At 71.5% G+C, this 56,698-nt stretch carries 48 protein-coding genes and 4 pseudogenes (2 of these 52 running past the window's edge); 26 read left to right on the top strand and 26 right to left on the bottom strand.

The genetic code is table 11. The features are described 5' to 3' along the window. Positions 1 to 790, bottom strand: the beginning of a protein-coding gene (gene ctaD / locus N8I84_RS09680; protein ID WP_263229145.1) for an aa3-type cytochrome oxidase subunit I. It extends 902 nt beyond the left edge of the window; the window shows 790 of its 1,692 coding nt (coding positions 1-790); its start codon is at positions 788 to 790; its stop codon lies off the left edge, out of view. Between the two features lie 433 nt (positions 791 to 1,223). On the opposite strand from ctaD, the gene N8I84_RS09675 reads away from it, so the two are divergent. Beyond that, positions 1,224 to 1,439, top strand: a complete 216-nt coding sequence (locus tag N8I84_RS09675) for an I78 family peptidase inhibitor (protein ID WP_263229144.1) — start codon at positions 1,224 to 1,226, stop codon at positions 1,437 to 1,439. Between the two features lie 102 nt (positions 1,440 to 1,541). Here N8I84_RS09675 and N8I84_RS09670 read toward each other — a convergent pair whose 3' ends face one another. Next, on the bottom strand, positions 1,542 to 2,558 hold the full coding sequence (locus tag N8I84_RS09670; RefSeq protein WP_263229143.1) for a phosphatase PAP2 family protein: 1,017 nt from the start codon (positions 2,556 to 2,558) through the stop codon (positions 1,542 to 1,544). Positions 2,559 to 2,798: 240 nt separating this feature from the next. Further along, positions 2,799 to 3,971, bottom strand: coding sequence for a glycosyltransferase family 39 protein (locus tag N8I84_RS09665; protein ID WP_263229142.1), 1,173 nt, complete (start codon positions 3,969 to 3,971; stop codon positions 2,799 to 2,801). 258 nt (positions 3,972 to 4,229) lie between these two features. Here N8I84_RS09665 and N8I84_RS09660 point away from each other — a divergent pair, with 258 nt between their 5' ends. Further along, entirely contained in the window at positions 4,230 to 5,831 is a 1,602-nt protein-coding gene (locus N8I84_RS09660; protein WP_263229141.1) for an MFS transporter, read from the top strand. Positions 5,832 to 5,956: 125 nt separating this feature from the next. Next, positions 5,957 to 7,147: an acyl-CoA dehydrogenase family protein gene (locus N8I84_RS09655; RefSeq protein ID WP_263229140.1), complete on the top strand. Its 1,191-nt coding sequence runs from the start codon at positions 5,957 to 5,959 to the stop codon at positions 7,145 to 7,147. 42 nt (positions 7,148 to 7,189) lie between these two features. On the opposite strand, the gene N8I84_RS09650 is transcribed toward N8I84_RS09655, so the two are convergent. Further along, positions 7,190 to 7,627, bottom strand: a complete 438-nt coding sequence (locus tag N8I84_RS09650; protein WP_103840725.1) for a cell division protein SepF — start codon at positions 7,625 to 7,627, stop codon at positions 7,190 to 7,192. A gap of 352 nt (positions 7,628 to 7,979) precedes the next feature. Here N8I84_RS09650 and N8I84_RS09645 point away from each other — a divergent pair. Together N8I84_RS09645 and N8I84_RS09640 are read left to right on the top strand one after the other, a co-directional pair. Beyond that, a pseudogene (locus N8I84_RS09645) lies at positions 7,980 to 9,106 on the top strand (DUF5685 family protein). A 139-nt stretch (positions 9,107 to 9,245) separates the two neighbouring features. Next, positions 9,246 to 10,532, top strand: coding sequence for a nitrate- and nitrite sensing domain-containing protein (locus N8I84_RS09640; protein ID WP_263229139.1), 1,287 nt, complete (start codon positions 9,246 to 9,248; stop codon positions 10,530 to 10,532). Here N8I84_RS09640 and N8I84_RS09635 read toward each other — a convergent pair. Continuing rightward, positions 10,492 to 11,448 carry an ABC transporter substrate-binding protein gene (locus N8I84_RS09635; protein ID WP_263229138.1) on the bottom strand — a complete coding sequence of 319 codons (957 nt, stop codon included), beginning with the start codon at positions 11,446 to 11,448 and terminating at the stop codon, positions 10,492 to 10,494. The two genes, N8I84_RS09640 and N8I84_RS09635, sit on opposite strands and share 41 nt — an antisense overlap. Before the next feature lie 418 nt (positions 11,449 to 11,866). Between N8I84_RS09635 and N8I84_RS09630 the strand changes: the two genes are divergently transcribed. The 9 genes and pseudogenes from N8I84_RS09630 (at position 11,867) to N8I84_RS09590 (ending at position 22,948) form a co-directional block, all read left to right on the top strand. Beyond that, entirely contained in the window at positions 11,867 to 12,715 is an 849-nt protein-coding gene (locus tag N8I84_RS09630) for an amino acid ABC transporter permease (RefSeq protein WP_263229137.1), read from the top strand. Then, on the top strand, positions 12,712 to 14,469 hold the full coding sequence (locus N8I84_RS09625) for an FAD/NAD(P)-binding protein (protein WP_263229136.1): 1,758 nt from the start codon (positions 12,712 to 12,714) through the stop codon (positions 14,467 to 14,469). Before N8I84_RS09630 ends, N8I84_RS09625 begins: the two co-directional genes overlap by 4 nt. Positions 14,470 to 14,486: 17 nt before the next feature. Then, positions 14,487 to 14,806, top strand: a pseudogene (locus N8I84_RS09620) (LLM class flavin-dependent oxidoreductase); the annotation flags it as partial. A gap of 139 nt (positions 14,807 to 14,945) precedes the next feature. After that, positions 14,946 to 15,728 (top strand): DUF1684 domain-containing protein, encoded by a 783-nt coding sequence (locus tag N8I84_RS09615; RefSeq protein WP_263229135.1) that lies wholly within the window; start codon positions 14,946 to 14,948, stop codon positions 15,726 to 15,728. A gap of 229 nt (positions 15,729 to 15,957) precedes the next feature. Further along, positions 15,958 to 16,863: a S1 family peptidase gene (locus tag N8I84_RS09610; RefSeq protein WP_263229134.1), complete on the top strand. Its 906-nt coding sequence runs from the start codon at positions 15,958 to 15,960 to the stop codon at positions 16,861 to 16,863. 174 nt (positions 16,864 to 17,037) lie between these two features. Continuing rightward, positions 17,038 to 17,928 (top strand): slipin family protein, encoded by an 891-nt coding sequence (locus tag N8I84_RS09605; RefSeq protein ID WP_263229133.1) that lies wholly within the window; start codon positions 17,038 to 17,040, stop codon positions 17,926 to 17,928. Positions 17,929 to 18,115: 187 nt separating this feature from the next. Further along, entirely contained in the window at positions 18,116 to 18,286 is a 171-nt protein-coding gene (locus tag N8I84_RS09600) for a hypothetical protein (protein WP_200421433.1), read from the top strand. A gap of 260 nt (positions 18,287 to 18,546) precedes the next feature. Next, positions 18,547 to 21,977, top strand: a pseudogene (locus N8I84_RS09595) (DNA polymerase III subunit alpha). Then, a complete protein-coding gene (locus N8I84_RS09590; RefSeq protein WP_263229132.1) occupies positions 21,974 to 22,948 on the top strand; it encodes a DNA polymerase Y family protein in 975 nt (324 codons plus the stop codon). The pseudogene N8I84_RS09595 and the gene N8I84_RS09590 overlap by 4 nt, the downstream one beginning before the upstream one ends. Positions 22,949 to 22,953: 5 nt before the next feature. On the opposite strand, the gene N8I84_RS09585 is transcribed toward N8I84_RS09590, so the two are convergent. After that, positions 22,954 to 23,328, bottom strand: a complete 375-nt coding sequence (locus tag N8I84_RS09585) for a cupin domain-containing protein (protein WP_263229131.1) — start codon at positions 23,326 to 23,328, stop codon at positions 22,954 to 22,956. A 98-nt stretch (positions 23,329 to 23,426) separates the two neighbouring features. Between N8I84_RS09585 and N8I84_RS09580 the strand changes: the two genes are divergently transcribed. The 3 genes from N8I84_RS09580 (at position 23,427) to N8I84_RS09570 (ending at position 25,571) form a co-directional block, all read left to right on the top strand. Next, positions 23,427 to 23,873, top strand: a complete 447-nt coding sequence (locus tag N8I84_RS09580; protein ID WP_263229130.1) for a MarR family winged helix-turn-helix transcriptional regulator — start codon at positions 23,427 to 23,429, stop codon at positions 23,871 to 23,873. 192 nt (positions 23,874 to 24,065) lie between these two features. Further along, positions 24,066 to 24,923: an esterase/lipase family protein gene (locus N8I84_RS09575; RefSeq protein WP_263229129.1), complete on the top strand. Its 858-nt coding sequence runs from the start codon at positions 24,066 to 24,068 to the stop codon at positions 24,921 to 24,923. A gap of 174 nt (positions 24,924 to 25,097) precedes the next feature. Continuing rightward, positions 25,098 to 25,571, top strand: coding sequence for a GNAT family N-acetyltransferase (locus N8I84_RS09570; protein WP_263229128.1), 474 nt, complete (start codon positions 25,098 to 25,100; stop codon positions 25,569 to 25,571). 43 nt (positions 25,572 to 25,614) lie between these two features. Here N8I84_RS09570 and N8I84_RS09565 read toward each other — a convergent pair whose 3' ends face one another. Then, positions 25,615 to 25,749: a hypothetical protein gene (locus N8I84_RS09565; RefSeq protein ID WP_263229127.1), complete on the bottom strand. Its 135-nt coding sequence runs from the start codon at positions 25,747 to 25,749 to the stop codon at positions 25,615 to 25,617. A gap of 172 nt (positions 25,750 to 25,921) precedes the next feature. On the opposite strand from N8I84_RS09565, the gene N8I84_RS09560 reads away from it, so the two are divergent. Then, the gene (locus N8I84_RS09560; RefSeq protein ID WP_263234713.1) at positions 25,922 to 26,548 is read left to right on the top strand and encodes a class I SAM-dependent methyltransferase; all 627 of its coding nucleotides are present in this window, start codon (positions 25,922 to 25,924) and stop codon (positions 26,546 to 26,548) included. A 33-nt stretch (positions 26,549 to 26,581) separates the two neighbouring features. Here the strand turns inward: N8I84_RS09560 and N8I84_RS09555 are convergent, their stop codons facing one another. Both N8I84_RS09555 and N8I84_RS09550 read right to left on the bottom strand, forming a co-directional pair. Then, positions 26,582 to 27,082, bottom strand: a complete 501-nt coding sequence (locus N8I84_RS09555) for a DUF402 domain-containing protein (RefSeq protein WP_263229126.1) — start codon at positions 27,080 to 27,082, stop codon at positions 26,582 to 26,584. Next, on the bottom strand, positions 27,063 to 27,992 hold the full coding sequence (locus N8I84_RS09550) for a GNAT family N-acetyltransferase (RefSeq protein ID WP_263229125.1): 930 nt from the start codon (positions 27,990 to 27,992) through the stop codon (positions 27,063 to 27,065). The genes N8I84_RS09555 and N8I84_RS09550 overlap by 20 nt, the downstream gene beginning before the upstream one ends. A gap of 71 nt (positions 27,993 to 28,063) precedes the next feature. Here N8I84_RS09550 and N8I84_RS09545 point away from each other — a divergent pair, with 71 nt between their 5' ends. Continuing rightward, positions 28,064 to 28,432, top strand: coding sequence for a GntR family transcriptional regulator (locus tag N8I84_RS09545; protein ID WP_200421426.1), 369 nt, complete (start codon positions 28,064 to 28,066; stop codon positions 28,430 to 28,432). Between the two features lie 170 nt (positions 28,433 to 28,602). On the opposite strand, the gene N8I84_RS09540 is transcribed toward N8I84_RS09545, so the two are convergent. Then, the gene (locus tag N8I84_RS09540; protein ID WP_263229124.1) at positions 28,603 to 29,391 is read right to left on the bottom strand and encodes a DUF72 domain-containing protein; all 789 of its coding nucleotides are present in this window, start codon (positions 29,389 to 29,391) and stop codon (positions 28,603 to 28,605) included. Positions 29,392 to 29,472: 81 nt separating this feature from the next. Continuing rightward, a complete protein-coding gene (locus N8I84_RS09535) occupies positions 29,473 to 30,567 on the bottom strand; it encodes a DUF5925 domain-containing protein (protein WP_263229123.1) in 1,095 nt (364 codons plus the stop codon). Positions 30,568 to 30,744: 177 nt separating this feature from the next. On the opposite strand from N8I84_RS09535, the gene N8I84_RS09530 reads away from it, so the two are divergent. Continuing rightward, positions 30,745 to 32,166 carry a GH39 family glycosyl hydrolase gene (locus N8I84_RS09530; RefSeq protein WP_263229122.1) on the top strand — a complete coding sequence of 474 codons (1,422 nt, stop codon included), beginning with the start codon at positions 30,745 to 30,747 and terminating at the stop codon, positions 32,164 to 32,166. Between the two features lie 89 nt (positions 32,167 to 32,255). Here the strand turns inward: N8I84_RS09530 and N8I84_RS09525 are convergent, their stop codons facing one another. The 5 genes and pseudogenes from N8I84_RS09525 to N8I84_RS09500 form a co-directional block, all read right to left on the bottom strand. After that, positions 32,256 to 35,897, bottom strand: a complete 3,642-nt coding sequence (locus N8I84_RS09525) for a lipopolysaccharide biosynthesis protein (RefSeq protein ID WP_263229121.1) — start codon at positions 35,895 to 35,897, stop codon at positions 32,256 to 32,258. Next, positions 35,890 to 36,690 carry a polysaccharide deacetylase family protein gene (locus N8I84_RS09520; protein WP_263229120.1) on the bottom strand — a complete coding sequence of 267 codons (801 nt, stop codon included), beginning with the start codon at positions 36,688 to 36,690 and terminating at the stop codon, positions 35,890 to 35,892. Before N8I84_RS09520 ends, N8I84_RS09525 begins: the two co-directional genes overlap by 8 nt. Beyond that, positions 36,687 to 37,690, bottom strand: a pseudogene (locus tag N8I84_RS09515) (glycosyltransferase family 2 protein). The gene N8I84_RS09520 and the pseudogene N8I84_RS09515 overlap by 4 nt, the downstream one beginning before the upstream one ends. Then, entirely contained in the window at positions 37,687 to 38,505 is an 819-nt protein-coding gene (locus N8I84_RS09510) for a glycosyltransferase family 2 protein (protein WP_263229119.1), read from the bottom strand. Before N8I84_RS09510 ends, N8I84_RS09515 begins: the two are co-directional and overlap by 4 nt. Positions 38,506 to 39,176: 671 nt before the next feature. Next, positions 39,177 to 39,506, bottom strand: a complete 330-nt coding sequence (locus N8I84_RS09500; RefSeq protein ID WP_313884245.1) for a hypothetical protein — start codon at positions 39,504 to 39,506, stop codon at positions 39,177 to 39,179. A gap of 320 nt (positions 39,507 to 39,826) precedes the next feature. Between N8I84_RS09500 and N8I84_RS09495 the strand changes: the two genes are divergently transcribed. After that, positions 39,827 to 40,633 (top strand): SGNH/GDSL hydrolase family protein, encoded by an 807-nt coding sequence (locus tag N8I84_RS09495; protein WP_263229117.1) that lies wholly within the window; start codon positions 39,827 to 39,829, stop codon positions 40,631 to 40,633. Positions 40,634 to 40,645: 12 nt separating this feature from the next. Here the strand turns inward: N8I84_RS09495 and N8I84_RS09490 are convergent, their stop codons facing one another. From N8I84_RS09490 to N8I84_RS09475, 4 genes are all read right to left on the bottom strand, one after another. Continuing rightward, positions 40,646 to 42,253 (bottom strand): serine/threonine-protein kinase, encoded by a 1,608-nt coding sequence (locus N8I84_RS09490; protein WP_263229116.1) that lies wholly within the window; start codon positions 42,251 to 42,253, stop codon positions 40,646 to 40,648. Positions 42,254 to 42,325: 72 nt separating this feature from the next. After that, complete coding sequence (locus N8I84_RS09485) at positions 42,326 to 43,912, bottom strand: HoxN/HupN/NixA family nickel/cobalt transporter (protein ID WP_263229115.1); 1,587 nt, start codon at positions 43,910 to 43,912, stop codon at positions 42,326 to 42,328. Further along, positions 43,909 to 45,741: a tetratricopeptide repeat protein gene (locus N8I84_RS09480; protein ID WP_263229114.1), complete on the bottom strand. Its 1,833-nt coding sequence runs from the start codon at positions 45,739 to 45,741 to the stop codon at positions 43,909 to 43,911. Before N8I84_RS09480 ends, N8I84_RS09485 begins: the two co-directional genes overlap by 4 nt. Positions 45,742 to 45,844: 103 nt before the next feature. Then, on the bottom strand, positions 45,845 to 47,368 hold the full coding sequence (locus N8I84_RS09475; protein ID WP_263229113.1) for a DUF4331 domain-containing protein: 1,524 nt from the start codon (positions 47,366 to 47,368) through the stop codon (positions 45,845 to 45,847). Positions 47,369 to 47,573: 205 nt separating this feature from the next. On the opposite strand from N8I84_RS09475, the gene N8I84_RS09470 reads away from it, so the two are divergent. The 3 genes from N8I84_RS09470 to N8I84_RS09460 all read left to right on the top strand — a co-directional run bounded on the left by N8I84_RS09470 (position 47,574) and on the right by N8I84_RS09460 (position 49,333). Continuing rightward, positions 47,574 to 48,116: a sigma-70 family RNA polymerase sigma factor gene (locus N8I84_RS09470; protein WP_263234712.1), complete on the top strand. Its 543-nt coding sequence runs from the start codon at positions 47,574 to 47,576 to the stop codon at positions 48,114 to 48,116. Further along, a complete protein-coding gene (locus tag N8I84_RS09465) occupies positions 48,113 to 48,937 on the top strand; it encodes an anti-sigma factor (protein WP_263229112.1) in 825 nt (274 codons plus the stop codon). Before N8I84_RS09470 ends, N8I84_RS09465 begins: the two co-directional genes overlap by 4 nt. A gap of 126 nt (positions 48,938 to 49,063) precedes the next feature. Beyond that, a complete protein-coding gene (locus tag N8I84_RS09460; protein ID WP_200421411.1) occupies positions 49,064 to 49,333 on the top strand; it encodes a hypothetical protein in 270 nt (89 codons plus the stop codon). 30 nt (positions 49,334 to 49,363) lie between these two features. Here the strand turns inward: N8I84_RS09460 and N8I84_RS09455 are convergent, their stop codons facing one another. From N8I84_RS09455 to N8I84_RS09445, 3 genes are read right to left on the bottom strand one after another with little or no spacing between them, the layout of a single operon-like run. Continuing rightward, positions 49,364 to 50,560, bottom strand: a complete 1,197-nt coding sequence (locus tag N8I84_RS09455) for a CaiB/BaiF CoA transferase family protein (RefSeq protein ID WP_263229111.1) — start codon at positions 50,558 to 50,560, stop codon at positions 49,364 to 49,366. 44 nt (positions 50,561 to 50,604) lie between these two features. Continuing rightward, the gene (locus N8I84_RS09450) at positions 50,605 to 51,384 is read right to left on the bottom strand and encodes an ABC transporter permease (protein WP_263229110.1); all 780 of its coding nucleotides are present in this window, start codon (positions 51,382 to 51,384) and stop codon (positions 50,605 to 50,607) included. Further along, positions 51,381 to 52,325 carry an ATP-binding cassette domain-containing protein gene (locus N8I84_RS09445; RefSeq protein ID WP_263229109.1) on the bottom strand — a complete coding sequence of 315 codons (945 nt, stop codon included), beginning with the start codon at positions 52,323 to 52,325 and terminating at the stop codon, positions 51,381 to 51,383. The genes N8I84_RS09450 and N8I84_RS09445 overlap by 4 nt, the downstream gene beginning before the upstream one ends. Positions 52,326 to 52,388: 63 nt before the next feature. Between N8I84_RS09445 and N8I84_RS09440 the strand changes: the two genes are divergently transcribed. Next, a complete protein-coding gene (locus N8I84_RS09440; RefSeq protein ID WP_263229108.1) occupies positions 52,389 to 53,111 on the top strand; it encodes a TetR/AcrR family transcriptional regulator in 723 nt (240 codons plus the stop codon). 7 nt (positions 53,112 to 53,118) lie between these two features. Here the strand turns inward: N8I84_RS09440 and N8I84_RS09435 are convergent, their stop codons facing one another. From N8I84_RS09435 to hmgA, 3 genes are read right to left on the bottom strand one after another with little or no spacing between them, the layout of a single operon-like run. Beyond that, a complete protein-coding gene (locus tag N8I84_RS09435; RefSeq protein ID WP_263229107.1) occupies positions 53,119 to 54,279 on the bottom strand; it encodes a type ISP restriction/modification enzyme in 1,161 nt (386 codons plus the stop codon). 12 nt (positions 54,280 to 54,291) lie between these two features. Beyond that, positions 54,292 to 55,041, bottom strand: a complete 750-nt coding sequence (locus N8I84_RS09430) for a GntR family transcriptional regulator (protein ID WP_263229106.1) — start codon at positions 55,039 to 55,041, stop codon at positions 54,292 to 54,294. Positions 55,042 to 55,067: 26 nt separating this feature from the next. Then, on the bottom strand, positions 55,068 to 56,387 hold the full coding sequence (hmgA, locus tag N8I84_RS09425) for a homogentisate 1,2-dioxygenase (RefSeq protein WP_263229105.1): 1,320 nt from the start codon (positions 56,385 to 56,387) through the stop codon (positions 55,068 to 55,070). A gap of 183 nt (positions 56,388 to 56,570) precedes the next feature. Between hmgA and N8I84_RS09420 the strand changes: the two genes are divergently transcribed. Then, on the top strand, positions 56,571 to 56,698 hold the 5' portion of the coding sequence (locus N8I84_RS09420) for a hypothetical protein (RefSeq protein ID WP_263229104.1). It continues 490 nt past the right edge of the window; the window shows 128 of its 618 coding nt (coding positions 1-128); the start codon lies at positions 56,571 to 56,573; its stop codon lies off the right edge, out of view.

Raw genomic sequence — 56,698 nt, 5'->3', positions numbered from 1 at the left:
TGATGTAGACCTCGGGATGGCCGAAGAACCAGAACAGGTGCTGCCACAGGATGGCGCCGCCGTTGGCGGCCTCGAACACCTGCGAGCCGAACCGCCGGTCCGCCTCCAGGACCAGCAGCGCCGCGGCCAGCACCGGGAACGCCATCAGGACGAGGATCGACGTGAACAGCGTGTTCCAGGTGAAGATCGGCATCCGGAACATCGTCATCCCCGGCGCGCGCATCCCGACGATCGTCGTCAGGAAGTTCACCGCGCCGAGGATCGTGCCGAAGCCGGCCAGCGCGAGCCCCAGGATCCACAGGTCGGCGCCGATGCCCGGCGTGTGCTCGTGGCTGTTGAGCGGGGCGTAGGCGAACCAGCCGAAGTCGGCGGCGCCGTCCGGCGTCAGCAGCGACCCCAGCACGATCAGCCCGCCGAACAGGAACAGCCAGTACGACAACATGTTCAGTCGAGGGAACGCCACATCGGGGGCGCCGATCTGCAGCGGCATGATCTCGTTCGCGAAGCCCGCGAAGCTCGGGGTCGCGAACAGCAGCAGCATGATCGTGCCGTGCAGGGTGAACAACTGGTTGTACTGGGTGTTGCTCATGATCTGCAGGCCGGGCCGGGCCAGTTCCGCGCGCATCAGCAGCGCCATGACGCCGCCGATCAGGAAGAAGCCGAACGACGTGATCAGATAGAGGTGGCCGATCTTCTTGTGATCGGTGGTCGTCAGCCAGTCGACGACCAGTCGCCCGGCCCGCCTCGTCGGTGCGGGCCCCGCGATCGCCCGCGCCGTGTCCGTGCCCATGCTTGCCTCTCACTCGTCGCGCCCTGGGCCTGCCGGCGCCCGCGGCTCGGCACTCCCGCGTGCTCATGCCATGCTGCGCGCGCCGCCGACGGCTCCGACCGCGGACATACGGGGATTCTGTGCTGAAGCCGTGTGTTTCTCATGCGGAGTCAGGCGGCGCGGACATCCCTTAATCGAAATGGAAAGAGCAGCCGGTGAACTGCGTGCCTGGCTTTCCGCTGGGTTATTCCGAACCCCTTCCGACCGTGGTCAAGCTAGTCCCGAATTACGTTCGGCGGCGTGCGCGGCGCGACCGGAACCGCCCGTACGTGTGACGCCGTTGGGGCGAAACGGGTGTCGTGATCCTGTGACAGAAGCGTGATCAGAGGGGTATCAGAGCCTCCTGTGGCGCACCGGGCTTCCGCCTCGGGAGCGCGCGGCCTACGGTGGCGGCATGGCACCCCATCCCACACCTGACGCCGAACCCGAGGACTCCCCGGAGCGTTACGTCGGCCTGGAGGCCGGGCAGGCCGAGCGGCTCGCCCGCGAGCGCGGCTGGCGCACGGTCCGCTCGCTACAGCCGGGCTCGATCATCACCATGGAGTACCTCTTCGGACGGATCAACTTCGAGGTCGAGGGCGGCAGGGTCAAGCGCTCCTGGAAGGGCTGACCGAACCGCGCGCACGCATGACGAAGGCCCCGGCTCGCAGAAGCCGGGGCCTTCGTCATGCATGCGGGTGGGTGTGCGTACCGGTCCCGCGATGTGCGCCGCTCAGCCGCCCGCCAGGGGGCGGGCCGAGGCCGTGCCGCGCGAGGCGCGGTCCGAGTGCGGCGGGCGGCGGCTGCCCACCGGGGTGACCGGGGTGCGTTCCGCCCGTGCCATGTGCGGTCCCGGGGCCAGGTACGCCGGTGAGCGGGAGGCGCGGGAGGCGGTCACCGGCTCCCGCGCGGTCACCGGCTGCTCGGCGACGCGCGGGCCGAGGACCAGCGACGGGGCGCCGACCGGGGCCGGAGCGGGCACCGGGGCGGCACGGCGGCTGCGCACGCGGTCCCTCAGCGCCAGGATGCGGACCTCGGCGGTGGCGATCGGCGACTCGAACCAGGGCAGCGCCAGCAGGATGAGCAGGCCCGCGGCCCAGCCGAGGAGCACGTCGCTCAGCCAGTGCGTACCGAGGTAGACGGTGGTCATGCCGACGCCCAGGGAGGTCACCGCGGAGAGCGCGGACAGCCAGCGTCTGGCTCGCGGCGTCGAGGCCAGATAGGCGAGGATGCCCCAGGTCACAACGGCGTTGGCGGTGTGACCGGAGGGGAATATATCGCCGCCGCGCCACATCTCGTTCGACCCGATCACGGTCGCGTAGTGCGGTCCGAGACGGCCCATGCCGTACTTGGCGGCACCGACCGTGATGTTGAGCAGCAGCAGTGCCGCTGCCAGGGTGAGCAGCGGGCGCAGGGTGTGCTGCCGCCAGGAGCGCCAGCCGAGCCAGGCCGCGACCATCACCGCGGTGGGGCCGCGCTGGCCGAGTACCACGTAGTAGTCGAGGAACGCGTGGATCTGCGGCCACTGCTGATACGGCCGGAAGAACATGACCTGCCAGTCGAGCCGGACCAGCCAGGAGGAGACGACGACGGCCCACACGATCGCCAAGTAGAAGGCCAGAGTTGCCGAGAAGAGAACAACTCGGTGCCGGCTCATCCTGGGCACGTCGATGTGGGCCGGTCGGCTCGGCTCGCGGTCCAACCGGGCGAAGACCCGCTCCCAACGGCTCAGCTTTCGTTCGGTACGCACTCAATCGACGTTACAGCGGGTGAGCTGTGAACCCGCCCGAAACACTGGGGTTGTGATGACGATGTGATGTGGGATTCCTCTCAACAGGGCGTTTATTTCAACTGATTCCGCAATGAGCTGCGAGGAGTGGCCTTCAATTCCATTGATCTTCGGGCGTCCACGTTTCATTGGCCCTTATCTATTCGTTCACCAATGCCGGGGCTCAATTCCCGGGCCGATCACCGCCCGTCGCGGAGTGGATCACAGGGGACCGGAGCCGTTCAGCCACAACGCTCCGTAGACGGCCGATGCCACGACGACACCGCCGAGCACCGACGCCGACGTCGGTGTCCGTCCCCGGGCGAGAGCACGGGCGAGGGGCAGCAGCAGGGGGAAGGCGGGCATCAGGAGGCGCGGTTTGGAGCCGAAGTAGCTTGCCGCGCCGAGCGCGAGCGCCGTGACCACGCCCGTGTACACGAGCAACGGCAGCGGCTGGCCCTGCCGTACGCACACCACGTACAACCAGATGATCAACGCGACCCCGGCCACCAGGCCCACGCCGGCCGGCACCGAGGCCAGGGAGGTGAACTTGGCGGCGGCGAAGCGCGCGAAGGCGTAGCCGCCGTCGAAGCCGTTGCGCCAGCCCGCCTGGACGTCGAGGTAGCCGAGCGGGCCCCGGCCGGTGCGGTGGCCGACCCACAGGACGTACCCGGCGGCGCCGAGCGGGGCGAGGAGCATCCCCAGCGCCCGGCGGACCGGGTCGTCGGGCCGCCCGTCCACCGCCGACGTGCCCCGGTCGCGCACGTACGGACGGATCGCCGCCACCCATACGGCCACGACCACGGCCGCACCGACCGGACGGGTCAGGCCCGCGAGCGACGCGAGGACACCCGCACTCACCCAGTGGTCCGTCAGCACCGCGTACAGCGCCCAGGCGGCGAGCGCGGTGAACAAGGACTCGCTGTACGCCGTCGACTGCACGACGCCGACAGGCAGCGCCGCCCACACCAGCACCGCGCACACTCCGGTACGGCGCCCGTACACATGGTCCGCGACGGCGAAGATCCCCCAGGCCGCGGCGAGCGAGGCGAGCGTCGAGACGGCCAGGCCCGCGTCGGCGTACGACAACGGGGTGAGCGCCGCGCCGAGCCGCTCCAGCCAGGGCAGCAGCGGGAAGAACGCGAGGTTGGAGTGGACGTCGCCGTTCGGCAGACGGACCTCGTAGCCGTAACCGAGAGCGGCGACCCGGGTGTACCACAGCGAGTCCCAACGAGCGCTCAGCAGCGTGTGCGGGCTCGTGCCGCGCGCCGCGCTCCACACGGCGAGCACGACGAGCCCCAGGGCACGCACGGCGGCGTACCCCGCGAGGGCGGGAGCGGCCCGGCGCACGGTGCCGGTGGGGGGCGGCACCGGGCGCGCTGCAAGATCGGTCACGCGCTCGATTATCGATGCCGTACGGAACCGGAGCGGTCATCCGCGCGTGGTGCACCCGGGAAGGCGTGGCGCATACCACACTCTCTCCCAAAGGAACGTGAGAGGTCTGCCACGCGACAGCCGGGGGAACTCGCGTACGCTGACGAATCACTCGCTTCGTTGCGTGGGCCCGGAGTACCGCTCCTACCGGCCGCTACCGCGGGGACGTCCCCACCTCGTGGATCCGCCGAAGCGAGGCACCATCTGGGAGGTACGTACATGTCCGGGACGACCACGGCCGCCGCTCGGCTGCGCCGTAGGACGGCCGGGGCGGGTGCCAACCGCTGGGTCGTGCTCGTCGTCCTCTGCGTGAGCCTGCTGCTCGTCGCCCTCGACGCGACCGTGCTGCACGTGGCGATGCCCGCCGTCACCGAGGACCTCAAGCCCGGCGCGATAGAGCTGCTCTGGATCGTCGACACCTATCCGCTCGTCTGTGCCTCGCTGCTGATCCTGTTCGGCACGCTGGGCGACCGGATCGGCCGCAGACGCGTCCTGCTGCTCGGTTACGGACTCTTCGGCGTCGCCTCCGGCGTCGCCGCCCTCGCCCAGGACGCCCAGGTGCTGATCGCGGCGCGGGCGCTGCTCGGCGTGGGCGGCGCGATGATCATGCCGGCGACGCTGTCCATCCTGCGCCAGGTGTTCCCCGACCGGCGCGAGCGGGCGCTGGCGATAGGCATCTGGAGCGCGGTGGCCGCCGTGGGGGCGGCGGTCGGTCCGCTGCTCGGCGGCTTCCTGCTCGAGCACTACTGGTGGGGTTCGGTCTTCCTGATCAACATCCCGCTGATGCTGGTCAGTCTGCCGGTCGGACGGCTGCTGCTGCCCGAGTCGAGGGGGGAGCGGGACGGCCCGTGGGACGTGGTCGGTGCGCTCATGGCGGCCGGCGGCCTCTTCGGGCTGGTGCTCGGAGTGAAGCGGCTCGGCGGCGGTGAGCCGCCGATCGCCCCGGCCACACTGCTGCCGCTGCTGGTGGGCGCGGCCCTGCTGGTGGGTTTCGTACGGCGGCAACGACGCCGCGCGCACCCCCTGGTGGACCTGAGGATGTTCGCGCGCCCGGCGTTCAGCACATCGGTGGGGTGCATCGTGCTGGCGATGCTCGCGCTGGTCGGTCTGGAGCTGATCGCGGCGCAGTACCTGCAACTGGTGCTGCGTCTCTCGCCGCTTCAGACGGGCCTCAGGCTGCTGCCGCTGACGTTCGCGGCGATGGCGGCGGGCCTGGTCGGCTCCCACCTGCTGCACCGGTTCGGTCCGCGCCGGATGGTCGCCGTCGGCTTCTGCCTCACGGCCGCGGCGGTGCTCCTGCTGACGGCGATGGGCGGGGAGGACGACCCGGCACTGCTGCTGTCCGGTTTCGTTCTGCTGGGCTTCGGGCTGGAGACCACGCTGTTCGCGGCGTACGAGTCGATGCTGAGCGAGGCGCCGCAGGAGCAGTCCGGTGGCGCGGCGGCGATCGGCGAGACGTCCTACCAGCTGGGCGCGGGCATCGGCATCGCGCTCCTGGGCAGCGTGATGAACGCGGCGTACGCGCCCGGACTGTCCTCGGTGCCCGGAGTCCCGGCGGGGGCGTCACGGGCGGCGGGGCACTCGCTGGGGGAGGCGTACGAGGTGGCGGACCGGCTGGGCGGTGCGCGGGGCGCCGCACTGCGACACGCCGCACGGGACTCCTTCGTGCACGGCCTGCATGTGACGCTGCTGGTGAGCGCGGGGCTGTTGCTGATGGGGGCCTTGATGGCGGTGAGGCTGCCGCGGGTGATGCACTGCGAGGCCCCGCCGACGGCGGTGCCGACCTCGCGCGAGGCCGCCGACACGCGCGTCTCGGCGTAGCCGGGGCCCCGCCGGCCGGGCGGGCCCGAGCCCGGTACTGGACGTGGAGCGCACCGCGTCGTAGCGTCGGCCCCGTCCAACCCTGGCTAGCGCTGTTAGTTTTCAGTGTCACGGAGGCTGCCCGCATGACCGCGTCCTCGACGTTGCCGCCCTTCGACCCGGCCGACCCGCTGGGGATCGACGACCTGCTGGACGCCGAGGACCGCGCCATCCGCGACACCGTACGGACCTGGGCGGCGGACCGCGTGCTGCCCTATGTCGCCGAGTGGTACGAGAAGGGCGAGCTGCCCGGCATCCGCGAGCTCGCCCGTGAGCTGGGCGGCATCGGCGCCCTCGGCATGTCGCTCAGCGGCTACGGCTGCGCGGGAGCCGGCGCCGTGCAGTACGGGCTCGCCTGCCTGGAACTCGAGGCCGCGGACTCCGGCATCCGGTCCCTGGTCTCCGTGCAGGGCTCCCTCGCCATGTACGCCATCCACCGCTTCGGCAGCGAGGAGCAGAAGCAGCAGTGGCTGCCGCGTATGGCCGCCGGTGAGGTCATCGGCTGCTTCGGGCTCACCGAACCCGACCACGGCTCCGACCCGGCCTCGATGCGGACGTACGCCAAGCGCGACGGCTCCGACTGGGTCCTGAGCGGCCGCAAGATGTGGATCACCAACGGCTCCGTCGCCGGGGTCGCCGTCGTCTGGGCGCGCACCGACGACGGCATCCGCGGGTTCGTCGTACCCACCGACAGCCCGGGCTTCTCCGCCCCGGAGATCAAGCACAAGTGGTCCCTGCGCGCCTCCGTCACCAGCGAGCTGGTCCTGGACGACGTACGGCTGCCCGCCGACGCCGTACTCCCCGGTGTCGCAGGACTCAAGGGACCGCTCAGCTGTCTCTCCCACGCCCGCTACGGGATCGTGTGGGGTGCCATGGGGGCCGCCCGGTCGTGCTTCGAGGCCGCCGTGGAGTACGCGAAGAGCAGGGAACAGTTCGGCAGGCCCATCGGGGGGTTCCAGCTCACCCAGGCCAAGCTCGCCGACATGGCGGTCGAACTGCACAAGGGGATTCTGCTCGCCCACCATCTGGGGCGGCGCATGGACGCGGGACGGCTGCGTCCCGAACAGGTCAGCTTCGGCAAGCTCAACAACGTCCGCGAGGCCATCGAGATCTGCCGCACCGCGCGCACGATCCTCGGCGCCAACGGGATCTCCCTGGAGTACCCCGTGATGCGGCACGCCACCAACCTGGAGTCGGTGCTCACCTACGAGGGCACCGTCGAAATGCACCAGCTCGTGCTGGGCAAGGCGCTCACCGGACTCGACGCCTTCCGATGACCCGGAACCCGGGAGCGGGCAGGGCCGGTGAGCGGCCCTGCCTCAGCTCTGGTTGAAGAAGCCGTCGCCCTGCCGGCTCGCGGTGTCGCCGCTGACGATCTCCGTGTTCGCCGGGGTCAGCAGGAAGACCCGGCTGGAGACACGGTCGATCGAGCCGCGCAGGCCGAAGATCAGCCCGGCCGCGAAGTCGACCACGCGCTTGGCGTCGCCGGGCTCCATGTTGGTGAGGTTCATGATGACCGGGACCCCGTCCCGGAACAGCTCGCCGATGGCCCGGGCGTCCCGGAAGCTGTCCGGGGTGACCGTGCCGATCCGGCGGCCCTTCTCCTCCGCCGTGTCGGAGGCGACCTTGACGCGCGGGTCGGTCACCCAGGCGTCGCCGTGCTCCTGGTCCTCGGCGTAGTCGTCGTCGTAGTAACGCTCGTCATCGTTGTCGTCGACGAGGCCGAGCCAGGCACTCGCCTTGCGCACCGATCCCATGGACGCCTCCTCTCACAGCGGTCTTTTTCATGCCTTCCGCAACCCCATGGTCGTCCATGATGCGGATGTGGCGCCAAGGGGATAGACGCCGCGCGGGGGTTTCGTGACGGTACTGGTGCACAGCGGATCCGTCGAGAGGCCGTATGCCCCAAGAGTTCAGGCTCAGACGCCTGCTGACTATGAGTGAAATACGATTTGTCGCGGCGTCCGGGTGACGGCGAGTGCGTACGGGTGAACGAGCCGGCGGATAATCTGCCGCAGCTCAACATCGTACGAGCCACGGGGGAGTGTCGTGTTCGGAATGGTCCGGCCCTGTCGTCACCGGATGAGCGAGGGCCTGAGGGCCCAGTGGATGGCGCACTTGTGCGGGCTGTGTCTCGCGCTGCGCCGGGACCACGGGCAGCTCGCACGCATCGTCACCAACTACGACGGTCTGCTGATCTCGGTTCTGACGGAGGCTCAGGCCGACCGGGCCGCCGGGTGGCGGCGCACCGCCGGTCCCTGCCCGCTGCGCGGGATGCGCACCGCGTCCGTCGCGCGGGGCGAGGGGGCACGGCTCGCGGCCGCCGTGTCGCTGGTGCTCGCCTCCGCCAAGGTGCGCGACCACATGGCCGACGGGGACGGGCTGTTGGCGCGCGCGCCGGTGGCGTTCGCCGCGCGCCGGGTGGCCGCGAACTGGGGCAGGGCCGGGGCCCGTACCGGCTCCGACATCGGGTTCGACACCGCTGTGCTGGTGGACGCCGTGGACCGGCAGGTGGGCATCGAGGCGCTCGCCGGGCCCGGCACCCCCTCCTGGCCGTCACCGAACCGACGGAGACCGCAACCGCCGCCGCCTTCGCGCACACGGCGGTCCTCGCCGGGCGCCCCGGCAACGCCGCACCGCTCGCCGAGGCCGGCCGGCTCTTCGGGCGGCTCGCGCACCTGCTGGACGCCGTGGAGGACCGGGAGGCGGACGCCGCGTCGGGCGCCTGGAACCCGCTGACGGCCACGGGCACCTCACTGGAGGAGGCCCGTCGCCTCGCCGAGGACGCGTTGCACGGGATACGTCTCGCGCTGCGGGACGTCGCCTGGGGGTCAGGGGTCTCTCCGGAAGGACACAGCACCGAGGGACGGCTCGCGCACGTCCTGCTCGTCCACGAGCTGCGGCGTTCGGTGGACCGGGCCTTCGGCACCGAGTCCTGCGGGCACGGTCCTCAGGGCGCCTTCGGCCCACCGCGGCAGGACGGTCCGCACACCACGGAGGATCTCTCGAAGCCCGGCAAGCGGGGCTTCCTGGCCGGCTGCGCGGTGGCCGTGGGGCTGTGCTGCACCTGCCAGGCGTGCTGCGCCGACGAGTTCGAGGGACCGTGGTCGCGGAAGAGGCGCGAGGGATGGTGCAACAACTGCGACTGCGACTGTGGCGATTGCGGCGACTGCTGCGAGTGCTGCGGCAACTGCTGTTCCTGCGGCGACGGATGCGACTGCGGCTGCGACTGCTGACGTCCCCTGCCGGAGAGATGGCCCTTACGTAAAACAAGCACATGATCTGGTGACCGGTGCGCCATGGTGATCGTTGGCCGGGGGCAGAACGATTTTCTGCCCCTCCGACCATTCGTCCTCCATATAAGGCACTTCATCAGTGGACGTCACACCCCCCACCACCCGCGCCAGGCTGCTGAGGTTCCTCGTCCTCGCCCTCGCCGTCCTGCTCGCCCTGCTCGGCGCGGCCGCCGCCCAGCAGATCTCCGAACACCGCGTCGCCGCCGCCACCGCCGACCACGCCCGGCTCGAGATCGCCCTTCAGGGGCTCGTCCACGAGTTGCAGAAGGAACGCGGGCTGACCACCGGATACGTCGGCGGCGTACGGCAGTTCGGAGCGAAGCTGCCCGCGCAGCGCAGAGCCACCGACACCGCACGCGCCCGGCTGGTACGAGAGGTGCGGGGCCGTGACGATGCCGCCGCCGCCTCCGTGCGCGCGTCCCTGGGGCGGCTCGACGGGCTCACCGTGATCCGCCGGCACGCCGATGACGGCACCGGCGCCTTCCAGGAGACCTTCGCCTCCTTCAGCACCGGCATCACCGTCCTCGACCGGCTCGAGCTCGGCCTCGACAACGTGTACGACGCCCGGCTCCGCGCCGCCTGCCGGGCGCTCGACGTCCTCGGCGACGCCAAGGAGTCCGCCGACGAGGAGCGCGCCGTCGTCCTGGGCTCGGTACGCGCCGGACGGTTTCGCGGCGACGACTACAACCGCTTCCTGCAACTCCGCGCGGCCAGGCTCGCGGCCCTGGAGAGCTTTCCGCGCTCGGCCACCGCGGCCCAGCGGCGGCGCCTCGACGCCGCGCTCGGCACACCGGAGGCCGAACGCGCCTTCGCCTACGAGAGCGTCGCCGTGCACGCGGACGGCCGCCTCGCCACGGCCGCCATTCCCCCGATGGCCTGGTGGGAGTCCATGACCGCCGCCGACGACGGACTGCGCTCGGTGCAGATCTCGCTCGGCAAGGACGTGGAGGAGCGCGCCGCCGCGCTACAGAGCGCAGCCCAGTGCGATCTGCTGCTGTTCGTGCTGTTCGCGTTCGGCACCGTCGCCGCGCTCGGCCACCTCGCCCTCGACTGCGTCCGGTCCGTCTCGACCCCGCTCGCCGTCCTGGCCCAGCAGGCACTGGAGGTGGCCGCCACTCAGCTGCCGCGCGCCGTCGCCGCCGGGCGGCGCGGTACTTGGGGTGAGCACCCCGGCCCGCCCGCACCGCTCGCGGTGCCCGGCCGGGCCGGGGCCGAGGTGCTCCATGTCGCCGAGGCGTTCGACCGTGTGCAGCGCGTCGCCTTCGACCTCGCCACCGAGCAGGTACTGCCGCGCCCCGCGCCCCTTGGCGAGGGGGCGGAACCCGTCAGTTCTTCAGCTCCGGAGGCGAGATCCGCGACGTGCTGATCGCCGAGTCCGTCGTCCCCCACTTCTTCAGGATCGTCTCGTACGTTCCGTCGGCGATCAGATGGTTCACCGCGGCCCGGAACGCCGCTGTCAGCTTCGTGCCCTTCTTGAAGGCGAAGCCGACGTCGAGGCGGTGGTACTCGTTCAGGAACTTCAGCCCCGGCTGCTGAGCGACCGCGTACCGCAGGCCGTTGATCGTCGACATCACCACATCGCTGCGGCCCTGCTGAAGGGACGACCACAGCGCGCCCGACTCGCTGTACGTCTGCACGCCGTACGCTTTTTTGCCCGCGTCCGTGCAGACGTGCTTGTTCTCCTCCAGGGTCGCCTCGAAGGTCGTCCCCGCGCCGGTCGCCACGTTCAGCCCGCACAGCTGCTTCAGCTCGGTGATCTTCGTGAGGCCGCTGTCCTTGCGGGCGGCGAAGCCCTGGCCGTCGTTGATGTACGTGACGAAGTCGATCGTCTTGCGCCGTTCGTCGGTGACACCGAAGTTGCTCGCACCGAAGTCGTACTTGCCGCTGCCGAGCGCCGGCAGGATCGCCTCGAAGCTCGCCGGTTCCAGCTTCAGTTTGATCCCGAGCGTCTTGGCGACGGCGTTGGAGAAGTCGATGTCCTGCCCGACGAGTGTCTTGCCGTCGTCCAGATAACTGGTGCCCGGCAACTGGCCGGAGACGGCGACCCCGACGGTGAGGTCGTGCACGCCCGCCGGCAGCAGCCTGGCGGCGGGCTCGTACACCTTGACGGCCGACACGACGTCCGTGGCCGGGATCTTCCCGGTGTCGGCCGCGGCCCGGGCATCGGCACCGCCCGAGCCCGACGCGTCGCCGGAACCGCACGCGGTGAGCGACAGAGCTGCCGAGACAGCAAGGGCAAAGGGGGTGAAAAGCCTCGTGCTTGTACGTGTCAACGTACGCATGGGTCAGCGGTCTCCTGAGAGCGGAAGTGACGGCGCGCGAGGGAACGCGAAGGAGGGGAGGCGCGTGTGAAGGCGTGGAAAGCGCGTGGGCGAACGCGAAAGAGGCCCTGCGGATCAGGGCGTACAGGGCGTCAGGCAGTGCAGGGCGTCAGCTCAACAGGAACAGGACCACACACGACCGAAGTCGATGTGGGAGCGGGTGACCAGCCGCTGCTGTGGGCGCATGTGTCAAGTGGAACAAACATCCGTTTCCCCGTCAACCGACTTGAGACGCATGGCTCACAGTGCGGACGGCCTTGACAGTGCGGGGAAACGGCCACGTACGCTCAGGGCACGGCCCTGCTGAGGGGCTCGGCCGTACAGCGCCTGTGTGAAGGCACCCACCCGTGTTCGACTCGACGTATCACGGAGCCTTCGCATGTCCTCCGAGACCCTCGCCAAACCGGCCGCGGCTGCCGAAGAAGCCGCACCCCCGCGTCTCGTCCCGCGGCGCCACCTCGGTCAGTGGGCCGCGGCCCTCGTGGTCCTGGTCCTGCTCGGTTTCGCCCTCTCCTCCATCATGCGCAACGAGGCGTTCCAGTGGGACGTCGTCGGCGCCTACTTCACCTCCACCGCCGTCCTGCGCGGCCTCTGGCTGACCCTCTGGCTGACCGCGGTCGTCATGGGGCTCGGCTTCGCCCTGGGCACCCTGCTCGCCGCGGCCCGGCTGTCCGCCAACCCGGTGCTGAAGAGCGTCAGTTGGGGTTACGTCTGGCTGTTCCGCTCGGTGCCGATCCTGGTGCAGCTGCTGTTCTGGTTCAACATCGGCGCCCTGTACCCGCACATCCTCGGCGTGAAGACCGTGAATCTGTTCGGCCCGGTCACCGTCGCCGTCGTCGGCCTGACGCTGCACGAGGCCGCGTACGCCGCCGAAGTGGTGCGCGGCGGCATCCTCTCCGTCGACCGGGGCCAGATCGAGGCCGCGCAGGCGCTCGGCCTGAGCCGGTGGCAGCGCTGGTGGCGGATCGTGCTCCCGCAGGCGATGCGGTCCATCGTGCCGCCGGCCGCGAACATGCTGATCGGCACCCTCAAGGGCACGTCCATCGTCAGCGTCATCGCCGTCCAGGACCTGCTCTACTCGGCGCAGCTCATCTACCACCGCACCTACCAGGTCATCCCGCTGCTCATGGTGGCCACGCTCTGGTACGTCATCGTCACCTCGGTGCTCAGCGTGGGCCAGTACTACGTGGAGAGGCACTACGCGCGCGGTGCGGAGCGCACACGATGAGCGGTGACCGACCTACGCTGGTGATCGTGGGGGCCGGACCGCGGGGGACCGGTCTCCTGGAGCGGATCGCCGCCAACGTCCCCGCCCTCTACGCCGGTTCCGAGCTGGACGTGCACCTGGTGGACCCGTATCCGCCCGGCGGCGGACGCATCTGGCGCCAGGCGCAGTCGCCGCTGCTGTGGATGAACTCGCACGCCGAGGACGTCACCATGTTCACCGACGAGACGGTGACCATGCAGGGCCCGGTGCGCGAGGGCCCCACCCTGCACGAGTGGGCGGGCGTCGGCGGGCGTCTGTTCGCCGACCGGCAGCGGCAGGGCGCGTACCTGAGCTGGGTCTACGAGCAGACGGTCGCCGCCCTGCCGCCCGGTATCCGCGTCCACCACCACCCCCGCCTCGCCGTCCGGGTCGACGGCCCGCGCGAGGGCCGGCAGCGGGTCTGGCTGGCGGGACGGGCCGAGCCGCTGACCGCCGACATCGTGGTCCTCACGCTCGGCCACCTCGACGCCGAACTCGACGACGAACAGCGCGCTTTGGCGTCGTACGCCCGCACGCACGGCCTCGTCCACCTGCCACCCGACTTCACGGCCGACAGCGACCTGTCACCGCTGAAGGCGGGCGAGCCGGTCCTCGTCCGCGGCTTCGGGCTCGCCTTCGTCGACCTCATGGTGCTGCTCACCGAGGGACGCGGCGGACGGTACGAGGGGGACACCTACGTGCCTTCGGGACGTGAACCGGTCCTGTACGTCGGCTCCCGGCGCGGCGTGCCCTACCACTCCAAGATCGGGTACGACTGGACGGGGGAGAGGCCGCCGCTGCCCCGGTTCTTCGGACCCGCCGAGGTCGACGTGCTGCTCGCGCGCCCCGAGGGCTTCGACTTCCGGCGCGACGTGTGGCCGTCGGTCGAGAAGGAGCTGGGCTTCGCCCACTACCACCGGCTGTTCACCGCCCACCCCGAGCGCACCACGGTCGCCTGGAGGGACTTCGAGGAGAAGTACGCCGTGGCGGACGCGGCCTCGCTGCCCGCACTGGTGTCCGCCGCCGTCCCCGACCCCGCCGACCGCCTCGACCTGCGCGCCCTCGACCGTCCGCTGGACGGGGTGCGCCACGCCTCCCACGACGACCTCCAGAACGGCCTGCGCCGCTACATCGAGGCCGACCTGGACCGGCGTCACGACCCCGCCCACAGTCCGGACCTGGCGGTCTTCCTCGGGCTGCTCTCCGTCTACGGGCAGCTGGTGCGGCTCGGCGACATCGGACCCCGGTGGCACGGCTTCTTCAGCCACCTGGCCTCCGGTCCGCCCGGTCCGCGACTGCGGCAGATGCTCGCGCTGTCCCGCGCGGGCGTGCTGAAGTTCCTCGGCGCGGACATGACCGTCACCGCCGAGGGCGGCGTCTTCCGGGCGTCGAGCGGCACCGTGCCCGGCGCGTTCGTCGAGGCCCGCGCGCTGGTCGAGGCGCGGCTGCCGCACCCCACGGTCGAACGCACCCGCGACCGGCTGCTGCGGGAGCTGTACGCGGACGGCGCGGCCGCCACCGCCGAGGGGCTGCTCGCCGTGGACCCCGCCGACGGGCGCGTCCTGGACCGCTCCGGCCGCCCGCATCCGCGGCGCTTCGCGCTGGGCCCGCACACCGACGCCCGGGGTTCCGGCGCGTTCACCCGGCCCCGCACGGGCGGGCCCGCGTTCCGGCAGAACGACGCGGCGGCACGGGCGGCACTCACCGTCCTGCGCGGCCCGTCCACGACGCCGTGACGCCCCATCAGCCGCAGAACCTCGGCGACGGCGAACACGCGGCCGAACGCGGAGGAGGCGGGGGCGGCCCCCGGCAGACCGCGCACGGCCCCTTCTACCGCGGCGGCCCCGTCGACCTGGCCGAGCTGATCGCCCGCTGGCACACGGCCGGTGCCGTCGACGGCTTCCTCACGCCCGCCGAGCCGCGCCGTGACCTGGAACGGCTCGTCAACGGCACGGTCGCGCTGCTCCAGCACCGCGGCTTGTTCCGCATCTTCTATCCGGGCAGCACCCTCAGGGAGCACCTGGGCCTGCCCCGGCCCGCCACCGGTACGTCGTGACAGGGGGAACGTCATGACGGCGCGTTCTGCGCGACGTTCGCCGGAGGGACGGGTTCCTCCGATCGGGCGCCGCCGATGGGTTCTTCCTCGTACCGCATCCCACCACGCTGCGCCCGCACCCCGGGCGCAGGTGTCCCATATGGAAGGGTTGACCACATGACGACGGACGCATCCGACGAGTGGAAGCAGTGGCACGAGCACCGCACCGCGCAGGTGTCGGAGCCGTACGGGCCGCTCGCGTTGACCGGCACCTACTGGCTGGAGGATTATCCGGACGGTCAAATTCCGGACATTCCCGGGCGGTGGACGGACGACGGTGACGCGGTGGCGCTGACGGCCGGCGAGGCCGACGGACTGACGGTCGACGGAAGGCCCTTCACCGGTGAGGTCCGCCTGGACGCCGATGCCGGACCGGTGGGCGCGGCCCGCGTCGCGGCCGGCGAGCGCCGCCTGGTCGTCCTCGCCCGCGAGGGCGTGTGGGGCGTGCGCGACTACGACCCGGCCGCCCCGGCACGCCGGGACTTCCGGGGCATCGACGCCACGCCCTACGATCCGCGCTGGTCCGTCGAGGGGCACTTCACCCCGTACGGGGAGAGCCGCACCGTACGCGTCGAGAACGCCGACGGACGCCACCGCGGGCTCGGCCTCGGCGGAGTGCTCGCCTTCACCCTCGACGGACAGGACCTGACCCTCCAGGTGTCGGTCGAGGGCGATGGTTCGCTGTGGGCCGTGTTCGCCGACGCCACCAGCGGGGACACCAGTTTCCGCTTCCGGTTCCTGCGACCGCCGGCGCCCGACGCCGAGGGGCGCACGACCGTGGACTTCAACCGCGCGCTGCTGCCGCCCTGTGCCTTCGCGGACCACTTCATCTGCCCCTTCCCACCGCCGGGCAACACGCTGGGCGTCGCGATCGAGGCGGGAGAGCGCGCCCTGCTGTAGAACACGAGCCGTCACAGGGTCGCTGTCAATCCCTTGGAGCCCCAGAGAGGTTAAAGACTGCACGGCCGAAAGGCGCCCTTGCGTCCTTCGGTCAGGCGGCCGAATACTCCCCCACAGCGCTTGTCAGGGGCACGGCGTGTCCGGAATCCGGATGGCACGGCCCCCGGCTGCGACTCACGGGCCCCATCCCCCACGTGGGCCCCCGACTTCCCTTGGAGGGGAACGACAAGTGAGGATCAAGCGCACCAACCCCACGAGCGGCCTCGCGAGACGGACCCGGCTGATCGCCGTGGCCACCGGACTCCTGGCCGCGGCCGCGTTCACGGTCCCCAGCGCGAACGCGAGCAACGCACCGACCTTCAGTGTGAACCAACTCACCAGGGCGAGCGACTCGGTGCTCAAGGCCGATGTCCCGGGCACCGCCTGGGCCGTCGACCCGAAGACGAACCGCGTCGTCGTCACCGTCGACAGCACGGTCTCGAACGCCGAGATCGCGAAGATCAAGCAGGAGGCCGGTGGCAACGCCGAGGCCCTCACGATCAAGCACACCCCGGGCAGGTTCAACAAGCTGATCTCCGGCGGCGACGCCATCTATGCGAGTAGCTGGCGCTGCTCGCTCGGCTTCAACGTGCAGGACAACAGCGGAAACTACTACTTCCTGACCGCCGGTCACTGCACCGACGGCGCGGGAACCTGGTGGTCGAACTCGTCGCACTCCACCACGCTCGGCACCACGGCCGGCTCCAGCTTCCCCGGCAACGACTACGGCATCGTGCGCTACACCAACAGCTCGGTGACCAAGTCGGGCACCGTGGGCAGCGTGGACATCACGAGCGCGGCCACGCCCTCCGTCGGCACCACCGTCTACCGCCGCGGCTCCACGACCGGCATCCACAGCGGCCGCGTCACCGCGCTCAACGCGACGGTCAACTACGGCAACGGTGACATCGTCTACGGCCTCATCCAGACCACGGTGTGCGCCGAGCCCGGCGACTCCGGCGGCCCGCTCTACTCCAACAGCGGCATCGCCTACGGCCTGACCTCCGGTGGCAGCGGCAACTGCACCTCCGGCGGCACGACCTTCTTCCAGCCGGTCACCGAGGCCCTGAGCGCCTACGGCGTCCACGTCTACTGACGCCGAGGACCTCCACGCCGGCACACCCGCACGGCTGACCTGCATCCGGCAGCAGGCGAGCCCCCGCACGCGACCCGCGTGCGGGGGCTCGCCCTTGTCGCGTCCCGGGTCTACCGTCGAGGCAGGCACCAAGCACGCACCTGATGCGCCCACTTCGGACCCTGGGGGGCCGGCATGGTCGAGGAGCTGGTGGCGGCGGGAGCGGCGCTCGCGTCCGCCGGGGCCGTCTATGCGATGGCGGCGGTCCGGGTCGTCAAGCAGTACGAGCGGGGAGTGGTGTTCCGCCTCGGGCGGCTCAGGCCCGAGGTGCGGGGACCCGGACTGACGCTGGTCGTGCCGCTCGTCGACCGGATCCGCCGGGTCAACATGCAGATCGTGACGATGCCGGTGCCCGCGCAGGAGGGCATCACCCGGGACAACGTCACGGTCCGGGTGGACGCCGTGGTGTACTTCCGGGTGACCTCCCCGGCCGACGCGATCGTCCGGGTCGAGGACTACCGGTTCGCCGTCTCGCAGATGGCGCAGACCTCGCTCAGGTCCATCATCGGCAAGAGCGAGCTGGACGACCTGCTCTCCAACCGGGAGAAGCTCAACCAGGGGCTGGAGTTGATGATCGACAGCCCCGCCGTGGAGTGGGGCGTCACCATCGACCGCGTCGACATCAAGGACGTGTCCCTGCCGGAGACCATGAAACGGTCCATGGCCCGGCAGGCCGAGGCCGACCGCGAGCGGCGGGCCCGCGTCATCAACGCCGACGCGGAACTCCAGGCGTCGAAGAAGCTGGCGGAGGCGGCCCAACAGATGGCCGAGACGCCCGCCGCGCTGCAACTGCGGCTGCTGCAGACGGTGGTGGCGGTGGCCGCCGAGAAGAACTCGACGCTGGTCCTGCCCTTCCCGGTGGAGCTGCTGCGGTTCCTGGAGCGGGCACAGCAGCCGGTGGCGGCGGTACCGCAGCAGGCTCCTGCGGCGCCGGAGACGGTCGAGTCATCGGTGCAGGAGCAACTCCCGCCCCCGGTCACCGGCTTGAACCAGAAGCCCCAGGGGGCGAAATCCAGCCAGGACTAGACCTGCTGTCCGCATGGGGACAACCCTGCTGTGCGCAGGGGGTCGGTCAGGCGTGCGCCGACGCACGTCAGCGGAGAGCCGCCGTGCGGTGTCGGCGCTGTCATCGCGCAGGGCTTCCACCAGTGAGCCGTGCGACCTACGATCACCTCTCTCGGATCACTGGGGAGTGATCCGGCAAGGGGGGACGATGGATTTCCTGATCGGCATGGTCCTGATCGTGTTCGGCGCACCGCTTGTCGGGATCGTCGGCCGATGGATCGAGGGCGCCGGCCGCGAGGGCCTGGGCAGGACCATCTCCGTCGGCGGGTACCTGGGGGTGCTCGGCGTCGCGGCGTGGCTGATCATCGGGAGTTTCTGAGCCGCGTTCACGCCGTTGCGGGGCCGCGTTCACGCCGTTGCAGGGGTGGTGTCCCTGTCCCCGTGTGCCCGCGATTCATGGGCGGATGACCGTATGTCCGCAAGCTCGTGCCTGGGGGTATTTTGTTCATGTCTATACAGAAATGTGCGCCCGCAAGGTTGTCGTACGGCAGTTCGAAAATTGGTCTATGGTGGTGCTGAGGGGGATGGGAACGAACGTTCGAGAGTCGTGTGGGTGGCTCACGGGTACGGGAGGTGCGTGTGCCGGGTTTCACGCATCTGCACACCGCCTCCGGGTTCTCCCTGCGGTACGGCGCCTCGCACCCGGAGCGGCTGGCCGAGCGCGCCGGTGAGCTGGGCATGGACGCCCTCGCGCTCACCGACCGGGACACCCTCGCGGGCACGGTCCGGTTCGCACGGGCCTGCGCGGCGGCAGGGATCCGGCCGCTGTTCGGGGCGCAGCTGGCGGTGGCGGAGTACGAGCCCGTACGACGCGAGAGGCGCCGTGCCCCCGTGCGCGGCGGTGCCTTCATCGACGAGTCGACACCCCGCGCGGTCTTCCTCGCCCGGGACGGCGCCCGCGGCTGGGCCGACCTGTGCCGTCTCGTCTCCGCCGCCCATACGCAGGAGGGCACCCCGCTGCTGCCCTGGGCCGACAACCACGCCGACGGCCTGACCGTTCTGCTCGGCCCCGACTCCGACGTGGGCCGTGCCCTCGCCGCCGGACGCCCGGACCGCGCCGCGAAGCTGCTCGCACCCTGGCGCGAGGTCTACGGCGACGCCCTGCGTCTGGAGGCCGTCTGGCACGGCCGCTCCGGAACCGGCCCCGGCTCCCTGCGCCTGGCCGCCCGCACCGTCGGCTTCGCCGCCGAACAGCGCGTCCGGCCCGTGCTCAGCAACGCCGTCCGGTACGCCGACCCCGGCCTCGGCCCGGTCGCCGACGTCCTGGACGCCGCCCGCCGTCTGGTCCCCGTCGACCCCACCAAGGAGCTGGACTCCGGCGAGGCCTGGCTCAAGGACGCGGGCGCCATGTCCGAGATCGCCGAGCGGGTGGTGGAGGCGGCCGGCTTCCGCCGCGACACCGCCCACCGCCTGCTGGAGCAGACCCGGGCCACGGCCGCCGAGTGCCTGGTCGACCCCGAGGACGACCTCGGCATCGGCACCGTCCACTTCCCCGAACCGCATCTCGTCGGCGCCGGCCGCCGCACCGCCCAGCGCGCACTGGCCTCCCGAGCGGCGGCGGGCATGGTGCTGCGCGGCTACGCCGGCCGCCGCGACTACTGGGAGCGGTTGCACGAGGAACTGGACATCATCGCCCACCACGGCTTCGCCTCCTACTTCCTCACCGTCACCCAGGTCGTGGACGACGTGCGGAAGATGGGCATCAGGGTCGCCGCGCGCGGTTCCGGCGCGGGATCCCTCGTCAACCACCTCCTCGGTATCGCGCACGCCGACCCCATCGAGCACGGGCTGCTGATGGAGCGCTTCCTGTCCAAGCGGCGCGTCGCCCTGCCCGACATCGACATCGACGTGGAGTCCGCGCGCCGCCTCGAGGTCTACCGGGCGATCATCGGCCGGTTCGGCACCGAGCGGGTCGCCACGGTCGCGATGCCGGAGACGTACCGCGTGCGGCACGCCATCCGCGATGTCGGCGCCGCCCTGTCCATGGACCCGGCCGAGATCGACCGCATCGCCAAGTCCTTCCCGCACATCCGCGCCCGCGACGCCCGCGCGGCGCTGGAGGAGCTGCCCGAGCTGAAGCGGCTGGCGGGGGAGAAGGAGCGGTACGGCCCGCTGTGGGAGCTGGTCGAGGCGCTCGACGCCCTCCCGCGCGGGGTCGCCATGCACCCGTGCGGGGTCCTGCTCTCCGACGCCTCCCTCCTGTCCCGTACGCCGGTCATGCCGACCAGCGGCGAGGGCTTCCCCATGTCGCAGTTCGACAAGGACGACGTGGAGGAGCTGGGGCTGCTCAAGCTCGATGTGCTCGGGGTGCGGATGCAGTCCGCGATGGCGCACGCGGTCGCGGAGGTGAAGCGGACCTTCGGCAGGCGGATCGACCTGGACTCCCTCGCGCCGGGCGACCCGGCGACGTACCGGCTCATCCGCTCCGCCGAGACCCTGGGTTGCTTCCAGATCGAGTCGCCGGGCCAGCGGGACCTGGTCGGGCGGCTCCAGCCGGCCGGCTTCCACGACCTGGTCGTCGACATCTCCCTGTTCCGGCCGGGGCCGGTCGCGGCCGACATGGTGCGGCCGTTCATCGAGGCGCGGCACGGGCGGGCGCCCGTCCGCTATCCGCACCCCGACCTGGAGGAACCGCTGAAGGAGACGTACGGCGTCGTCGTCTTCCACGAGCAGATCATCCACATCGTCGACATCATGACCGGCTGCGGGCGGGGCGAGGCGGACCAGGTGCGGCGCGGGCTGTCCGACCCTCAGGCGCAGGGGCGGATCCGGGTGTGGTTCGCGCAGCGGGCGGCGGCGAACGGATACGACGCGGAAACGATCCAGCGGACCTGGGAGATCGTCGAGGCCTTCGGTTCCTACGGTTTCTGCAAGGCGCACGCGGTCGCCTTCGCCGTACCGACGTACCAGTCCGCGTGGCTGAAGGCCCATCACCCGGCCGCCTTCTACGCGGGGCTGCTCACCCACGACCCCGGCATGTACCCGAAGCGGCTGCTGCTGGCGGACGCGCGGCGCCGGGGTGTGCCGATCCTGCCGTTGGACGTGAACAAGTCGGGCGCCGCACACCGTATCGAACTGGTGTCTGAATCACCTGATTCCGGCGGGCGTTGGGGCCTCCGTCTCGCCTTCTCCGACGTGCACGGCATCAGCGAGGCCGAGGCCGGGCGGATCGAGGCCGGACAGCCGTACGCCTCCCTCCTCGACTTCTGGGAGCGGGCCCGGCCGAGCCGCCCCCTCGCCCAGCGGCTCGCGCAGGTCGGCGCGTTGGACGCGTTCGGCGCCAACCGCCGCGATCTGCAACTGCACCTGGCCGAGCTGCACCGGGGCTCCCGGGGCGCGGGCGGCGGCCAGCTCCCCTGGCGGGCGGACGCAGGACCGCCCCAGCCGGGCTGCCCGACCTCACCGCCCAGGAGCGGCTCAGCGCCGAGCTGGGCGTGCTGTCCATGGACGCCTCGCGCAACCTGATGGACGACTACCGCACGTTCCTCGACGAGCTGGGCGTGATCTCGGCACGCCGGTTGCGTGAGGCCCGGCACGGCGAGACGGTGCTGGTCGCGGGCGCCAAGGCGGCCACCCAGACCCCGCCGATCCGCTCCGGAAAGCGGGTCATCTTCACCACGCTCGACGACGGCACGGGCCTGGTCGACCTCGCCTTCTTCGACGACTCCCACGACACCTGCGCCCATACCGTCTTCCACTCCTGGCTGCTGCTGGTGCGCGGAGTGGTGCAGCGGCGCGGACCGCGCAGCCTCAGCGTGGTCGGCTCGGCCGCCTGGAACCTCGCCGAGCTGGTCGAACTGCGCGCCGAGGGCGGCCTCGACGTGGTGGCGGAACGGCTGGCGGAGCCCACGGCGCACCGGCCGGACGGCGAGGGGGACGCGGCGGGGGGCCGGCGCATCCGGATGCCCACGGGGTACGAGATGAACCCCTGGGCCGACATGCGTCCCGCAGGCGAGGGCCCGGCGGGCGGAAGGAAGTTGTGGCACCAGAGTCCGGGGAGTGCGGGATGACCATCCTCTGCGTACGTTTCCAGCTGCCCGAGCTGTACGAGGCGGCCCTGCCGGGGCTGCTCGGGCTCCTCGAGGAGTTCACGCCCGTCGTCGAGGCGCTGCCGCCCGACGCCGCGCTCGCCGACCTCGGGGGAGCGGAGCGGTACTTCGGACGGGACGCCGTCGAACTGGCCAGGCTGATCCGCGTACGGGCCATCGCGCACCACGGGGTCGACTGCGTGATCGGGGCCGGGCCGGGGCCGATGCTGGCCCGCATGGCCCTCGGGGAGGCGGCGCCCGGGCAGATCCGGGTGGTGCCCGACGACCCGGACGCCGTCACGGAGTTCCTGGCCGACCGCCCGGTGCGGGCGCTGCCCGGGGTCGGCGGCGCGACCGCCCGCACCCTGTGCGAGTACGGTCTCGACACCATCGGCAGGCTCGCCGCCGCGCCCCTGTCGACGGTGCAGCGGCTCGTCGGCGCCCGGGCCGGCCGCGAACTGCACGAGAAGGCGCACGGTATCGACCGCGGCCGGGTCGTGCCCAACGCCGTCACCCGCTCCCTCGCCACCGAACGCACCTTCCAGCGCGACGAACTGGACCCGGACCGGCACCGCCGCGCCCTGCTGTCCGCCGCCGAGGAACTGGGCGCACGGCTGCGCGCCGTGGAGCGGGTGTGCGGCAGGCTGACCCTCACCGTGCGCTACGCCGACCGCTCCGCGACGACCCGCACCCGCACCCTCGCCGAGCCGACCGCACACTCCGCTGCCCTCACCGCCGAGGCATACCGCATGTACGAGGCGCTCGGCCTGCAGCGCGCCCGCGTCCGTGCGATCGCCCTGCGCACCGAGGACCTGAGCTCCGCCGAACACGCGGCCCACCAGCTCACCTTCGACCCGGTGGACGAGAAGGTCCGCCGCGTCGAGGAGGTCGCGGACCGTGCGCGGGCGAAGTTCGGGCCCCGGGCGGTGATACGGGGATCACTGGCCGCGTAGATCACTCAACTCGCCCACGGGGGTGTGATACGCGTGCCGTCCGCGAGCACCGCCTCCAGGCCGATGGAGGTGGTGACCCAGGAGACGGCGACCTCGTCCGTGGGGTTCTCCACGCCGAAGGTCACGCCGGGATTGATGATCACCGTGTCGCCCGCGGTGATCCGCTCGTCGTGACCGTCGAGCGTGATCAGCAACTCTCCGCTGAGCAGATGGAAGATCTCCTCCCGGTTCACGGTGTGGAGGGGAGCGCGGGTCCCGGCGGGGATCTCGCCGCGCCAGGCACACAGTTCCCTGCTCCCGCTCAGGGGAGTGGCATGCGAGACGAAGCGGGCGCCGTGCATCTCATGGGTGACGGCTTGGGAGGAGCGGACGACGGGCATGGGTGCCTCCAAGCATGTTGGTCAAGCTGCTTGACTATCTGTATCGCTCATATGGTCAACCTGCTTGACCGTCAAGTCAAGGGTGTTTCAATGCTTCCGTGCAGAACTCCGAGGCCATGGCCCTGTCCGCCGCCCTGCTCGCCGTCGCGGGTGAGCTGACGCAACGCATCCACGACGGCGTCACGGCGCGCGGCTTCGACGGGCTGCGGCCGGCGCACGGTTTCGCGTTCGCGCGACTCGCGCCGGACGGGGCGACCGTCACCGAGCTGGCCGCCCATCTCGGGGTGACCAAGCAGGCGGCCAGTCAGCTCGTCGAGGAGATCGTGCGCAAGGGGTACGCCGAGCGGCGGCCGCACCCCGAGGACGCGCGGGCACGGCTGATCGTGCTGACCGAGCGCGGGTGGGCCTGTACGCGGGCCGCCGAGGAGGCTGCGGCGGAGGCCGTGCGGCCATGGGTGGAACTGCTCGGGGAGCGTGAAATCCGTTCCTTGCAGCATCAGTTGCTGCGTATCGCGCCCTATGGGCCGATCAAGCCCGTCTGGTGACGAGTCGCCGCATACGTTCAGGGCATTACCAGGAATCACCGCCGCGGTCAGTTATCACTGAAAGTTTTTACTGACGCGTAACTTCACTTGTCACCTACTCGTTCGTAACTTGACGAGTGAACAGCATCCCGTGATCCGGATCACAGGGCGCAAGGTCGTCGCTTCTCCCCTGAGCCGCAAGGAGATCACCCGATGCTGCCCTGGAAACGCCTGATCAGACCGCTTGCCGCGCTGGCGCTGACCGCCGCGGTCGCCTTCGTCCCCGCCGCCACCGCCGAGGCCGCCGCCCCCAGCACCGGCTGGAACGACTACTCCTGCAAGCCGTCCGCCGCCCACCCCCGCCCGGTCGTCCTCGTCCACGGGACCTTCGCGAACTCGGTCGACAACTGGCTGGCCTTCGCCCCCTACCTGGAGGACCGCGGCTACTGCGTCTTCTCCCTCGACTACGGCCAACTCTCAGGCGTCCCGCTCTTCCACGGCCTCGGCCCCATCGACCAGTCCGCGCAGCAACTGTCCGTCTTCGTCGACGACGTGCGCGCCGCGACCGGCGCCGCCAAGGTCGACATCGTCGGACACTCCCAGGGCGGCATGATGCCCCGCTACTACCTCAAGTTCCTCGGCGGCGCCGCCAAGGTGAACACCCTCGTCGGCATCGCGCCCGACAACCACGGCACCACCCTGGACGGACTCACCAACCTGCTGCCGTACTTCCCCGGCGCGCAGGACCTTCTCTCCGCGACCACGCCCGGGCTCGCCGACCAGGTCGCCGGGTCGGCCTTCCTCACCAAGCTCAACGCGGGAGGCGACACCGTGGCCGGCGTCCACTACACGGTCATCGCCACCAAGTACGACGAGGTGGTCACGCCGTACCGCTCCCAGTTCCTGACCGGATCCGACGTCCACAACGTGCTGTTGCAGGACCTGTGCGGGGTGGACCTCTCGGAGCACGTGATGATCGGGCTGTCCGACCGTATCGCCTTCCACGAGGCGGCCAACGCCCTCGACCCGGCCCACGCCACCGCCACCACCTGCGCGTCGGCGTTCAGCTGAACCGCCGCCGGGGCCTGTCCGGCCTGAGCCGCCGGACAGGTCCCGGAGTGGGGGGCGAACAGCAAGCTAGCCGCAGGAAGCCGTGAAACCGCCTGTTCGGGGCGGGTGGTGGAGATCCTTATGGTCCCGTTAAGCGGGTGCTGAGCCTGCGATCAGGTAAGTACCGTTCCGCCCATGACAGATGCCATGGAAGACGCCGGTACGACCGAGGGGATCAGGCCGGCCCTCGCCGCCGACGTTCCGGCCGTACGGGCCGTGACGGATGCCGCGTACCACCACTACATCGCGCGCATCGGAGTGGTGCCCAAGCCCATGGAGGCGGACCACCCGGACGACGTGGCCGCGGGGCGGGTGTTCGTGACGGGAGAGCCCGTGAACGGCCTTGTGGTGGTGGAGGCGTTCGAGGACCATCTCTTCCTCGACAGCATCGCCGTGCACCCCGGCGCCCAGGGCCGGGGCGTGGGGCGCCGACTGCTCGACTTCGTGGACGCACACGCGCGTGCGCTCGGCCTGCCCGAGGTCAGGCTCTATACGAACGCGCTGATGTGGGAGAACCAGGCGATCTACCCGAAGTACGGGTACGAGGTCGTGGAGCGCCGTGTCGACGGGCCGTACGACCGCGTCCACTACCGCAAGCGGCTGGACTGAGGGGCACTCCAGCAGCAGCGCGTGACGGTCGGAGGCGCCGGGGTCAGCCGTCCGGCCACCAGACGCGGGCGATGTCCTTGCGGACCTCCGGGCGCTCCGTGGGGCGCTCGTCGGCTTCCTCGCGCGTCCGGCGGGAGTCGGTCCTCTTCAGGGGCTTGTGCACGGTCACTCGGCGCATGGCTGCCTCCTTGTGCCTACCGGGTTCCGCGTTCGCGCGGAGGTAGACCCTTTCGGCGAGGGTTCCTCATCGGTCGAGGTATGTCTGTGGCGGCTGTCACGATTCGACTGTCAGTGGCGGCTGTCACCCTGGCGTCATGAACCGAGACATCAACACGGACATGACCAGGAACATGGCCAGGAACAGCGGAGCCCAAACCTTCGCGGGCACCGGACCCGGCGTGGACTGGGACGCCGAGGCCGCGACCTTCGACGCCGAACCGGACCACGGACTGCGCGACCCCGCCGTGCGCGAGGCGTGGGCCGCCCGGTTGGGTACATGGCTGCCGCGGCGGGCCGGCGACGTCCTGGACCTCGGCTGCGGCACCGGCAGCCTGTCACTGCTCGCCTCCGAACAGGGGCACCGGGTGACAGGGGTCGACCTGTCACCGGCCATGGTCGCGCGTGCCCGCGCCAAGCTCGCCGGCCGCGACGCGGTGTTCCTCGTCGGCGACGCGGCGACGCCGCCGGTCGGCGAGCAGCTCTTCGACGCCGTCCTCGTCCGCCATGTGCTGTGGACACTGCCCGACCCCGGCCGCGTACTGCGCCACTGGCGGGGACTGCTGCGCCCGGCCGGCCGCCTGGTGCTGGTGGAGGGCGTGTGGGGGACGGTGAGCCCGGTCGGCATACCCGCCGACCGCCTGACCGCTCTCCTCGCGCCCCTCGTCCGGGACGTACGCCTCGAGCGGCTGTCGGACGACGCCCGGCTGTGGGGGAAGGAGGTGGACGACGAGCGGTATGCGGTGGTGGCGCTCGTCTGACGGCCGGCCCGGTGCGGGGTCAGCGCATGCGGGTCAGTGCAGCAGAGCCTCGAAGTTGCCCCCCTTGGCCAGGAGTTCGAGCTCGTCCAGGGCGCTCAGGGCGGCCGCCGCGGCCTCCGGGTCCCTGCTCGCCAGGCCGCTCGCCGCGAACTCGTCCTCGTCCAGGCGCAGCACGGCCGTGCCGTCCGCCGAGCGCCACAGGTCCAGGTCGAGGTCCTCCACGACGAGTTCGGAGCCGGAGACCGTGGCGGGGCGGGTGATGTCGCAGTACCAGCCCTTGAGCCTGCCCTGCTTGTCCCTGACCTCCTTCACCGCGTACCACCGGTCGCGCCAGTAGTGCTCGGTGAAGACGTCACCGGGTTCGAACCGTACGAAGCCGAAGTCACGGACGCCCTCGCCCGCCCAGGCGGCGCGTACGGTGATCCGCGAGCCGTCGTCGTGCAGCAGCTCGGCGGGATAACGGATCTTCGTACGGCCCGCCTTGACCAGGACGACGTCCATCGGGGCCGCCGTCTCAGCCGAGTTCGCGGACATGGCGCACCTCCGTGCCGCAGATCTCGTAGCCGAACCACTTGTTGATCGCGATCATCGGGTCGTTGCCCGCGTCGTTGCCCGTGAACGCCTCCGTGTACCCGGCGGTGCGGGCGCGGTGCAGGGAGTGGTTCTTGGCGAGCTTGGCGAGGCCCCGGCCGCGGAAGGCGCGGGCCGTGCCGGTCATCACGGTGCCGTAGCGGGTGCCGCCGTCGGTGCGGGCCGCGCTGAACGCGGCGGGGCGGCCGTCGACCACCGCCACAGAGGTCAGCTCGGGGCTGAGGAGGGGGTGGCGCCACGTCTCCTCGAGCCACGCCTCGTAGTCCGTGAACTCGTATGCGATGTCGCTCGGCTCGTCGGACATCGTCTCCGCGTCCAGTTCGAACAGGGGGCGAGGGTCGTCCGCGAAGTCCGCGCCGGTGCGCAGCTCGACGCCCGGCGGGGGGTCCTGGAGCGGGGGCAGGGTGCCGTTCGCCAGATCCAGGCGGAGGAAGTGGGCGGAGCGGCTGCTCCTGTAGCCGTGCCGTTCCGCGAAGGCGCGGTTGCCGGGCTCGTCCAGGACCCAGGCGAAGAGCCTGGTGGCGCCCACGGAGGCCAGGTACTCCTCGGCGGCGCGGACGAGGAGCGAGCCGGCACCGCGGCGGGTGCGTCCGGGATGCACGTAGACGTTGAGGTTGCCCTGGCCGGGCTCCCGGCTCTCATGGGCGAGGTGAACCTGGGCCGTGCCGATGATCTCGCCGTCCTCCTCGGCCACGAGCGGGCGGTAGTGGGCGTCGGGATGCATGTGGGCGGCGTCGTAGGCGATGGACTCCGGGGTGAACAGGATGAAGGGGAGGGCGAGGCGCCGGACCCGGGCGAAGCCCTCGGTGTCGGCTCGTACGTCGGGACGGAGGTCGCGCACGATCACTGTCATGGGGGCGCACGGTATTCGGACCGGGCGCGGGGGTGCCTCTCATTTTCCGATGGGTGCGGGACAATCGGGCCGTGACCTTGAAGATCCACATCGATGGGAGCGCGCCGCCGTACGAACAGGTGCGGGCGCAGATCTCCGAGCAGGCCCGGGCGGGGGTGCTGCCGGTGGGGTACCGGCTGCCGACCGTACGCGGGCTGGCCGAGTCCCTCGGCCTCGCGGCGAACACGGTGGCGAAGGCGTACCGGGCGCTGGAGGAGGACGGGGTGATCGAGACGCGGGGGCGCAACGGGACGTTCGTGGCCGCCGCCGGCTCGGCCGCGGAGCGAGAGGCGGCTGCGGCCGCCTCCGCCTACGCCGAAAGGGCGCGGCGGCTGGGGCTGGGCGAGGACGCGGCGTTGGCCGCCGTGCGGGACGCCCTGCGGGCGGCTTACGGGGGTTGACCACTGCGGTCGGCTGCCCGCCGGGTCCCCCTGGGTGGCGGGGGAGGGTTCGACACTTCCCCCACTGCCTTGACTGCGTGGGGGACCCCGGTCTCCGCCGTCGTGGCTGATCGCCGGTGCGGCGGAAAGAGGGGACCCACGAGGGGACGCACCGCTGCGGCGGGAGACGGTCACGTCGCCGTACCCGTGGAGGGTGCGGGGAGCTTTCGAGGCGTGCGTGTCACCCGCATGCCCGCCGTGGTCGCCAACCGCGCGAACACCGTCGCGTCCAGGACCGCCGCCGCGTGCGGGTCGTTGTTGAAGTAGGCGTAGACGTCCACCTCCTCCGGCCACACCGCCCCGATCCGCTGGACCCACGTCGTCAGGGACCGGCGGCCGTAGCGAGGCCACGGGCGGGCCCGCCCCGTGTGGAAGCGGATGTAGCCCCAGTCCGTGGTGCGCCACAACGGGGTGACAGGGCGGGACAGCACGTCGGCCCAGCACAGGGCGGCGCCCCGCGCCTCCAACACCGCGCGCACCTCGGGTGTCCACCAGGAGTCGTGGCGTGGCTCGACCGCGACCCGGGTGCCGGGCGGGAAACAGGCGAGGCAGTCGTCCAGGAGTGCCGGATCGGCGCGCAGGGTGGGCGGGAGCTGGAGCAGGACCGGGCCCAGGCGGTTGCCGAGCCCGGCCGCGTGGCTCATCAGACGGTGCACCGGCTCCTCGGGCTCCTTGAGCCGCTTGATGTGCGTCAGATAGCGGCTCGCCTTCACCGCCACCACGAAGTCCGCCGGCACCCGTTGCCGCCAGGCCTCGAACGTCTCCCGCGTCGGCAGCCGGTAGAACGCGTTGTTGATCTCGACCGTGGCGAACCGCGTCGCGTACTCCTCCAGCCACAGCCGCATGGGGACGTCCGCCGGGTAGAGGACGTCCCGCCAGTCCCGGTACTGCCACCCCGACGTGCCGACGAACAGGGTCATAAGTCCATCAAAGCACCGGTGGCCGTCGAGGCGCCGGTCGTGGCCCGCTCCAGGTGTCGTGCCCGCTGCGGGTGTCGCGCCCTACAGGTACAGCCCCGCGCCCGCTACCGCCCGCTGGTCCGGCACCGACGCCGGAGACGTGCCCCGCCGCAGCGCGTACAGCTCCGCCAGCGTCGCCCCCTCGCGGCCCACGCCCTCCTCGCGGCCCAGCCAGCTCACCGCCTCCGTGCGGGTGAGCGGGCCGACCTCGATACGGGCCAGGCAGCGGCCGGGCCGGACGACGGCCGGGTGCAGGCGCTCCAGGTCCTCGTTCGTCGTCACGCCCACCAGCACGTTGCGGCCCTGCCCCAGCAGTCCGTCCGTCAGGTTCAGCAGACGCGACAGCGCCTGGCCCGCCGTGTGCTTCGCCTCGCCGCGGATCAGTTCGTCGCAGTCCTCCAGCAGGAGCAGCCGCCAGCGGCCCTTGCCCGCCGTGTCCTCCTCGCCGATCGCGATGTCCATCAGATAGCCGACGTCGCTGAAGAGCCGCTCCGGGTCCAGGACGCAGTCCACCTGGCACCAGTCCCGCCACGAGCGGGCCAGCGTCCGCAGCGCCGAGGTCTTGCCCGTGCCCGGCGGGCCGTGGAGCAGCAGCAGACGGCCCGCGATGTCCTCCGGGGTCGTCTTCATCAGCCGGTCCATGGCGTCCGCCACCGGCGCCGTGTAGTTCGGGCGCACCTCCTCCCAGGTGCCCGCCGAGATCTGCCGTGTCGTACGGTGCGGGCCGCGCCGCGGCGAGACGTACCAGAACCCCATCGTCACGTTCTCCGGCTGCGGCTCCGGCTCGTCGGCCGCGCCGTCCGTGGCCTCGCCCAGCACCTTCTCCGCCAGCTCGGCGCTGGTCGCGGTCACCGTGACGTCCGCGCCGCGGTTCCAGCGGGACACCAGCAGCGTCCAGCCGTCGCCCTCGGCGAGCGTCGCGCTGCGGTCGTCGTCGCGGGCGACCCGCAGCACCCGGGCGCCCGGCGGCAGGAGTGTGGCCCCGGACCGTACCCGGTCGATGTTCGCGGCGTGGGAGTAGGGCTGCTCGCCCGTCGCGAAGCGGCCGAGGAACAGCGCGTCGACGACGTCGGAGGGGGAGTCGCTGTCGTCGACGTTGAGCCGGACCGGCAGAGCGTCGTATGGGTTCGCAGACATGCCGCCATGATCCGTCACGGGGCCGCCTGCTGCATCCGCTTTCCGTGGTGCGCCGCATGTGTCGTCTTTGCCTGGTGTATACCCACCGGATCAGCCCCTTCCGGTACGTGCTGTTACCTGGCTGTCGCACGCCGCAATCTGCCCGCGGCCCAAGCAGCGCCGTTAGTGTGGCCCCTGATGGGACGTCATGGGTGGAATTCGGGGGAACGGCGGTGGCGACTCACCGCACTGCTCGGCGTGGCCGTGGCCGCTCTGGCCCTGGTGGTCACCCTGATCAGCACACTGCCCGGGAACGGCGCGAGCACCAGAGGCACGACACGCGACGGCGACAAGGTGCACGGCACCCCCGCCACCCCGCCCCAGGTGACGAAACCGGACGTCGGCTGGGGCTTCACCCACACCCAGTACAGCGCCGACCAGGGCAGCGGCGCCGCCACCGAGCGCGTCGAGGGGCTGCTGTCAGGGGCCGGGCTGCCGCAGAACCAGGCCGTCATGGGGTGGGGCGCCGACAACCCGGAACCGGTCGAGGGCCGTTACGACTTCGCAACGATGGACCGCCGTATCGACTTCGTCCGCAAGACCGGCGGCACCCCGGTCGTCACGCTGTGCTGCGCCCCGGACTGGATGAAGGGCGGCAAGGCGGGCGCGGACAACACCGACTGGAGCCAGACCGCCCTCGAGACCGCCCCGAGGCCCGAGCACTTCAAGGACTACGCCGCCCTCGCCGCGACCGTCGCCAGGCGCTACCCGGACGTGCGCCACTTCGTCGTCTGGAACGAGTTCAAGGGCTTCTGGAACGACTCCAAGGCCCGCTGGGACTACGAGGGCTACACCGAGCTGTACAACCTGGTCTACAAGGCGCTCAAGCAGGTCGACCCCAAGATCATGGTGGGCGGCCCGTACCTCGTCATGGACAGCGTCGACCCGCGGCAGAAGGAGAACGCCTCCACCGCGCTGCGCGGCTCCTGGGGTGCCATGGACCAGCGGATCGTCGACGCCTTCACCTACTGGAACACACACAAGGCGGGCGCCGACTTCGTCGTCGTGGACGGCTCCAGCTACACCAACGACGACGAGCTGCTTCCGAACGAGTTCGCCGCGACCGACAAGTTCACCGCCGTCGGCGCGTGGGTGCGCCGGCAGACCCACGGCCTGCCGCTGTGGTGGGCCGAGTACTACGTCGAGCCCGCCGACGGCAATGACGAGCGCAGGGGCTGGAGCGAGGACCGCCGCGTCGCCGTCCAGGCCGCCGGGATGATCGCCCTGGTCAAGGGCGGCGCGTCCTCGGGCTTCTACTGGAACCCGGAGGATGAAAAGGGCACCGACTGCCCGGGCTGTCTGTGGACGCCCACCGACAGCGCCGAGGGCGGCCGGGCCCTGCCGATGTACGGCCTGGTGTCCCGCTTCTCCAAGGAGTTCCCGCCCGGCACCGCGTACCGGACGGTGACGGTGGCCCCGGACGACGTGCCGAACGTCCGCGTCCTCGCCACCGACAAGGTCGTGCTGGTGGTGAACACCCTGGGTCGCGCGATCAGCGCCCAGGTCGACGGCAAGCGGTTCGACATGAAGGCGTACGAGGTGAAGTGGCTCACGCGCTGAGCCGCTTCACCTCGTACGCCCGTCCCTCCGTGTGCCCCGTCCTCCGTGCGCTCCCGTCCCTCCGTGGGCCTCCGCAGCCCGTGTGAGCCTCAGCCCTTCCCCATGGTCAGGAACCGTTGCACCAGCGAGGCCAGCAGCACCGCCAGCAGCGGCAGCGAGAACCAGAAGCTCGACTGCAGCACCCGCAGCTGCCGTACGCCCGGCCGTACCGCGACCCGCACCATCTCCCGCGCCGTCAGCATGAGTACCAGCGCCACGGCGGCGAGCCCCCCGACCACCGACCACGGCGTCCAGGTCACCCGCGGGCCGATCGGGCCCGGACGCGGCTGCGGGACCTCGCCGGCGGGCTGCTTGCGCAGCGCGTACATGGTCACGTCGTCGTTGACCAGGACCTTCTTCAGCTCCTGGCGGTCGTCCAGGTTCTTGACGAGCCGGGACTCCCAGGTCGCCGAGTAGCCCACGTCCATCTGGAGATACGTCACCTGGCTGCGGTTGATCATGAGGTACGAATTGGGGCCCGCGTCCTTGAGCGACTTGACCAGGCCGGACACCAGGACCGGATCGGTGGGCGCCAAGGTCGGCACATAGTTCACCTTCTCCATGTCCTTGGCGCCCCACGGCATCGCCGGCGTCACGTCGTTGACCGTGTCGTTGCTCAGCCACAGCAGCCGTACCGTCGGCTTGTCGTGCGCGTACACATAGTCCATGGCCGCGACCTCGCCGGGGCGGATCCGCTCGAACGGCTCATTGCCCCAGCGGGCCACCAGGAAGCCGCCCATCAGCAGCAGGCCCGCCATCAGGGCGGCGAGCGGCGCGAGGCTCGCCCGGTCCTTGTCCCGTTCCTCGGCCGTCACGCCGGTGCGCGGGAAGAGCGCGAGCGCGCAGAGCAGGGCCGCGCCCGGCACCGCGAACATGAACACGCGCAGCGCCATCTCGCCGCCGTAGGACTGCATGCCGAAGCCCAGGAACGGGACGAAGGTGAGCACCAGCAGCGACCGCTCCCGGTACTTGTGCTCGCGCCGCCGCCACCAGCCCCAGCAGGCGAACGCCATCACGACGCCGGCCAGCAGCACGCGCGTGTACAGCACCAGCTTGTGCGTCGAGTCGCCGCCCTGGATACGGCCGGAGACGGACGTCGACACATTGCTGCCGACGCCGCCGACGCCGCCGAAGAGTTCGTCGAAGTGGCCGGACCAGTACGGCTCCGCCATGTAGCCCAACCAGAACATGACCAGCACCGCGAACAGGACAGGAAGACCACGGAGTTCGGAGCGGCCCACCAGGACGAGCACCGCGAGCACGCCCAGCATCATGAACGGGGTGAGCTGGTGGGCCGGGACGCTCGCCGCGTACAGCGCGATCAGCACCATGAGCAGCACGGCGCGTTGCCCGCGGCCGGTGGGCTCCACCTCGGCCTCGCCGGGGCGCCTCCGGGTCCAGAGCACGCGCGGCGCGCGGAACCAGACCAGCAGGATCGCCACGAAGGCGAGATAGAACAGATAGGTGAAGCCCTGCGGGGAGAAGTAGTCCTGGCCGACCCAGCCGCTGAGCACGAAGATCCAGATTCCGGTCCACTTGGCGCGCCAGCTCGCCCGCATCGAGCGGACCAGTAGGAACATCGGCGCCAGGTAGAGCAGCTGGATGGTCAGCGGCCACCAGCGGATGACCTCGGTCAGGTCGGTGACCCCGCAGGCCTTCGCGACGAACGCGGCCACCGCGAAGAACCCCGGCCAGCTCCAGCGGGCGTCCAGGAACGGCACGGCCGACCCGGTGCGGTCGATGTAGTCGAGGAAGCCGAGGTGCTGCCAGGCCGTCGGGAACCGCGGCTCGGTCTCGATCACGGCGGGCAGCGCGTGCAGCGACACGACGGTGGCCACCAGGGTCGCCAGCAAGAGGACCTTGTGCTCGCGGGCGCGCCAGAGCAGGGCGGCGAAGACCACGACGAGGAGGGCCGCGCCGAGCAGAGTCGGCAGCGGCAGTACCGAGATCAGGCCGAGGCCGCCCATACGGTCCAGAGAACCGTCGTCGAGGCTCAGCGCGGGTACCCAGTAGAGCAGCAGCGCGGACACGAGCAGACAGCCCAACAGAATCGGCCCGATGGGAGAGGCCGCACCGTGCTTCGACGGCGGGTCGTCCGCGGCTGGTCGCGCCGTTCCCCGCGCCCCTTCTGGGCCGCCCGGGGGCACCGGTGTTCCAGCCGGCGGGGTACCCGGCCCCCGCCGCACGTCCGGCCTGCGTTCCTGGTGGTCGAAGTCCACGTGGACGCCGAGCGCCAGCGTGTCCGCGTCCAGCCTCTTCGCCCAGGACGGGCCGCTCCTCGGCTCGGGGACCTCGAGGTCGGAGAGGTCCCCGTCCGGTGCCGCGTCCTCGGGCACCGCGTCCGCCGGGGCGGTGCGCACGATCTTGAGCAGCTTCGGTGCGGCGATCGCCACGATCACCGACAGGCTGGAGATCTCCGCGACGCCCGCCCCGGTCAGCCCCATACGGGGCAGCAGAAGGACGGTCAGTCCGAGCACCAGGACGCACAGCAGGCCCTGGAGGTAGGCGAGCCCGGAGGTACGGCTCTGGGCTCGCAGCACCGCGAAGTACGTCTCCATCACGACCCGCAGCAGCGCGCCCACCGCGAACCAGCGCAGCAGCGGGCTCGCCGCGTGCGCGTAGCCGTCGCCGAAGACGTGCAGGATGACCGGCGCGCCCAGGAACAGCAGCCCGCACACCGGCAGCATGATCCGGACCATGCGCTTCAGCGCCGCCCGGGTGTTGGCGGCGAGTCGCGCCGGGTCGTGCGAGCCCTCGACGGTGAGCGAGGCGCCCATGTTGATGGCGAGCAGGTTGGTCGTGCCGCCGATGGTGGTGGTGATGTAGAAGTACGCGTTGTCCGCGGCGCTGACCTGCGAGGCCACGATCACCGGCACCAGGTAGACCACGGCCAGTGAGAACAGCGAGCCGGTGTAGTCGCCGGCCAGGAACCGCCCGACCTCCTTCAGCGACGGCGGACTGGCGTGGTCCTCGGTCGCCTTGACGTGCCGCGGCACCAGACGCCGGAACACCAGCCAGCCGAGCGGCACCACGGACGTGGCGATGGCCGCGACCCAGGAGACGAAGACACCCAGCATCGGGATCGCAGCCGCGAAACCGACGAGCAGCAGCAGCTTCACCGCGGAGAAGACGGTGTTGCCCACCGGCACCCACAGCGCGCTGCGCAGCCCGGTCAGCACACCGTCCTGGAGGGTGAGCAGGTTCCAGGAGACCACGGCCACCACGAAGACCAGGGCGGGGCCGGGACCGTGCAGGAAGCGGTACGACGGCCCCCACAGGTCCAGCGTCAGCAGGAACACGCCCGCGGCGATCGCCACGACGAGCGAACTGCCCGCGTAGGTACGGAGGATGAGGCGCCCGGTGGCGCGTCCCGCGACCGGTGTGAAGCGGGCCAGGGCACCTGTGAGCGTGACCGCGGTGAGCCCGGCGAGCAGCTTCATCGCGGCGATCGCGGCCGAGCCCTGGCCGACCGCGGCGTCGGAGTAGTAGCGGGCGGCGACCAGCCAGTAGCCGAGGCCCAGCACCGCGGAGATCCCGGTGTTGAGCATCAGCGCGTAGGCGTTGCGGAACAGCTGGTTGCCGCCTCCTGGGACGCCGCCCCTTCCGGGCAGGCGGAGGCGGCGGCCCGACGGCTGCCCGGTTTCCGCGGTCGTGGCCTCACCGGCCTGGGTTGTGGTGGTCGTGTCAGACACGGGAACGGATGGCCTTCCGGCGGACCTGGCGTGCTCTTCGGACCACGGCGTACCCCTTGGTCAGGGCGCGGTCCCTGGCGAAGGTGCGGGCGATCGCACGGCCCTGGACGAGCCGCTCGAACTCCTCGACACCGGTGGTGCGGCGCACGGTGACCCGTTGCAGCGCGTACGGGCCCTGGCGGCGGCGTGCGAGAGCGTTCCCCACGGCGAGCGACTGACCGAAGCCCGCCTCGCGCACGATGCGGCGCACCCGGCGGCTGGAGTAGCCGTACGGGTAGGCGAACGACACCGGGCGGGCGCCGAGTTCGTCGGCGATGATCTCCTTGCAGCGCAGCAGCTCGAACCAGAGCGCGTCGTCGGGGAGCTGGTCGAGCTGCGGGTGCGTGTGGCTGTGCCCGCCGATCTCGACCCCGGCGTCCACGAGGTCGCGGACCTGTTGCCAGTCGAGCATGGTGTCCAGGCCGCCGCCGGTGTCGTGGGCACCCCGGATCCACCCGGTGGAGACGAACAGCGTGGAGGCGAAGCCGTGCCGCGCGAGCACGGGCAGCGCGTGCCGGTGCACGCCCTCGTAGCCGTCGTCGAAGGTGATGAGGACGGGCCGCTCGGGCAGCGGGCCGCTCTCCCGCCAGCTCCTCGCCAGGTCGGACGTGGTGACGGGCGTGAACTTGAGGTCGGCGAGCAGGGCCATCTGCTCGCCGAACGCCGCGGGCGCCACCGACAGCGCACGCGTCGCCTCGTTGGGCGCCGTCGCCACCGAGTGGTACATGAGGATCGGCACGGGCTGGTCGCTCATGCGGCCGCCCCCTCACCGTCCGGGACGCCGGCCACGGCGAAGGTCGCGCCACTCCTGCGCGCCCGGACGCTTCCGACCAGGTACCCGCCCGCCGCCGTGAGCACCCCGGCGACGATCGCACCCGCCCGGCCCGCGCCCCCGGGCGGGCCAGCAGCGCGTCGCGCAGGCCGCGGCCCACCCCGGCGGGCAGCACCCGGGTGGTGTAGCGGCGTTCGGACTCCAGGCCCTTCTCGGCACCGACGCTGCGGGCCACGAGCGCCTTGGACAGGCCCTCGGAGTAGGTGCGGGTGCGGAAGTACGCGAAGTGCTCGCGCGGCTGAGGCACCCGGTGGTGGATCACCGCCCGGTCGTCGATCAGCAGGATCGCGTCGGGCCTGGCCCGGGTGAGGCGGATGCACAGCTCCGTCTCCTCGCAGCCGAGGGGACGCTTGTCGCCGTCGCGTCCGATGCCCGTGGCGAAGCCGCCCGCCGCGTCGAACGCGCTGCGGCGGAACGAGGCGTTGCCGCCGAGGACGTTGCGCACCCGGACCCGGCCGGGCGGCAGCCCCCTGTACGTACAGCCCACCACCCAGTCGAACTCCTCCGGGAACCAGGCCGGGCGGCGGCCCGACGCCCAGATCGGCATCGTTCGGCCGCCGACGGCCATGACCCGCGGGTCCTCGTATCCTTCGGCGAAGTGCTTCAGCCAGTCCCGTTCGGCCACCGCGTCGTCGTCGAGGAAGGCGATGACCTCCCCCTGCGAGGCGGCGATCCCGGTGTTGCGGCCCGCGGACAGGCCGCGGGGCCCCGCGTTGGCGAGTACCCGGACCGATCCGTCCTCCTGGGCCTGTTTGTATTCCCGGGTCAGCCTCTCCAGCAGGGTCTCGTTGTGGTCCACGACCAGCAGCGTCTCGCGCGCCGGCCGGGACTGCGCCCGCACCGAGGCGACCGCCGCGAGGATGTCCTCCCAGCGGTCCTCGGTGTAGACGCAGATGACCACGGAGATGTCCGGATCGCTCAAGACAGCTCTCCCTGACCGGAGTTGAGCGCGACGGCGCGCGGACGGCGGCGCAGCGCACGCCGGTTCGAGCGCTCCTTGAGGATCACCTTCAGCACCCGGAGCCCGTCGCGTACCGCGCTCAGATTGCTGGTGCCGTGGATGCGGAGGTACTCGTGGCTGGGTATCTCCTGCACTTTCAGGCCGGCCTTGACCACCCGGATGTTCATCAGCGTCTCGACCTCGAAGCCGGTGCAGTCGAGGTCGATCTCGTCCAGGCAGTGCCGCCAGAACGCGTTGTAGCCGTAGCACAGGTCGGTGTAGCGGGCGCCGAACTTGGCGTTGACGATCGCGCACAGCACCCGGTTGCCCAGCTTGCGGATCGGCGTCATGTCGGAGGTGCCGCCGCCGTTGGCGAACCGCGAGCCCTTCGCGAAGTCGGCCCCGGACACCAGCGCGGAGACGTAGCTGACGATCTCCTGACCGTCCGCCGAGCCGTCCGCGTCGACCATCACGATGATGTCGCCCGTGCACGCCGCGAAGCCGGTGATCAGGGCGTCGCCCTTGCCCTTGCCCCGCTGTTCGACGACCTTCACCTCGGGCCACAGCTCGCGCGCCACGTCCACGGTGTCGTCGGTGGAATTGCCGTCCACAAGAACCACTTCGTGAATCCAGTCCGGAAGGGTCTTGAAGACGTAGGGAAGATTCTCCGCCTCATTCATGGCGGGAATCACCACGCTCACCGGCGGCGCGATGGCCAGGTGAGAGGAGATCGGCCGGTACTTCCCCTGCGCTAACGGACCTTGGTCCGAAAAGGCAGGGCGCAGAACGGAACTCATGAGTCTTGTCCCTCTCGTCCGGTCGGACCGTCCGCCCCTGGACGGTCCGGCTCTGTGTCCGGTTCGAAAGGGGGGTTCTCACCGACGGCATGCGACATGGATCTCCGTGCATGCAGGGTGAGCTGGCAAAGTGGCCGTCTGCCGGGAAATCGGCAGCCGGTCGCGCGGCACGACTCGTACGGCCTTTCAGGTCGCCGAGCACGGCACCCCCCTACCGCGCCCCGCGCCGGGATCCATCGCGGTACCTGAGCCCTCCCCTGGACCGCATGATGATGGACCGATGCGGGTTGATGTATGACGGTATTGACGATTGCGACGATATGGCAAGACCTACGACAAGGTCCGCGTTTTTGTTGGTATGTACGTAACTGAACTCCTCGAACGGATTTGTCCGATCCGTTTGAGTGTCCGAACGGCCGTCTCGAAGAGTTCCGGCCGCGACAGCACCGCATCGCGCGGCGCCCGGACCGGGGCGCGACGGGCCCCGTGTCCGAACATGACAGGGTGACAAGGTGTCACCCGCCCCTCCTGCGTGACACGTTCCCGTGCCTTCAGGGAGTCCTTGTGTTCCGTCCGGGGCGGAGACTTCGGCGCCGTCGGCGGAGTCGTCCACGCCCCCCCGGTCGGCCTGTGCGGGCTCGCCGGGGCGGTGCGCGTCGATGCCCACGTCGTCAGCCCCGATTTCGTGCCGCGCGGCCGAGGTGCCGCCGTACCAGGACCGGCACGAGGACGAGGGTGCTGGTCACGGTCACCGCGACGACCCCGCCGGTGACGGACCACCGATGCACCGCCAGCATGCCCTGGGCGACCAGAAGGTCGATCGCGATCGCTCCCGCCACGGACACCACTGTGCGGGGATAGGGTTTCAGCCCCCTCAGGGCTGCTCCCACGGCCGTCGCCGGTGCGGCGAGCAGGAAGAACAGGGTGAACGGGCCGCGCAGGGGCGAGTCGGAGCCGCTCAGCGCGAGGATGGCGCCGACCGCCGCGACCGCGAGGGCCACGCCCTTGAGCAGCGGAAACAGGTCCCTCCCTGGACCCTGCCCCGGCCGCTCGTCTCCCTCTGATGAAGGTGGCTTGATACCTAAGGTCTGCATTGGCGACTTTGCCCCCCGAAGCGCCGGATGCCGGGCTTCAATGTCGCGCGTTGAGCGGAGGGCGTCAAGATGCGAAAACCGCCCGCCCAGGTTCTCGGCCCTCTTCAAACATCCGTTCTGTGGGGGTGATTGAAGAGGGCCCCGAAAAGTCTTGGCATGGACACTTCCTGTCAACACGCGTAGCTGCTATGCCGGTTGTGGCAGAGATCCTGCTAAAGGGAGGTTCCATGAGACGTTCCCGATATGCGGCCTTTATGAGTTCGCTCCTCCTCGCCCTCGGCCTCGCCCTCACCGGGGCCGCCGCGGCGCAGGCGTCCCCCCTCGCCGCGGCCACCGGATATGTGGCGCTGGGCGACTCCTACTCCTCCGGTGTCGGCTCCGGCAGCTACATCAGCTCCAGCGGCGACTGCGACCGCAGCACGAAGGCCTATCCGTACCTGTGGCAGGCCGCCCACGCACCCGCCTCGTTCAGCTTCCTGGCCTGCTCCGGCGCCAAGACCACCGATGTGCTGAACAATCAACTCGGTACCCTCAGCGCCTCCACCGGGCTCGTCTCGATCACCATCGGCGGCAATGACGCCGGCTTCTCCGACGTCATGACGACCTGTGTGCTCCAGTCCGACAGCGCCTGCCTCTCCCGGATCGCCACGGCGAAGGCGTACGTCGACTCGACCCTGCCCGGCCGACTGGACACCGTCTACTCTGCGATCCGCGCCAAGGCCCCCTCGGCCCACGTGGTCGTGCTGGGCTACCCCCGCTTCTACCAGCTCGGCACCACCTGCCTCGGACTGTCCGGAACCAAGCGGTCGGCGATCAACGGCGCCGCCGACTACATCGACGCCGCCATCGCCAAGCGCGCCGCCGACCACGGCTTCACCTTCGGCGACGTCCGCACCACCTTCAGCGGCCACGAGATCTGCTCGGGCGACTCCTGGCTGCACAGCGTCGACTGGCTGAACATCGGCCAGTCGTACCACCCGACCGCGGCCGGCCAGTCCGGCGGCTATCTGCCGGTGCTCACCGGCGCGGCCTGACGGTCGCGAACCTCACGAAGAAGAGGGGGAGGCCCCGCCCGACGGGGTCTCCGCCTCACAGGTCACCGAGAACGGCACCGACTCGGACGTGACCCCGACCGGGCTTCGCACCTCCACGCCGATCGCGTTCCGGACGGAACCGCCCTCCTCGTACGTGGTGACGATGACCTGCCGCTGCTTGGTCTTCGTGTCCCCCGCCGCGAACGACAGAGTCTTCCAGCCCGGGTCCGAGACCTGCCCCGTCTTCGTGACCCAGCGGTAGGACACATCGACCGGAACCCTGCCCACGGTGAACGTCGCCGTGAACGCGGGCGCCTTCGCGTCCGCCGGCGGACAGGCCCCCGCGTAGTCGGTGTGCGTGCCCGTGACCGTCACCTGGACCGACTGGGCGGGCGGGCTCGTCGCACGACCGCCCCCGCTGCCGCCGCCGGTCGAGGTCCCGTGGGTGGGGGAAGCGGCCCGCGACGTACTCGTGCTCACCTCCGGACTGCTCGAGGGCCCGCCGCTGACCGTGCTGCCCTGCGTGGCCCCGCTGTTCGTACCGCCCGTGCCGTTCCGGTTCACCAGGGCGTACGTCAGCCCCGCCACCGCCAGGACGAGCGCGGCCAGGCCCGCGACCAGCACGAAGCCGGCCCGGCGGTTGCGGGGCGGCGGCTCGGACGGAGCGGCGTACGCGGCTGCGGGCGCCGGCCGGGTGGCGGCCGGCGGCGGAAGCGGGGCGGTGGGCGGCTCCACCGGACTTGGGAACGCCGCGACCGTCGGCGTGTAGGCGGCGGCACCCGCGAGCGGGGTGCCGCCCGCCGCGACGATCCGCAGGTCCCGCTCGGTCCGGTCGGCCGGGATCCGCTCGGCCGGGTCCTTGCGCAGCATCCCCTCGATCACCGGGGCCAGCGGGCCCGCGCGGCGCGGCGGCGGCAGCTCCTCGTCGACGACCGCGCGGAGCGTGCTCAGCGGAGTGTCGTGCCGGAACGGCGAGTTGCCCTCGACCGCCGCGTACAGCAGCACACCGAGCGACCACAGGTCGGACTCCGGGCCGGGCGTACGCCCGAGCGCCCGCTCCGGAGCGAGGAACTCGGGGGAGCCGATGACCTCGCCGGTCATGGTCAGCGCGCTGCTGCCCTCGACCATGGCGATCCCGAAGTCCGTGAGGACCACCCGGCCGTCGTTCGCCAGCAGCACGTTGGCCGGTTTCACATCGCGGTGCAGCACCCCGGCGGCGTGCGCGGCGCGCAGGGCCGCCAGCACCTCGGCGCCGATGTGCGCGGCCCGCTGCGCGGAGAGGGGGCCCTCCGTGTCCAGCAGGTCCGACAGGGCGATGCCGCGGACCAGTTCCATCACGATCCAGGGGCGGCCGTCCTGGTGGGCCACGTCGTAGACCGTCACCACGTTCCGGTTCGCCACCCGGGCCGCCGCCCAGGCCTCCCGCTCCAGCCGGGTGTACATGCGCTGGACCTCCGGCGAGGGAAGCCCGGCCGGTGCGCGCACCTCCTTGACGGCGACCTCGCGGTGCAGGACCTCGTCACGGGCCCGCCAGACCGTCCCCATGCCGCCCTGGCCGAGGGGGGACAGCAGGCGGTAGCGCCCGGCGATCACACGTTCACTGCCCGGTTCTTCGGACACGGGCCGTCCCCCATTCGCATCCGCGCGATGTATCCACGTATCCACTCCGCGTGATTTCTCCCCAAAAGTAGCTCAACCGAGTGCGGATGCCGCCCCCTTGAACACCAGTCCGGCGCCCAGCGCGAGGACCACGAAGGCGGATCCGAGGGGTGCGGTCCTGCGCACCAGGGCGGCCGCCGGGTTCTGGGTCCAGCGCGGGCGCCGGTCCAGGAGGCGGTTCATCCCGCTGCCCAGCTTGACCACGGCGAACCCTGCCGCGGTCAGCGTCAGGGCGAGCCCGACGCCGTACGCGACGACGAGCAACAGCCCGAACCAGGCCTGGCCGAGCGCGGCGGCACCGACGAGGACCACGACGGCGGAGGGACTGGGGACCAGCCCGCCGGCGAAGCCGAGGAGGATCGTTCCGCGGAGGGTGGGGGCGGTGGGGTGGGTGTGGGGGATACCGCCGTGGGAGTGGGAGTGGGAGTGGGAGTGGGAGTGGGTGTGGCTGTGTCCGTGACCCTGACCGTGGGCGTGATGTTCGTGCTCGTGGTCGTGCTCATCGGGGTGCCCGTCGTGTGCGTGTCCGTGGTCGTGCGTGTGCCCGTGGTCGTGCCCGTGCCCGTGCGTGTGCCCGTGCCCGTGGCCCCGGTTGCGCCAGGCCCGGCGTACGAGGGACGCGCCCGCCAGGGTGACGAGTGCGCCGCTCGCCATCCCCAGCCAGGCGATCACCGACGGCGCCGCCGCCGAACCGGCCGTGACCAGCAGGCCGAGGGCGACCACGCCCAGGGTGTGGGTGACCGTCACCGACGCGGCCAGCGGGAGCACGTCCCGGAGCCCGGCCCGGCCCCCGCGGGCGGCCGCCGTCGCCGCCATCAGGGTCTTGCCGTGGCCCGGCGCGAGTGCGTGCATCGCGCCGAGGCCGATGGCGACGAGCAGGGCGAGCGCGGCGAAACCGAGCGTGAGGTGGTGGCGGGCGACCAGGTTGTCCAGCGCGCGCGTCCAGCGGTCCGCGCCGCGCGGAAGGATCGAGGCGGCGGGCGCGTCCCGCTGGTCGTCGGCCAGGGCGGGGCCTCCCGGGCGCACCCGGAGCGAGGCCTTGACGGTGTCGGCCGGTGAGGAGAGCAACTCCTTCGGATAGCTGGTCAGTTCGCGGGACACGGATGTCTTCGGCACGTCGGACGCGGTGAGCGTCATACGGTCGCCGCGCGCGGTGATCTCGCTCCAGCCGGGTCCGGTGGTGGCGCCGGCGCTGTGGAAGCCGACGGCGAGGGTGTCGCCCTTGGGCAGCGCTGCGGTCAGCCGGCACTCCACGCGCAGGGTGTTGAGCCCCGCCTGCCCGGGCCGCAGTCGGGCGCTGCTGGTACGGACGCTCAGCGGGGCCGGGTGCCCGCCGACAGTGAGCGTGCTGCCCTCGGCTGCCTGCGCGCACCGCTGCCGGGCCCATGCGGTCAGGCCGAGCCTGGTGATGTCGGGCCTGGCCTGGGTGGCGGGGATCTCGGCGAGGTCCTCGACGTGGTCGACGCGCATCTGCCCGGGCGCGGCGACCAGGCCGTCGTAGCGGTTGACGGTGAAGTTGCCGAGCGGGTGGGCGCTCGCGGCGGAGGCGGGGCCGAGGACGAGCGCGCACAGGGCCGTGAGGAGGGCCGCGCCACATGCGGCGATACGACGGGTGTTCACCGCATGGCCTCCAGCACCTTACGGGCCTCGCGCGCGCCCAGCGGGGAGAAGCCGGGGTTCAGCTTCAGCGCGGCGGTGAGGGAGGCGCGCGCCTGGTCGGTGTCACCGGTGGCGTGCTCGATCATGCCGCGGTGGTAGAGGAAGGCCGCATTGCGGTAGCCGGTGGCCGTGGCCTGGCGGGCGTAGGGAAGGGCTTCCCGGTCACGGCCGTCGACGTGCAGGGCCCAGGCCAGGGCGTCGGCGGTGTGCACGGTGTGGCGGCGTGCCCACTCGGCACGGGCGGCCTTCAACGCAGCCGCGTGGTCGCCGTGGTCCGCGGCGGCGAGAGCGGTGTCGAGGTCGGCGTCGACGCCGTTGGCCCGGGCCAGGGACACCCAGGCGTCGACGAGGGCGTACTGGTCACGGGCCTTGTCCGGGTCGCCGGACGCGCCGCGCGCCTCATACAGCTCGCCCAACTCCACGAGGGGTTGGGGCAGCGGGTACCGCTCCACGACCTGCTCCATGCCGCGGACCGCGCCGGCCGTGTCGCCCTGGGCGGCCTGGGCGCGGGCGCGGCCCTCCAGGGCGGGGAGGTAGGTGTCGTCGGCGGCGAGGGCGCGGGCGTAGAAGTCGAGGGCGTTCCCGTACTGGCCCTGGCTCCAGGCGAGCTGACCGAGCGCGGTGGCGACGTACGCGATGTCGCCGCGGGAGGTGGCCGTGGCCAGGGCCTGCTCCAGGACGCGACGGGCGGTGCCCACGTCGCCGCGCAGTTCGTGGACGTAGGCGTAGCGGGTGAAGACGGGGACGCCCGGGTGGCGGGAGTCGGCCAGGTCGGCGGCCTTCGAGGCGTCGGCGTAGCGGCCGAGTTCCACGAGGGCGTCGATACGGGAGCACAGGGCGCGCTCGCTGAACGGGTTCTGCCGCAGGGCCTGGTCCGCGTAGTCCAGGGCGCCGGTGAAGTCGTGCCGGGCGGCGGCGAGGGCGGCGCGGCCGGCGAGCGCGGCGTCGTTGTCCGGCCGGACCCGCAGCGAACGCTCCAGCGCGGCCTGGGCCTGCGGATAGCGGGAGGGGTCGCCCTTGGTCCTGGCCTGCTCGACGTAGGCGAGGCCGAGGGTGGCCCAGCTGCCGTAGTCGCGGGGCTGGGTGCGGAGGTGAGCCTGCAGCGCCCGGATGCCGCTGTCGAGATCGCCGCCGGCGAGGAGCTCGGGGGACACCCCGCTGGGCGTGGAGGCGACAGGGGTCGTACCGCTGTCCCGCACGGCCCCGACGACCACGGCCCCGGCGGTGAGCGCGACGGCCAGGGAAGCGGCACAGACCACGAGCTGCACACCCCGCCACCGCCGCCCGGCGGCGGAGAACCGCCGCACGGCGGCGACCCGCTCGTCGGCTGCGCCGGGGGACTCCGCTGCCGGGGCAGCCTGCGCCTCGGTGGCCTCGGTGGCCTCGGTGGCCTCGGTGGCCTCGGTGGCCTCGGTGGCCTCGGCGCCGTCGGCCGGTGGCGAAGGTGCCGTCTGTCCGCCGCCCTGCGTGTCGGCCGATGCCCGCCTCTCGGGCGTCGGCTCCGTCGTACGGGTCCCGCAAGCCTCCTCCTCGGCGTTCGGCGCGGCCGACTCGGTGACCGGAGCGCCGTCCCGGGTGGAGTCGGCCGCCGGGGTCGGATCCGGGCCCGTGTCGTCGGCTCGTCCGTCCGGCGCGTCGGCACCCCCGGCGCCGAAGGCGCGCTCCCAGGCCTCCCTGACGGCCTTCTCGGGCCCGGTCTCCGCGGTGCGGAGCGTCGGCCTCCCGGGGGCGGCCTGCTCACGGTCGCCGTGGCCGGTCTCCGGCGCGTTGTCGTTCATACGCGGGGACATGCCCTCTCCTCGATCTGCTGGGCGGAAAACGGGGCGGCGCGACCCGCGCCGTGGGGGACGGGGAAGTGCGGGCCGCGCCGGTTCGGGGGACGGCGACCGGCCGTCAGTACGCGCGGTAGCGGGTGCGGCGGCGCCACCACATCAGGGCGGTGCCGATCAGCAGGGCTCCCGCGACGCCACCGGCGGCGGACGTCGCGATCAGCGTGGTGTTCGTGCCGGCACTCGTCGCCTGCAGTCCGTCACCCAGCTGGTTGCGCACGCTGTTGCCGGTGCCCTTCGCCAGCGGGCCGCGCGATCCGGACGTCGGCTGGGCGAGGTACGGGAAGGAGTGCCCGAACTTCTGGTCGTTCTCGTCGACACCGTCGCCCAGGTCGTTCTTGGAGCCGACCAGCTCGCCCTCCACGACCTGCAGCGCCTCGTCGATCACGTCGTCGGTGAGCCGGCGCCCGTTCGGGAAGCCCGCGTTGTCGCCGTCCAGCACGCCCAGCCGCTTCGGGTGCATGCTGGGTTTGATCGAGGTGTTGAGCCGCAGCTCCTCCGCCGGCCGCACGTACGGCGGCTGGTTGAGGCCCTTCACGCCCTTGAGGAACACGTCCACGAGGTCGTTGCGCGGCTCCGACGGCGCCTTGATCTTGTAGATCCCCTCGATGAGCTTCGGCAGCTCCGGGTTGGTCACGTTCTTCAGGAACTGGGCGTCGTCGTACGGCGAGGACGCGTTGAACTTGTCCTTGTCCTTCTGCGGGTTGACCACCTCGTTGACCAGTGGGTTGCCCAGCCGCGAGACCTGCGACCAGTGCCCGCGCGCGTCCTTGCGCTGGACCGTCCCCCAGATGCCGACGACCGGCTGGTACGACGACTCGCGGATCAGGTCGTTCGGCACCTGTAGGGCCAGGGAGTTGACGTTGTAGCCCTTCAGGGTGTCGTTTCCGACCTCCGAGAGGTTCCCGCCGTACAGCAGGTCGAAGACCCGCAGATCCGCGAAGAACGGGTCGTCGGCCTGCCCGGCGAAGGTCGTCGCCCCGCCCGCGAGCTTGTACACCGCCTCGTCGCGCAGCTTGCCGTAGTCCGGCATCGACGCCTTGCCGACGTTCGACGGGGCGACCGGCACGTTGTCCGCGATCCTCGTCTTCGCCACCACCTTCTGCTTGCGCAGCTTGATGAGGTCGATGTCGTAGGCCTGAGTGACGTTCAGGTCCGGGTCCTTGAGGCTGTCGACCGGACCTGTGTTGTAGAGGAAGGTGTTCTTGTTCTTGACGTGCGTCTTGAACGTGTAGCGGAAGATCAGCTCGCTCTGCGCGTCACCGTTGTTGTCGATGTGGAGGTCGTACTGCGCGTCCTCCGCGAACGTGTAGAAGTTCGGACCGCCCGCCGGCTCCTCGAACGGGACGAAGTTCGCGATGATCGTTGTCGTGTCCGGCTTGTCCGGGCTGACGAACGCGTACAGGTCGGTGTTGTCGTACTGCGGCTGCCCCGAGATCAGCGGGGCCTCCCGGTGGGAGGAGGCGGAGGCCGCCCCCGGTTCCAGCGCGGTCACGCCGGCGGCTGCGAGCCCGCCCGCGGCCAGCGCACCACAGATGAGGGTCGCGATACCCCTACGACCCACGCCGCTCCTGGAGATAGGTGTCATGCCGTCCGTCCTCAGTGCCAACTTGCCTGACGCACAGGGATACGGAGCGATCGCCCGGACGGCTTGGTCGGATCCCAAAAAACTTTTCCTGCCTGCTCGACCCGCGTTTCGGCCCCGCTGATCCGTATCTCTTCCGAATGGGAGTCAGCAGCGAACGCCCAGTGGAGCGAGCATGCCGTGCACGGCGTCGGTGAGGGGGGTACGAGTGGAGGCGGACGAACTTCTGGTACTCGTGGCCGGAGGCGACCAGAAGGCCTTCGAGGAGCTGTACGGACTGGTGTCAGGGCCGGTGTTCGGCCTGGTCCGCCGGGTCCTCAGGGATCCGGCGCAGTCGGAGGAGGTGGCCCAGGAGGTGCTGCTCGAACTGTGGCGCTCCGCCCCCAAGTTCGACCCCCGTCGCGGCAGCGCCCTGTCGTGGATCCTCACCCTCACGCACCGCCGCGCCGTCGACCGGGTGCGCAGCGCCCGCGCGGCCGGCGAACGCGAGCAACGCGAGGCCCGGCGCGCCCACCACCCCCCCTTCGACCAGGTCGCCGAGGAGGTGGAGGCCGGCCTGGAGCGCGAATGGGTGCGCCGCTGCCTGGACCGCCTGACCGCCCTGCAACGCCAGTCGGTCACGCTCGCCTACTACGACGGTTACACGTACCGTGAGGTGGCCGAGCGGCTCTCACTGCCGCTCGGCACGGTCAAGACGCGGATGCGCGACGGACTCACCCGACTGCGCCAGTGCCTGGGAGGGGTCGCATGAGCATCCTCGGCCGACTGCTGCGCCGCGAGGACCTGCACTCCCTGGCCGCGCCGTACGCCCTGGACGCCCTCGAGCCCGCCGAACGCGTCCGCTTCGAGAGGCATCTGAAGGGCTGTGACCGCTGCGCCGCCGAGGTGCGGGACCTGTCCGAGGACGCGGTGCGGCTCGCCTGGTCGACCACGGCCCTGGCCCCGCCCGGCCTGCGCGACCGGGTCCTGACCGCCGTACGGAACACCCCGCAGGACCCCGCGCCCGTGCAGGGAGCGTCCCGCGTCCATGAACCGCACCTGCCGCCGCACGTCTGGGGCACGGCGCCACCGCCGCCGCGCACCCGTACGCCCCGGCTGCGCCCCCTGTTCGCCCCGCTGGCCACCGCCACGGCCGCGGCGGCCCTCGTCGTCGCCTCGCTCTTCGCCGTGCAGGCCACGCGGACGCAGGACCGACTCGACGCCGAGCGCGCCCAGGCACGTGAGATCGCCCACGTTCTGGCCGCCCCGGACGCCCGTGCGACCAGCGACCGGGATGCCAGGGGCCGAGGAATCGGAGTGATCGCATCCGCATCCGAGGGGCGCGCCGTCGTCACGCTCCGCGGACTGGGCGCACCGCCCAGCGGTCGTGTGCACCAGCTCTGGCTGATGCGCCCGGGCGTGCCACCGCGCTCCCTCGGGCTCTTCGACGGCGACACGCCCCTGGTCGCGAGCGGTCTGACCAAGTCGGCGACGTCACTCGCCGTGACCGTCGAACCCGACGGAGGGTCACCTCAGCCGACCGGCCAGCCGGTTGTTCAACTCGCCCTGCACTCCATCGGTTTCGGAGGGTAGTCGTCAACGGTTCGCCAACGCCCTTATGGGGAAGGTGAATCCTGTGCCCGCGATACACGCGTGCCACGAGAGAGCGATAGGGTTACTCTGCCCGGGCCGGGTGGACTCGTACGGGTGGGGAGTGACATGGAACAGATAACAGTGCGCAGCAGGGCCAGGGTCCCTGCGATCACCTGCGGGAGCAGCGCGACCAGTTCGCGTCTCGACCGCCATCTCTCGGTGCTGGCCGGCCCTGCCGTCCCGCAGCGCGAGGCGGCCGAGGCGACCTCGCTGATGCGTGAGCTCACCGCGCGTGACGCCGCGCACGGCCGTAGCGGCAGGGGCGGACGCATGAGCGGTGTCTCGCTCTTCGCACCGCTGCGTCGGCTGCGTCGTTCGCTGTTCGGCGGGCGCTGAGCGTCACCCGCGTTCCCTCAAGGCCCGCGCTCAGGCCGTCACACCGTCCCGGCGCAGCGCTGCGATCTCCTCGTCCGTCATCCCCACGGCATGCAGCAGCGCCTCGGTGTGCTCCCCGAGCGCGGGCACGTCCCCCATCCGCGCCTCCGTACCGCCCGGCAGCGTGATCGGCGGCAGCAGCGCCCGCAGCGGCCCCACCGGTGTCCCCACCTCCCGCCACCGCTCCCGGGCCGCCAGCTGAGGGTGCTCCGCCACCTCGTACAGGTCCCTCAGGCGCGCGCACGCGATGCCCGCGCCCTCCAGCCGGGTCATCGCCTCGTCGGCGTCCAGTGCGCCCAGCGCCTTGCCGACGAGCATGTCCGTGCGGTCCCGGTGGGTGACCCGCGCCGCGTTCGTGGCGTACGCCGGATCGTCCGCCAGCTCGGGCTGCCCGAGCACCTGTTCGGCGAGCCGCCGCCACTCCCGGTCGTTCTGCACGGACAGCAGCACGCGCCCGCCGTCCGCCGTCGGATAGGCGTCGTAGGGCGCGATGACCGCGTGCGCGAGGCCGGTGCGCGCCGGGGGAGTGCCGTCGTGCATCGCGTGGTGCAGCGGATGCCCCATCCACTCCGCGAGCGCCTCCAGCATCGAGACCTCCACCGGCCCGCCGCGCCCGGTGGTGCCCCGCCGCACGAGCGCCGCGAGAACCCCCGAGAACGCGTACATGGCCGCCGCGATGTCGGCTGCCGGGATCCCCGCCTTGACCGGCTGCTCCGGCGTGCCGGTCACCGACACCAGTCCCGCCTCGCACTGCACGAGCATGTCGTAGGCCCGCTTGTCCGCGTACGGCCCCGACGCCCCGTATCCCGAGATGTCCACGGCGACCAGTCGTGGATGGGCGGCGCACAGTGCGGCCGCGTCCAGGCCGAGCCGGGCCGCGGCCCCCTGCGCGAGGTTCTGCACGAACACGTCCGCGTCCGCGATCAGCCGTCGCAGGACGGCCAGTCCGCGGGGGTCCTTCAGATCCAGCGCGATCGACTCCTTGCCGCGGTTGCACCACACGAAGTGGGAGGCGAGGCCGCGGGCGGCGGTGTCGTAGCCGCGCGCGAAGTCGCCGCCGTCGACCCGCTCGACCTTGATGACCCGGGCACCGAGATCGGCGAGCTGGCGGGTCGCGAAGGGGGCCGAGACGGCCTGTTCGACGGCGACGACGGTGATGCCCTCCAGGGGCAGCGGCAGACGGTCCATGGGCGGGATCATGACCCGCCGGCGGCGTCCTTGTCAGCAGGCGGTCACCGGGGCCGCGCGTACCGGCGGACGGCGAGCGGCGCGAACAGCGCGATCAGCACCGCGCACCAGGCGAGCGCTCCGGCGACGGGATGCGCCACCGGCCAGGCGGCTCCCCGGGGCACGGGCGCGTTCCCGAAGAGGTCCCGCAGGGCGGTGGTGACCGCGCTGATCGGATTCCACTCGGCGAGGGTGCGCAGCCAGCCGGGCAGGTTGTCCGTGGGGATGTAGGCGTTGGACAGCAGCGGCAGGACGAAGGTGGCGCCGCCGAGCTGCCCGGCGGCCTCCTCGCTCCGGGTGAGCAGCCCGAGGAAGATCCCGATCCAGGTCGACGCGAACCGGAAGAGCAGCAGCAGTCCCACCGCACCCAGTGCCCCGGCCGCCGACCCCTCGACCCGCCAGCCCACGGCGAGCCCCACCAGCAGCAGGGGAACCGTCCCGGCGGCCGTGACGACGAGGTCGGCCACCGCCTGCGCGACCGGCACGGAGGCCCGGGTCACCGGCAGGGTCCGGAAGCGGTCCATCACGCCCCGGTGGGAGTCCTGGGCCGCCTGGAACATCCCGGTCATGACCCCGCCCGCGGCGGTCGCCACCAGCAGCCCCGGCACCAGGAAGCTCCGGTACTCCGCTCCGGGCATCGCCAGGGCGCTGCCGAAGACGTACCCGAAGAACAGCAGCATCGTGATCGGCATGGTCTGGCTGAGGATCGCGAGCCCGGGGTTGTTCCGCACCCGGCGCAGATGCCGGCCCACCATCGCGGTGCCGTCGTACATCAGCGCGGTCATGCCACCAGCTCCTTGCCGGTCGTGAGACGGAGGAAGACGTCGTCGAGAGTCGGCGGGCGCAGACTCGCGTCGAGCAGCGGCACGCCCGCCGCGTCGAGTTCGCGCACGAGGCGCGGAAGGGTGAGGGTCGGGTCGGTGGTGACGGCGCCGACGGCGCCCCGGTCGTGGTCGAACGACGGCTCCGCGCCGGTGAGGTGGTCGAGGACGCCGGCGGCCTTCGTCAGGTCGTCCCGGTGGGCGACGACGACCTCGGCGTAGGAGCCGATGAGTGCCTTGAGGTGCGCGGGGGAGCCGGTGTGCGCGATCCGGCCCCGGTCCACCAGGGCGATGTCGTCGGCCAGGTGATCGGCCTCCTCCAGGTACTGCGTCGTCAGCAGCACGGTCGTGCCCTGCTCCTTCAGCGCGCGTACGGCCTCCCACATGCGGTTGCGGCCGGCCGGGTCGAGACCGGTGGTGGGCTCGTCGAGGAACAGCACGTCGGGGCGGTGGACGAGGCTCGCGGCCAGGTCGAGACGGCGCCGCATGCCACCCGAGTACGTCGACACGGGCCGGTCTGCCGCCTCGGTCAGACCGAAGCGCTCCAGGAGCTCGCCGGCCCGCTCGGCCGGCCCCCGCACCCGGTGCAGGCGGGCGAAGAGCCGCAGGTTCTGACGTCCGGTGAGGTCGCCGTCCAGCGACGCGTACTGCCCGGTGACGGCGATCCGCCGGCGCACGGCGTCCGGCTCCCGCAGCAGGTCGTGGCCCGCGACCCGGGCCGACCCGGCGTCCGGGCGCAGCAGGGTGGTCAGCAGCCGGACGGCCGTGGTCTTGCCCGCGCCGTTGGGGCCGAGCAGCCCGCAGACCGTGCCCTGCGCCACCGCGAGATCCAGTCCACGGACGGCATGGACCTCACCGAAGTGTTTCTCCAGCCCCTCACTAAGTACAGCGTACGTAGTAGTCATGGGTTGACCATAGCGCACTACGTACGGTGTACGTAACTAGGATGGTGGTCGAGGTGATGACCGATGGCGGGCCGAGCGGCCGAACCCGAAGTGATCTGGGCGCGCCCCGAGCGAACCGGCCGAGGGCCCAAGCCCGGGTACAGCCGGGCCGACATCGCGGCCGCCGCCGTGCGGATCGCGGACGCCGAGGGGCTGGACGCGGTCTCGATGCGGCGCGTCGCCGCGGAACTGGGCTGCGGCACGATGTCGCTGTACAACTACGTCCCCCGCAAGGAGGACCTGTACGAGCTGATGATGGACGCAGTCAGTGGCGAGCACGAGCTGTGGGAGCCGTCGGGGGACTGGCGCGCGGACATGCTGAGGGTCGCCCACCAGACCCGTGCGCTGATGCACCGCCATCCCTGGCTGCCGGGCCTGATGTCCCCGGTGTACGGGTTCAGTCCGAACGTCCTGCGCTACCTGGAACACTGCCTGGTCTGCCTGGACCCGGTCGCGGTGCCCTCCGGCACGAAGATGGAGCTGATCGCGATGATCAACGCCGTCGTGACCATGCACGCGGGGACCGAGCTGTCCACCGCGGAACGCACCCGGTCACTGCCGTGGTCGGCGGAACAGGAGCATGCGGTGCGGGCAGCCTACCTCGGGGCGCAGTTGGCGAGCGGCGCCTATCCGCGGACGGCGGCGGCCCTCGCCGAGTATGCCGAACCCGTCGATCTGGAAGCCGCGTTCGAGCGGACGCTGGGAAGGGTTCTCGACGCCTTCGATCCGGCCGGGAACCGGCACTGAAGCAGCACTAGATCAGCGCGAACTGCCCCTCCGGGCCCTCCTCGTGGTGGTCCAGCACGGAGGCCGGGCGGCGGGCCGCCCCCGGTACCGGCAGCAGCCCCGCCTCGCGCAGTTCGGTGGCCGTGATGGGCGCCGTGACGTTCAACTGTGCCTGCCGCGGCCGTACTTCCGCCAGCAGGGCCAGGATCGTGATCAGTTCCAGCAGCTCCGACGTCCAGTTCTGCGGCCAGGTCGCCGGGCGGATCGCCGTCAGCGCGCCCGGCTCTCCCTGCGCCGTACGGGCGGAGAACCACTGTTCCAGCACCCGGACACCGGCCACCTCGAAGTCCCAGGCCGGAGGCGGTACCGGGGCGATGCGGCCCTCGTCGACGTGCAGGGCCTCCTCGTCGCGGTCGTAGTGGAGGGTCAGGGGCCGGGAGGGGAGCGGGGCGCGGACGTAGGGGCGGCGCCCACCGGGGAGCTTCGGGCGGTCGCCGTCGCGGCGCATCAGCCACAGCATGCGGCGGCCCAGCTCGACGCCCCGCGTCCACAGATCGGGGTCCGCGGTGAGGGGGACGGTGAGACCGGGGCGCACTGTCGCGATGATCCAGGCCAGGACGTCCACGGGGGTGGGGGAGTGGCCGAGGCGGGACGCCAGGTGTTCCAGGAGGCCGGGGGCCAGGTTGGGTTCCCCGGCCCCGGGGCGGCGGTACAGCGGGCGGATGCGGCCGGGGCGGGCCAGCGGCAGGAGTGACGTCGCGAGCAGGAGGGGGCCGCCCGCGTCCGTGGCCGTCTCCACGGCGAAGATCTGGTGCTCGTCCGCCACTCGCCACAGCTCCGGCCGCGCGGTGTCGATCAGGCGGTGGTCGGGGATCAGCCACTGCTCGTCGAAGGGGGCCAGCAGGACGCGTATCGGCTCCGAACAGGGTCCCGACGCGCGCGACAGCTTCTCCGTGCCGCTCGTCTGGCCGGGCAGCCGGCCGACCGCAGAGTGCAGGGTGCGCGTGCGCGTCGGCTCGAACAAGGCCTCCCGGTCGGGGCCGTCGGCCTTCATCAGGGCGTCCCAGCGGGCCTTGAGGGATGCCGCGTCCGGCGCCGAGGGCCAGGCACGGCCCGGCCGCAGGGGTGCGACGGACCACGGCATGAGGTCCGCGAGCAGCGGAGCGTCGTCGTGCGTCACGCTGGGCATCGTACGACGTGGTCAGGTGGCCTCGAGGGTGACCGTGAAGGAGAAACGGTCCCCCCGGTAGTGGATGACGGCCACGTCCAGCGCGCGCCCGTCGCCGTCGTAGGTCACCCCCGTGTAGTGCAGGATCGGGCTGAGCAGCGGGACTTGGAGCAGCTGGGCCGTCTCCGGGTCCGCGAGCCGGGCCTCCACGGTGTCCGTGATGCGGCTGATGTCCGCTCCCACGACGTCCCGCAGCACCTTGGTCATCGGCCAGCGCACCAGGTCGTCCAGGTCGATGCGCTCGGCCAGTTCGGGGCGTACGTAGTTGCGGGCGTGGTTGGTCGGCTCACCCGTCTTCTCGTCGCTGCGCAGCCGGTGGTACGTCGCCACCTCGGCCAGATCCGGGAAGTGCTCGGCGAGTTCGCCCGGCACCGGGTGCACGCCGTGGTCGAGCAGTTCCGTCGCCATACCGGACTGCTGGGCGACGATCGCGTCAACCGAGCCCAGCAGCCGCACCGGGGCGCCCCTTTGCGCGCTGGGCTCGATGAACGTGCCGCGCCGGCGGTGGCGCGTGATGAGGCCCTCGTCCTCCAGTTCCTTCAGCGCCTGCCGCATGGTCAGCACGCTGACCCCGTAGTGCCCCGCAAGCTGCTCCTCGGTGGGCAGGCGCAGCGGATCCCCGGGCGCGCGGCCGAGTATCGAGGCACGCAGCGACTGCGACACCTGGTACCAGAGCGGCAGCTTGCGGTTCAGGACGATCGAGTCCGGGGCGAAGGAGGTCACGGGCCATCCGTACCGGTAGGGGGTCCTCAGTGCAAGGGCGAGCGGAAGTGGCGTTCGAGGCCCTGCCACACGTCGTCGTACCCGTGTTGCAGGTGCTCGGCCCGGGCGGCCTGCGGGGTGAGGGTCACCGGCCAGCGCGTCTCGAACATGAACGCCAGACCGTCGTCGATCTTCTGCGGCCCGAGCTCGGCCGCGCTCGCCCTCTCGAACGTCTCGCGGTCCGGGCCGTGGGCCGACATCATGTTGTGCAGCGAGCCGCCGCCCGGCACGAAGCCCTCGGCTTTCGCGTCGTAGGCGCCCTCGATCAGGCCCATGTACTCGCTCATCACGTTCCGGTGGAAGTACGGCGGCCGGAACGTGTCCTCGCCCACCAGCCAGCGCGGCGCGAAGACCACGAAGTCGACGCCCGCCAGTCCGGGGGTGTCGGACGGGGACGTGAGCACCGTGAAGATGGACGGGTCCGGGTGGTCGTACGAGATGGTCCCGAGCACATTGAAACGGCGCAGATCGTAGATGTACGGCACATGGTTGCCGTGCCAGGCGACGACGTCGAGCGGCGAGTGGCCGTAGGTGGCCGTCCAGAGGTTGCCGCAGAACTTGTTCACCACCTCCACCGGACCGTCGACGTCCTCGTAGGCGGCGACGGGCGCCCGGAAGTCCCGGGCGTTCGCGAGGCCGTTGGCGCCGATCGGGCCGAGATCGGGGAGACGGAAGGGTGCGCCGTAGTTCTCGCAGACGTATCCGCGGGCCGACTCGTCAAGCAGCTCCACACGGAAGCGCACCCCGCGCGGGATCAGCGCCACATGGGCGGGCTCCAGGTGCAGCATCCCGAACTCGGTGTGCAGCAGCAGTCCGCCACGCTCCGGGACGATCAGCAGTTCACCGTCGGCGTCGCTGAAGACGCGGTCCATGGAGGCGTTGGCGTGGTACAGGTGCACGGCCATGCCGGAGCGCTGGGTGGCGTCCCCGTTGCCCCCGAGGGTCCACAGGCCGGCCAGGAAGTCGGTTCCCGGCGGCGGCTCGGGCAGCGGGTTCCACCGCAGCCGGTTCGGGTCGGGCACCGACTCGGTGAAGGGTGCCGTACGGATGGCGCCGTTGTCCGCGCGGGTGAACGCGGGGTGCGCAGCCGAGGGGCGGATCCGGTACAGCCACGAGCGGCGGTTGTGCGCCCTCGGCTCGGTGAACGCCGTACCGCTCAGCTGCTCCGCGTACAGTCCGAGCGGGGCGCGCTGCGGTGAGTTGCGGCCCTCGGGCAGGGCGCCCGGAACCGCCTCCGAGCTGTGCTCGTTGCCGAACCCGCAGAGATAGGACAGCCCCTCCGCGATCTTCCTCGCGTCCCCGCTCATCGCCGCTCCCTCGTCGCTGATTCCTATGCATCACCGTAGGATTCGGCGGACGGGTGCGCAAGGGGGAAGGGCGTGGAGCGGAGGTGGAGAAACGGGTGGAGGCCGAGTGCGACTGGCGGGGGACATGAGAACCCGACTTCAGGGGGATCCGGCCGTCCGGGAGGGCGCAATACGCTCTCCGGCATGTCGTGGACGCGCGGACTGCTCGTCGCGCTCGCGGTGGGTGCCCTGCTCGGCGGCTCGGCGGGCTGCGCCTCCAGCGAGGCGCACGAGCGGAAGGGCGAGGTGTCGACCTCGCCGGTGGGCAAGGT

This window comes from Streptomyces cynarae (assembly GCF_025642135.1).
Lineage (GTDB): Bacteria > Actinomycetota > Actinomycetes > Streptomycetales > Streptomycetaceae > Streptomyces > Streptomyces cynarae.
This window is presented reverse-complemented; position numbering and strand designations above follow the sequence as displayed.

Excerpts from the sequence above, each read along its gene's own strand:
- N8I84_RS09540 (WP_263229124.1), bottom strand. The coding sequence starts at position 29,391 with ATGACCCTGTTCGTCGGCACGTCGGGGTGGCAGTACCGGGACTGGCGG.
- N8I84_RS09530 (WP_263229122.1), top strand. The coding sequence starts at position 30,745 with ATGGGACGTCATGGGTGGAATTCGGGGGAACGGCGGTGGCGACTCACC.
- N8I84_RS09605 (WP_263229133.1), top strand. The coding sequence starts at position 17,038 with ATGGTCGAGGAGCTGGTGGCGGCGGGAGCGGCGCTCGCGTCCGCCGGG.
- N8I84_RS09450 (WP_263229110.1), bottom strand. The coding sequence starts at position 51,384 with ATGACCGCGCTGATGTACGACGGCACCGCGATGGTGGGCCGGCATCTG.
- N8I84_RS09615 (WP_263229135.1), top strand. The coding sequence starts at position 14,946 with ATGACGACGGACGCATCCGACGAGTGGAAGCAGTGGCACGAGCACCGC.
- N8I84_RS09590 (WP_263229132.1), top strand. The coding sequence starts at position 21,974 with ATGACCATCCTCTGCGTACGTTTCCAGCTGCCCGAGCTGTACGAGGCG.
- N8I84_RS09600 (WP_200421433.1), top strand. The coding sequence starts at position 18,116 with ATGGATTTCCTGATCGGCATGGTCCTGATCGTGTTCGGCGCACCGCTT.
- N8I84_RS09575 (WP_263229129.1), top strand. The coding sequence starts at position 24,066 with ATGCTGCCCTGGAAACGCCTGATCAGACCGCTTGCCGCGCTGGCGCTG.
- N8I84_RS09480 (WP_263229114.1), bottom strand. The coding sequence starts at position 45,741 with ATGTCCCCGCGTATGAACGACAACGCGCCGGAGACCGGCCACGGCGAC.
- N8I84_RS09630 (WP_263229137.1), top strand. The coding sequence starts at position 11,867 with ATGTCCTCCGAGACCCTCGCCAAACCGGCCGCGGCTGCCGAAGAAGCC.
- N8I84_RS09495 (WP_263229117.1), top strand. The coding sequence starts at position 39,827 with ATGAGACGTTCCCGATATGCGGCCTTTATGAGTTCGCTCCTCCTCGCC.
- N8I84_RS09440 (WP_263229108.1), top strand. The coding sequence starts at position 52,389 with ATGGCGGGCCGAGCGGCCGAACCCGAAGTGATCTGGGCGCGCCCCGAG.
- N8I84_RS09455 (WP_263229111.1), bottom strand. The coding sequence starts at position 50,560 with ATGGACCGTCTGCCGCTGCCCCTGGAGGGCATCACCGTCGTCGCCGTC.
- N8I84_RS09475 (WP_263229113.1), bottom strand. The coding sequence starts at position 47,368 with ATGACACCTATCTCCAGGAGCGGCGTGGGTCGTAGGGGTATCGCGACC.
- N8I84_RS09585 (WP_263229131.1), bottom strand. The coding sequence starts at position 23,328 with ATGCCCGTCGTCCGCTCCTCCCAAGCCGTCACCCATGAGATGCACGGC.
- N8I84_RS09675 (WP_263229144.1), top strand. The coding sequence starts at position 1,224 with ATGGCACCCCATCCCACACCTGACGCCGAACCCGAGGACTCCCCGGAG.
- N8I84_RS09460 (WP_200421411.1), top strand. The coding sequence starts at position 49,064 with ATGGAACAGATAACAGTGCGCAGCAGGGCCAGGGTCCCTGCGATCACC.
- N8I84_RS09655 (WP_263229140.1), top strand. The coding sequence starts at position 5,957 with ATGACCGCGTCCTCGACGTTGCCGCCCTTCGACCCGGCCGACCCGCTG.
- N8I84_RS09570 (WP_263229128.1), top strand. The coding sequence starts at position 25,098 with ATGACAGATGCCATGGAAGACGCCGGTACGACCGAGGGGATCAGGCCG.
- N8I84_RS09445 (WP_263229109.1), bottom strand. The coding sequence starts at position 52,325 with ATGACTACTACGTACGCTGTACTTAGTGAGGGGCTGGAGAAACACTTC.
- N8I84_RS09560 (WP_263234713.1), top strand. The coding sequence starts at position 25,922 with ATGGCCAGGAACAGCGGAGCCCAAACCTTCGCGGGCACCGGACCCGGC.
- N8I84_RS09510 (WP_263229119.1), bottom strand. The coding sequence starts at position 38,505 with ATGAGTTCCGTTCTGCGCCCTGCCTTTTCGGACCAAGGTCCGTTAGCG.
- N8I84_RS09550 (WP_263229125.1), bottom strand. The coding sequence starts at position 27,992 with ATGACAGTGATCGTGCGCGACCTCCGTCCCGACGTACGAGCCGACACC.
- N8I84_RS09520 (WP_263229120.1), bottom strand. The coding sequence starts at position 36,690 with ATGAGCGACCAGCCCGTGCCGATCCTCATGTACCACTCGGTGGCGACG.
- N8I84_RS09535 (WP_263229123.1), bottom strand. The coding sequence starts at position 30,567 with ATGTCTGCGAACCCATACGACGCTCTGCCGGTCCGGCTCAACGTCGAC.
- N8I84_RS09625 (WP_263229136.1), top strand. The coding sequence starts at position 12,712 with ATGAGCGGTGACCGACCTACGCTGGTGATCGTGGGGGCCGGACCGCGG.
- N8I84_RS09635 (WP_263229138.1), bottom strand. The coding sequence starts at position 11,448 with ATGCGTACGTTGACACGTACAAGCACGAGGCTTTTCACCCCCTTTGCC.
- N8I84_RS09660 (WP_263229141.1), top strand. The coding sequence starts at position 4,230 with ATGTCCGGGACGACCACGGCCGCCGCTCGGCTGCGCCGTAGGACGGCC.
- N8I84_RS09435 (WP_263229107.1), bottom strand. The coding sequence starts at position 54,279 with ATGCCCAGCGTGACGCACGACGACGCTCCGCTGCTCGCGGACCTCATG.
- hmgA (WP_263229105.1), bottom strand. The coding sequence starts at position 56,387 with ATGAGCGGGGACGCGAGGAAGATCGCGGAGGGGCTGTCCTATCTCTGC.
- N8I84_RS09650 (WP_103840725.1), bottom strand. The coding sequence starts at position 7,627 with ATGGGATCGGTGCGCAAGGCGAGTGCCTGGCTCGGCCTCGTCGACGAC.
- N8I84_RS09565 (WP_263229127.1), bottom strand. The coding sequence starts at position 25,749 with ATGCGCCGAGTGACCGTGCACAAGCCCCTGAAGAGGACCGACTCCCGC.
- N8I84_RS09465 (WP_263229112.1), top strand. The coding sequence starts at position 48,113 with ATGAGCATCCTCGGCCGACTGCTGCGCCGCGAGGACCTGCACTCCCTG.
- N8I84_RS09555 (WP_263229126.1), bottom strand. The coding sequence starts at position 27,082 with ATGTCCGCGAACTCGGCTGAGACGGCGGCCCCGATGGACGTCGTCCTG.